This window comes from Nocardia sp. CNS-044 (genome assembly GCF_059570515.1).
The window spans coordinates 922,745-979,391 of sequence record NZ_JCANSX010000006.1 but is presented as its reverse complement, the minus strand read 5'-3'; the positions used below and the strand labels follow the sequence as shown (position 1 = coordinate 979,391).

Here is a 56,647-nt window from a genome sequence, read left to right as displayed (position 1 = left end):
GGAGGCTTTCGCGGCGGAGGAAGGCGTCGGCGGGATTCTGGTGTGGGGCGATCCCTCGCTCTACGACAGCACCCTGCGCATGGTGGAGCTGGTGCTGGACAGCGGGCGGACCACCTTCGACTACGAGGTGATCCCCGGCGTGACCAGTGCGCAGGCGCTGGCCGCGCGGCACCGCATGGTGCTGCACCGCATCGGCGAACCGGTGCACGTCACCACCGGCCGACGCCTGCGCGAGGAGGGGCTCGGATCCGGCTCGACGCTGGTCATGCTCGACGGTGAGTGCTCCTTCACCGAGCTGCCCGGCGACGACGTGCACATCTGGTGGGGCGCCTACCTCGGCATGCCGGACGAGACGCTCGTCGCGGGACCGCTGCGCGCGGTCCAGGACGAGATCCTGGAACGGCGGGCCGCGCTGCGCGTCGAGAAGGGCTGGATCATGGACATCTACCTGTTGCGTCGCGGCTGATCGTTCGGCCCGGACGTGTCGGTGCTCTTCAGTACCCTGGGACGCGTGCCCGAGCTGCCGGAAGTAGAGGCGTTGGCGCAGTTCCTGCGGGAACACGCGGTCGGCGCGGTGGTGGGGCGTGTCGACGTGGCCGCGTTGAGCGCGGTCAAGACGTTCGACCCGCCCGTGACGGCGCTGTCCGGACGGGACGTCACGGGCGCGGGCCGCTGGGGCAAGTTCCTCGGCATGGACTGCTCGGGACTCTGGCTGATCACCCATCTGTCCCGCGGTGGCTGGCTGCGCTGGATCGACGAGCCGAGCCCGACCCCGCCCAAACCGGGCGGCAAGAGCCCGTTGGCGCTGCGGGTGCACTTCTTCACGCCGGAGGGCGCGACGCCCGCCTTCGACTTGACCGAGGCGGGGACCAAGAAGCGGCTCGCGGTCTACATCGTCGAGGATCCGAAGATGGTGCCCGGCATCGCGCGGCTCGGGCCCGACGCGCTCGAGGTCACCGAGCCGCAGTTCGGCGAGATCCTGCACGGCACCTCGCAGCGGATCAAGACGGCCATCGTCGACCAGACGCTGCTGGCCGGTATCGGCAACGCGTACTCCGACGAGATCCTGCACACCGCCAAGGTCTCGCCGTTCGCTAACACCAAGACCCTCACCGCCGAGAAGACCGCGCAACTGTACGAGGCGATGCGCACCGTGCTCACCGACGCGGTCCAGCGCTCGGTCGGACAGGACGCGGCGCGGCTCAAGGGCGAGAAGCGCTCCGGAATGCGGGTACACGCGCGCACCGGGCAGCCGTGTCCGGTCTGCGGTGACACCGTTCGCGAGGTCTCCTACGCCGAGCGGTCCTTCCAGTACTGCCCCACCTGCCAGACCGGCGGCAAGGTGCTCGCCGACCGCAGGATGTCGCGGTTGCTGAAGTGAGCCGTCAGGTGAGGGTCGGGACTCGAATGCCTTGCCAGGCCAGGCGTTTCGCGCGATCCGGGTCGTGCTCGAGCCGGGTCGGGTTGTCGATGATCAGTGTGGTTCGGCTGTCTTCGGTGTAGGCGGGCCAGGACGGCAGCGGCGCGCCGGTGCGCGCGAAGGATATCCAGTTGTCCTGGAACTGCTTGGTCACCGCGAGCAGGCCGTGGCGTCCACCCGCCGCGGTGAAGGTGCGCCCGATCGGGCTGTCGGCGACGCCGAAGACTGGGATCAGTTCGGTCGCGTGGGTGGCGCCGATGCCTGCGAGTTGCAATGCGCGCGGGTTGAAGTCGTAGCGGTAGGCGTAGGTCGGCGCGTAGCGGCTGTGTCCCTCCATCACCGTGACCGACGGCCGCCAGAACACGTAGTCACCGCCCATCCGCACGGCGACACGCGGCTGTGGGTAACCCGGATAGGCTGCGGCGACGCGGGCCTCGACGCCCTCCCCGGCGCGGGTGAACAGCGCGTGCAGGCGGGTGGGGTTGGTGGGCAGGTGGTCGGCGAAGCGCGCGAACAGCGTGCCCTCCTCGCGATTGGTGCCGATGATCAGCGGCACCCGGTGGGCGGTGCCGTCGGTGATCGCGTCGACCGGGGACCGCGGCAGGTAATCCCCGTCCACTACCGGGCAGATCGCGAAAAGCCCTGGCCGCTCCCGCAGCACCGCGCCGCTGGTGCGGTCGACGGCTCTGCGGATGTCGTTGGCGGGCGCCTCGGTGAGGGCGCGGGCCACGTCGTCGGGATCGGCGCCGAGCGCTTCGACGCAGCGCTGGGCGAAGATCTGTGCGTCCTCGGCGTTCAAAGCCCAATCGGCGGGCGGACTTTGGGCGATGCCGCGGTGGAAGAGTCCACCCGCGGCGGGCGTGGCGAGCAGCGTGAGCACGGCGTGCGCGCCCGCGGATTCACCGAAGACGGTGACGTTGTCGGGGTCGCCGCCGAACTCGGCGATGTTGCGCTGCACCCATTCGAGCGCGGCGACCTGATCGCGCAGACCGAGATTGGCGTCGAAGGGGCGTTGCGGCGTGCCGAAGGCGCTGAAGTCGACGTAACCGAACGCGCCGAGCCGGTAGTTCAGCGAAACGACGACCGCGTCGCCGTGCAGCGCGAGCCGCGCTCCGGAATACAGCGTCAGCGCCGAGGTGCCGATCACGTAGCCGCCGCCGTGGATGAACACCAGCACCGGTCGCGGACCCGCGGACGGTGTGGCGGGCGCGACGACATTCAGCGTCAGGGAGTCCTCGCTGGTCGGCTGGTACGTCCTCGGCCCGATACGAGCACCCGCCCGATGCTGCATGGAGGCGTTGGTGAACTCGGTCGCCATGCGCACCCCGGACCAGGGCCGCACCGGTTGCGGAGCGCGAAATCGCAGGTCTTCCACCGGCGGCGCCGCGTACGGCACCGAGCGCCAGCGCAGCACGCGGCGGCCCCGGCGACCGCGGACTACACCGTCGGCGGTCTTCACGTCGATCGTCGCCACCATTGATCGATGGTAACTGGATCAGGTTCTCGTTCGAGCTGTCCTCGCTCGACTAGTTCCCACCAGCTGATTCTGGCTTCGTTGCCGCAGCTTTCCAGAACAAGAAGCAGCGTGCGGTTGGGCGAAAGCTATGTGCGGCGGGCTTCCAGCAATCGCAGCCAGATCTCGCTGACCGTCGGATATGCGGGTACGGCGTGCCAGAGGGTGTCGACGGGGACTTTGCCGACGACGGCGATGGTGGCGGCGTGCAGCAGTTCGCCGATCTCGGGTCCCACGAAGGTCGCGCCCAGCAGGGTGTCGGAGGCGGTGTCGATGACGATCTTGGCTCGGCCGGAATAGTTTTCGCGGGCCAGCGTCGAGCCGGCGACCGCGATATCGATCTCCACGGTGTCCACGTCGTAGCCCGCGCGCCGGGCCGCCGCTTCGGTCAGGCCGACCGAGGCGACCTCGGGATCGGTGAACACCACCTGCGGGATCTGCTCGTGGTCGGCGGTCGCGGCGTACCGCGCCCCGGCGAGCGGGCGGTCCTCGGCGCGCGCGGCGATCACGTCACCGCAGACTCTGGCCTGGTACTTGCCCATATGTGTCAGTGCCGCACGGTGATTCACGTCGCCCACCGCGTACAGCCACTGGCCTGGCACGTCGCGCGCCGAGAGGTGGTCGTCCACCTCGACGTAGCCGTCCGCCAATCCGACGGACCCGAGCCCGAGTTCCGCGGTCGCGGGTCCGCGCCCGGCCGCGACCACGATTTCGTCGGCCTCGATCGTTTCGGTGTGCGCGCCGCGCGTCCACACGGTGACCGGGCCGCCGTGGATCCGGCCCTCGCCGGTGTCCTTCGGCTCCGAGCGTGTGACGCGCTCAGGTTCGGTCTCGAACAGCACCCGGACACCGGAAGCGGCGAATGCGTCGGCGACCCGCTCGCCCGCGAACGGCTCGGTATTGGTGAGCAGCGCCTTGCCCCGCACCAGCACGGTGACCTCGCTGCCGAGCGCGGCGAGCCAGGTCGCCGCCTCGCAAGCCACCACGCCGCCGCCGACCAGCACCACGCGCTGCGGGATCTCGTGCAGATTGGTCGCGTCGCGCGAGGTCCAGGGCAGGGCATCGCGCAGGCCAGGCACGTCGGGGATGCGGGCTCGGGTTCCGGTCGCCAGCACCACCGCGTGCCTGGCACGCAGCGTGCGGCCGTCGACCTCGACCAACCATTCTCCGGCAAGCCGCCCCGCGCCGCGGATCACGTCGATGCGGCTGCTTTCCGCCCACTCGACCTGGCCGGAGTCGTCGTGGCCGTGCACGATCCGGTCGCGGTGGGCGAGCACTGCCTTGGCGTCCAAGCCGTGGGCATCGATGCCGGGCAAGGCGCGGGCGGCGGCGAGCAGATGTCCGGGGCGCAGCAGCGCTTTGCTCGGCATACAGGCCCAATAGGAACACTCGCCGCCGAGCAGTTCGCGCTCCACGATGGCGGCGGTGCGGTCGCTGCCCGCGATGGCGTAGGCGGCGGCGTTCTCTCCCGCGGGCCCACCGCCGATCACGATGACGTCGTACTCGGCGGACGGCTCGGAACTCACTGCAGATAGCCCTCGACCTGGCGCGGCGAGCTGACCTGCGCCTCGTCGGGCGAGGCGCCCGCGTCGATCCTGGCCCTGCGCTGCCGCAGCAGGTCCCAGCACTGGTCGAGCATCACCTCCAGCTCGGCCAGCCGCTGCCGTTCGGTCACCGGGTCCACCTCGCCGGAGGTCGCCTTGGAGCGCAGCTTGTGCTCGTCGTCGACCAGTTGCTTGATGCGTTCCAGGATGTCCTGTTCGGTCATGTGTCACCACTTCGATACTCGGAGGTATACGGCAGGACGTGCAGCGACCGGTTGCGGTCATGGACCATGCTACGACCGGGTCCGGCGGGCGCGGGTGCGGTCGGAGACGGGCTGGATCGCGAAGCGGGCGGGTGATCCGGTCGTCAGGGGCGGATCTAGGCCCTGTCGGCGGGCCCGATCGACTTGCCCCTGGCCAGTGTTTCGGCGAGGCAGTCGGCGACGATCGGCACGGCCGCGTAGAGGTCGCGCGAACTCGGCGCCGCGTAGCCGATGGCGATGCCGAAGGTGCTCGGCGGCGCCGATCGCGTGTCGTGCTGGGAGAAGAGGTGATGCCGGGCCAGGCCGTCGATGACGACGCCGCGCGCCCGGGCCGTGGCGACCGCGCGTCGCTCGGCCTCCGCCGTCGGCAGCGGCACGACGACGTGCGAACCCGCGTCGTCGCCGAGCACGGTCGCACTCCTGCGGCGCAGCTCGGTGACGACGAGCTCCCGGCGCGGCGGGAGCGCGCGCCGGAGCCTGCGCAGGTGCCTGGCGAGATCGCCGTGCGCGGCGAGTTCGACGAGCACGCGTTGGCCCGCCGGGCTCGGCGAGGTGCCGGTGCGATCGCGATGCGCGAGTACCGCCGCGGCGATCCAGGGCGCCGCGACCAGCCAGCCGACGCCGAGGACCGGGGAGAGGATCTTGCTCGTGGTGCCGAGGTGCACGACGACGTCGGGCGCCATCGCGGCGAGCAGCGGCAGCGGTGCGGTGTCGTAACGCAATTCACCGTCGTAGTCGTCCTCGATGACGAATGTGCCCGTGCGTCTGGCGAACTCGACGAGCTGAACCCGACGAGCTGCGGGCATTCGCGCACCGAGCGGAAACTGGTGCGCCGGTGTGCAATACACCGCTTCGATATTGGGCGGCAGCTCGTCCACCCGCAGACCCTCGGCGTCCACCGGCACCGGAAGCACTCGGATTCCCGCGGCCAGAAAGGCGCCTGCCGCGCGCTGATAGCCGGGGTCCTCCATGGCGACGGCGTCTCCGGGACGCAGCAGCGCGGCGGCGAGTTCGCCCACGGCGGAACTGGTTCCGGCGGTGGCCAATACGACGGTGTCGCTGCCCGCGCTCAATCCGCGATGGCGGAGCAGGTGTTCGGCCACGGCCGCGCGGTATTCCGGTTCGCCCGCGCGGTCTTTGCGCACCACCGGCGGCTGGTCGGAGGCGGCGCGCCAGGCGCGACGCCATGCCGTTCGGTCGATGGCCTCGACGCACGGCGCGCCGGGGCCGAGGTCGTAGCCGGGGCCTTCGTCCGCGGCGTCGAGGGTGACGCGGTGATGGGTGGGCGCGGCGGCCGGGGCGGTGGTCAGGTAGGTGCCCGAACCCCGTTTGCCCGCGATCCAGCCTTCGGCGTGCAGCTGGTCGTAGGCCGCGGCGATCACCGTCCGGCTCACGCCGAGTCGTTGCGCCAATGCCCGAGAGGACGGCAGCCGGTCCGAGGTCCGCAGCAGACCGGAGGTCGCCGCGGCGCGCAGACCGTCGGCGACCTGCACCGACAGCGGTTCGGACGCGTCGCGGTCGAGCGTGAGCGGGAGTTCGTCGAGCATCCGGAAACCTCGGATTGGACTGTGAGAATCAGACTGAATTGGCTATTTCAGAATGCCACTTCCCACGCGACGCTGTCTTCATGACCAATTCGATCAGCGCCCGCCCGCCCCTGTCCCCGACCCCGCGCAGCACGCTGACCCGGTCGAAGGAACGCGGCCGCAGCGACCGTGCCGAACTCGACGCCGTGCTCGACGCCGGTCTGATCTGCCACCTCGGCGTCCTCCTCGGTGGCAGTCCCGTGGTGTTGCCGACCGCGTACGGCCGCGACGGCGACACCCTCTACCTGCACGGGTCGACCGGTTCTGGCAACATGCGCGCCGCCATGACCTCCGACATCTCCGTCGCGGTCACCCACGTCGACGGCATCGTCTACGCCCGCTCCGCCATGCACTTCTCGATGAACTACCGCTCGGCGGTGGTGCACGGGCGGGCGGTCGAACTGACCGATCCCGATGCGCGCACGCACGCCCTGCGGGTCATCGTCGAGCACGCCGCGCCCGGCGCGTGGAGCCGGGTGCGTCCGCCGAACAAGAAGGAGCTCGCCGCGACCATGGTGCTGGCCCTCGACCTGACCGAGGCCTCGGTCAAAGTCCGCGCGGGCGGACCGGTGGACGACCCCGAGGATGTGGACAGCCCCACGTGGGCGGGTGTGCTGCCCCTGCGCCAGGTGTGGGGCGCACCGATCGATTCCCCCGATCTCGCGGCCGGGATCCAGGTGGCGCCCGACGTGCTCGAGCGGAGCGCATCGGGGGTTTCATACGTGCGGTGAGGGATTGGGGGTGCCGTGCGAAAGCGGAGGCCGGGCGATTCGCTTGCGATGCCGGGCGGCTTCAATGCTGCCGGTCGATCCGTTCCGGGTGCGTCGAGTGAATCACCAGGGTGAGCCGTCGAGGCCGAGGCGGGTTGCGGCTTCGACGGTGAGTTCGCATAGGGCCGTGCCGGATTGGATGGCTGGGTCGAGGCCGACCAGGGAGAGGACGTAGTCGTCTCCGGTGCGGCACAGGTAGCCGGACAAGCGGGTGCGGGGGAAGCGGGCGGGGGTGAGGTGCGGGTGGATGGCGCGGGCGGCGACGCCGGTGCAGGGGTGCGCGCCGATCGTGCGCAGTGAATCGGGCAGCGTTCCGATATTGGAGCACAAGATGTCTCGTTCGCCCGCGCCTTTGGACAGGGCGTAGGCCCAGCGGTCGGGGATCACTTGGAGCAGTTCCTCGGGCATGCCGCCGGGGCTGGTCATCCGGCGCTCGTAGGCGGCGCGGGCCTTCGCGCGCAGCGTCGTGGGGGTGTCGGAGCGGTCGACGATGATCTCGGTCATCGACAGGTCGTTGTCGACCCGCGGTTCGTCGCGGGTGTCGACGGGAAGGCTCGCTCCTATGGTCGGGCCGGGAAAGCCGATGTCCCACAGCAGGTTCGCGACCAGCTGGATGAACAGGCTGTTCGCGGTGCCGCCGGTTCCCTTCGCCACACTGTCCCAATCGGCGGCGCGGAACTGCACCACCGCACTGTGCACGCGCAGTTCGCTCCCGCCCGTACGCGCCGGTGCGCTGGAGGCGGGACGTTTCGGAATACCTTGGCGCAGTGCTCGAATCGTGCCGCCCGCCACGATCGACCACTGCCGGAGCGCGTCCGCCCAATCGGACTCGCGAGCAGCTGCCGAACGGGCCGTGCTCGATTCCGCAGCACGAGCCGCCGCGTCACCTGACCGCCGCGAACTGGGTTCCGCCGCAGCGCGACCGGCAAGCCGATCCGTGTCCGGGAGAGATGTCGCGTGGCGGACGGACTCGGCATCCGGTCGATCAGCACGCGCCGACTCGGTCCGAGCCTGAGCTGCCCCCGCGGTACCGCCAACCTCGCGCAGCGCGACATCCACCGCGTACACCAGCCCCCGCGCATCCGCGAGCGCATGCGAACACGTCAGCACGACAACCGACCCCCCGTCCGCGAGCCAGGCCGCGGCGAGACGCCAACCCGGCCCGAACTCCGGATCGAGCTCCGCCCCGAGGTCGTCCGCCCACGGCAACAACGCGGAGGTCGGAAGCGGATCATCGATGAACAACAGAGGATGGGCCCGGGTGTTCACCCGCCACCCGCGGCGCGCACCGGGAACACGAGGACGAACCACCCTGCGCCCCAACGGCCCGGAGCGCAGTGCGTCGTGAATCCGTTGCAAGAGCGCGGGTTCGACGCGATCCGAGGTCCGCCACAGCCCCTGGAGGGCGATGGGGGTGCCGAGCCCGCGGTGGGTGCGCAGGAAGATCTCGTCGACGACGCCGAGGCGATCCATTCTCAGCCGGAGGCTCCGTGCCGTCCCGCGCCCGCGGCGAACCGCTGGGCTCCCGCGAGCGCACCGTCGGCCAGCGCGGCGAGTCCGTGCCGGAATTCGTTGCGGATGGCCGCGTCCTCGTCCATGCCGTCCTGCTCGAGCAGCGACATCCGGTCCGAGCGCAAACACGTCTGCGGCAGTACGGCGAGCTCGGCCGCGAGTTCCTCGGCGGCGTTGCGCGCCTCGCCGGTCGGCACGACGCGGTTGATCAGGCCTATCTGGAGCGCTTCCGGTGCGCTGACGGCGCGGCCGGTCAGCACCAGGTCCATGGCGCGGCCGGTGCCGATGATCCGCGGCAGCCGGACCGTGCCGCCGTCGATGAGCGGCACGCCCCAGCGGCGACAGAAGACGCCGAAGGTGCTGTCCTGCTCGGCGACTCGCAGATCGCACCACAGCGCCAGCTCGAGCCCGCCCGCCACGGCGTAGCCGGAGATCGCGGCGATCACCGGCTTGGACAGGGTCATCCTGGTCGGGCCCATCGGCCCGTCGCCGTCCTCGTCCGCGCGGTTCGACCGTTCGGTGCCGAGCGCCTTCAGGTCGGCGCCCGCGCAGAAGGTGCCGCCCTCGCCCCAGAACACCGCGACCGCGGCGGTGGGGTCCGCGTCGAACTCGCGGAAGGCGTCGGCCAGCGCGTGGGCGGTCGGACCGTCCACCGCGTTGCGTGCCTGCGGCCGGTGCAGGATCACCGTCGTCACGGGCCCTTTTTTCTCGACGCGAACGCTCACCGACGCCCCCTCCGGATTGCCGCCCCGCCGCGTCGCGGGCCGGTGCTGTGTGGATGGATCACGCCTCGACCATACGACGGCGGGGCCCTTGTGTGAAGAAGTGAATCCGTGATTCACTTCTTTCGTGGCGTACCGCAGGACCCCTGCCGTCCAGGCCCGCCTGGACGCCCAAGAGCAGCTGATCGTGCAGGCCGCGACCAAGGTCCTCTCCGAGGACGGGTTCGCGGGCCTGTCGATGGCGGCGGTCGCGAACCGCGCGGGCGTGGCCACCGGAACCGTGTACAAGCACTTCGACGGCAAGGCGAACCTGGTGACCGCGGTCTTCCGCACCGTTGTCGCCAGGGAGGTCGCCGCCGTCACCGAGGCCGCCCGAACCGGCGCCGCGGTGGAGCGGGTGACCGCGGCCGTGGAGACCTTCGCCGGGCGCGCGATGAAGAACCCCAAGCTCGCCTACGTGCTGCTCGTCGAGCCGGTCGACACCGTGGTCGACGCCGAGCGCCTGCGCTTCCGCCGCGCCTTCGCCGAGGCCTTCGAATCCGCGGTGGCCGACGGCGTCGCGGCCGGTGAACTGCCCGCGCAGGACCCGCGCACCAGCGCCGCCGCCCTCGTCGGCGCCATCGGCGAGGTGCTCGTCGGCCCGCTCGCCGCCGCGCCGCACGCCGAATCCGTTGTTCCCCAACTCGTCACCTTCGCCATCCGCGCCCTCGGCGTGCCGGTGAGCGCCGAGAGATCAGGAGTGTCCGATGCAGACTCATGAGGTCTTCAACCAGGTCCCGAACATCGTGCCCTTCGACGCCGCGCGCAACCCGGCGCTGCTGGAGGGCCTGCGCCGCGAGGGCGCGGGCTGGGCCGAGGACGAGGTGCGCGAACTCGGCAGGCTCGCGGGCGATTTCGCGGCGCAGGAGTGGGGCAGGCTGGCGAACGAGTACCCGCCGGTGCTGCACACCCACGACCGCTATGGCAATCGCGTCGACGAGGTCGAATTCCACCCGCACTGGCACGATCTGATGCGGGTGGCGGTCGAGCACGGTCTGCACGGCTCGCCGTGGACCGACGACCGGCCGGGCGCGCACACCGCCCGTGCCGCCAAGTTCTACACCTGGGGCGTCGCCGACGCGGGACACATGTGTCCCATCTCGATGACCTACGCGATCGTGCCCGCGCTCCGGAACAACCCCGAGCTCGCCGCGAAGTACGAACCGCTGCTCGCCTCCCGCACTTACGATTTCGGCCTCCGTGAACCGTCGACCAAGGCCGGGCTGATCGCGGGCATGTCGATGACGGAGAAGCAGGGCGGCTCCGACGTGCGGGCCAACACCACCACGGCGACCCCGCAGCCGGACGGCAGCTACCGCATCGTCGGGCACAAGTGGTTCACCTCCGCGCCGATGTCGGACATGTTCCTGACACTGGCCCAGGCGCCCGCTGGTCTGTCTTGCTTCCTGCTGCCCCGGGTGCTGCCGGACGGCACGCGCAATCCCATTCGCATCCAACGGCTCAAGGACAAGCTGGGCAACAAGTCCAACGCCTCCTCGGAGATCGAATACGAGAACGCCACCGGCTGGCTGGTCGGCGCGGAAGGCGCGGGCGTGAAGACCATCATCGAGATGGTGAACATGACTCGCCTGGACTGCGTGATCGGTTCCGCGACCAACATGCGGGCCGGCGTCGTCTACGCCGTGCACCACGCCAGGCACCGAGAAGCATTCGGCGCCAAGCTGATCGACCAGCCCGCCATGCGCAATGTGCTCGCCGACCTGGTGATCGAGTCCGACGCCGCGACCACCGTCATGATGCGCCTCGCCGGAGCCACGGACCGGTCGAGTTCCGATCCCGCCGAGTCCGCGCTGCGCCGCATCGCCCTCGCGGTCACCAAGTACTGGGTGTGCAAGCGCGCGCCGTCGCATTCCGCGGAGGCGCTGGAGTGCTTGGGCGGCAACGGATATGCCGAGGAGTCGGGAATGCCGCGGCTCTATCGCGAGGCGCCGCTGATGTCGATCTGGGAGGGCTCGGGCAATGTGGCCGCGCTGGACGCGTTGCGCGCCATGGGCCGTCAGCCGGAGACCGTCGAGGCCTACTTCAACGAGATCTCGCTGGCCAAGGGCGCGAACCCGCGGCTGGACGACGCCATCGCCAAGGTCGGCAAGGAACTGGCCGATCTCAGCGACATCGAATACCGAGCCCGCCGCGTCGTGGAACTGATGGCGCTGGTCCTACAGGGCGCGCAGCTGGTCCGCCACGGTCACCCCGCGGTCGCGGACGCCTTCTGCGCCAGCCGGCTCGGCGACGACTGGGGCATCGCCTTCGGTACCCTGCCGACCGGCGTGGACACCGGCGCGATCATCGAACGGGCCTTCGTCGCATGACGGGTACTCGGTAGTGATCGAGATTCCGTTGTACCGGCTGGTGCGGCGGGTGCTGGATCGAGTGGCCGAACATCCCGAGCGGCGGTACCTGCTCGGCATCGCCGGACCGCCCGGCGCGGGCAAATCGACGCTGTCGGTGCTGCTCCGCGACACCTTCGTCACCGAAGTGGGCGGCCCGGCGGCCGAGATCGCGCCGATGGACGGCTACCACCTGTCCAACGCGCGGCTCCGCGCGGCGGGACACCTGGCGCGCAAGGGCGAACCCGACACATTCGACGTCGCGGGCTTCGTCGAGAACCTGCGCCGCCTGCGCGGCATTCCGCACGGGACGCCGGTGCCGTGGCCGACGTTCGATCGAGCCTCGGACGAGCCGACGCCCGCGGGTGTGGTCTTCGTGAACCAGTGGGTCGCCATCACCGAGGGCAACTACCTGCTGTTGGACGGCGACTGGTCCGCGGTGCGCAAGGAACTCGACGAGTGCTGGTACCTCGACGCCGACCGCGCCGTGCTGGAGCAGCGCCTGTTGAAACGGCATCTGCTCGGCGGGAGGTCGGCGGAGGCGGCCAGGATCAAGGTGATGGACAGCGATCTACGCAATGCCGACCTCGTGAGCGCGACCCGCGACCGCGCCGACCTCGTGCTGCGTGAGCGAGACGGGCGCTACTTCGTCGTCGGGTGATCGCGCTCGTTACGGCCGGATGCATCCGGCCATCTACCTCGGCGCGATGGGTGGTGCGTCGATTGCTGCCGTGCGACTCGACCGAACCAACCCGGCGCGTCCGTGCGGCAATGTCGGCGAATCGCCCGGCGTGGGTCAGTCCCCGACCACCCGAGCGCGCCGATCATTGACCCATGACGAACACGCGGCGGGTTTCGGGGAGCAGGCACGTGCTGCGCAACGTCGCCGCGCTGGTGTGCGCGCTCCTGTTCTTCTACGGCGTCCCGATGGAGTGGAACTTCGCGGACAGTTGGCCGGGCAGGGTGGCCGGACTGACGGCCTTCCTCGCCGGAGTCGGGGGCCTCATTTGGCTGACGGCCCGCCGAATCAACCGCTACCTGCGCGAACCACAGGCGACCGGCGGCCGCGTCGACGGCATGCTGTTGATGCTGTGCGTGGTCGCCATGTTCTTCGCGCTGTACTACTACCGTCTCGCGGTGCATTACCCCGGCCAGTTCGAGGGCCTCGAAACCCGCACCGACGCGCTCTACTACACCATCGTCACGCTGGGTACGGTCGGATACGGCGACATCCACGCGACCGGCCAGGCAGCGCGGATCGCGACGATGGTGCAGATCGTCTTCGACCTCGTCGTGATCGGCAGCCTGCTGGCCATCGTCAGCACGGGAATCACCCACCGGCTGGAGGTGGCCGCGCGCCGAGCCCAAGTCGCCGAACCGGAGCACGGCGCCGACGACACACGTAATCCCCGGCCGGAAGACCCGACCGGGGATCGTTGAGCGCCCTCAGCGGTTGGCGCGGTACCAGCGGATGAGCGCGTCGGTGGACGAATCGTCCTGCGGCGCGGGCTCTTCGGCGGCGGTGAGCAGCGGGGCGAGGGCCAAGGCTTGCTGCTTGCCGAGTTCGACGCCCCACTGGTCGAAGCTGTCGATGCCCCAGATGCTGCCCTCGATGAAGACCTGGTGCTCGTAGAGCGCGATGAGCTGGCCGACCACCGAAGGCGTGAGCTGCGGCGCCAGAATGCTCGTGCTCGGACGGTTGCCCGGCATCACCTTGTGCGGCACCACCTTCGGGTCGGCGCCCTCGGCGGCGATCTCCTCGGCGGTCTTGCCGAACGCGAGCACCTTGGTCTGCGCGAACAGGTTGCTCATCAGGATGTCGTGCATGCTGCCGGTGCCGTCGCGGGTCGCCAGATCGTCGGTGGGACGGGCGAATCCGATGAAGTCGGCGGGGATGAGGCGGGTGCCCTGGTGCAGCAGCTGATAGAAGGCGTGCTGGCCGTTGGTGCCCGGCTCGCCCCAGAAGATCTCGCCGGTGGAGGTGGTGACCGGGGTGCCGTCGGCGCGTACCGATTTGCCGTTCGACTCCATGGTGAGCTGCTGCAAATAGGCCGGGAAACGGGCCAGATCGTTCGAATAAGGCAGCACCGCGCGGGATTCCGCGCCGAAGAAATTCGAGTACCAGACGCCGATCAGGCCGAGCAGCACCGGCGCGTTCGCCTCCAGCGGCGCGTTCGCGAAATGCACGTCGACGGTGTGCATTCCGGCCAGGAATTCCGCGAATCGCTCCTTGCCGATGGTGGCCATCACCGAAAGGCCGATCGCCGAATCCACGGAATAGCGGCCGCCGACCCAATCCCAGAAACCGAACATGTTGGCGGTGTCGATGCCGAATTCGGCCACCCGCTCGGCATTGGTGGAGACCGCGACGAAATGCTTGGCGACCGCGTCCTCACCGAGCGCGGCCACCAGCCAGCGGCGCGCGGCGGTGGCGTTGGTCAGGGTCTCGAGCGTCGAAAAGGTCTTGGAAGCAACGATGAAAAGCGTGGTTGCCGGATCGAGGCCGACGAGCTCGGCGACCAGGTCGGCGGGATCGACGTTGGAGACGAAGCGGGCGCCGATCCCCGCGTCGGCGTAGTGGCGCAGCGCCTGGTGCACCATCACCGGACCGAGGTCCGAGCCGCCGATGCCGATGTTCACCACGGTGCTGATCCGCTCGCCGGTGGCGCCGCGCCACTCGCCCGAGCGCAGCGCGTCGGTGAATTCGCCCATCCGCCGCAGCACTTCGTGCACCTCGGCGCCCGCGTCGGCGCCGTCGATGGTCATCGACTCGCCCGCGGGCAGCCGCAGGGCGACGTGGCCGACCGCGCGGTCCTCGGAGGTGTTGATGTGCGCGCCCGCGAACATGGCGTCGCGCCGCTCGGCCACCCCTGCCTCGTGTGCCAATTCGACGAGTAGCTGCAAGGTTTCCCGGGTGACCCGGTGCTTGCTGTAGTCGATGTGCAGGTCGCCCACCTGGACGGTCAGCTCACGACCGCGCTCCGGGTCGTCCGCGAAGATCTCTCGTAGGTGTCGCTCGGACACGGCGCCGTAGTGATCGTGCAGTTTCCGCCATGCCGCCGATGCGGTGATGTCGCTGCTCACGTCCGCCGAGCGTACTCACCGCGCGGCGCCGACGCACGGCTGAGGCGGGCAATCCGGGGTCGCGTCGGTGCCGGGCGTGGTAGCGGTGCGCGGCCTACGCTGGCGACATGGTGTCCGAACGCGAACTACTCCAATCCGTACCGACGCAGCTGTGGATCGGCGGGCCCGTCGACGCCGAGGGCGGCGCCACCTTTCCGGTGCACAATCCCGCGAACGGGGAGGTGCTGATCCGAGTCGCCGACGCGAGCCCGGGCGACGCGATGCGCGCGCTCGACGCCGCGGTCGCCGTGCAGGCCGAATGGGCGGCGACCTCGGCAAGGGAGCGCGGCGAGATCCTGCGCGCGGTGTTCGAGCAGATCACCGCGCGAGCCGAGGAATTCGCGCTGCTGATGACCCTGGAGATGGGCAAGGCGCTGCCGGAGAGCCGCAACGAGGTGCGCTACGGCGCCGAGTTCTTCCGGTGGTTCAGTGAGGAGGCGGTGCGGGTGCACGGGCGCTACCTGCACGCGCCCTCGGGCACCGGCCGGATCATGGTGCACAAGCAGCCGGTCGGCCCCTGTCTCGCCATCACGCCGTGGAATTTCCCGCTGGCCATGGGCACCCGCAAGATCGGCCCCGCCCTGGCCGCGGGCTGCACCATGATCGTCAAGCCCGCCTCGGAGACGCCGCTGACGATGCTGCTGCTCGCGAAGCTGTGCCACGAGGCCGGACTGCCCGACGGAGTGCTCTCGGTCATCACGACCAGCCGTTCCAGCGCCGTGACCGGCCCCTTGCTGGAGGACCCGCGCCTGCGCAAGCTCACCTTCACGGGGTCCACCGAGGTCGGCAAGAAGCTGGTGGAACAGTCCGCGCACGGACTGCTGCGCACCTCGATGGAACTCGGCGGCAACGCGCCGTTCGTGGTGTTCGACGACGCCGACATCGATGCGGCGGTGCAGGGCGCGATGCTGGCGAAGCTGCGCAACGGCGGCGAGGCGTGCACCGCGGCCAACCGGTTCCACGTGCAGAACGGTGTGCTCGAGGAGTTCACCGCCAAATTCGCCGAGGCGATGACGAACTCGGTCACCATGGGACCGGGCACCGATCCCGAGACGACCCTCGGACCGCTGATCAACGAGGACCAGCTCACCACCGTCGGCGAGCTCGTCGACGACGCGGTCGCGGCGGGCGCGCGGGTTCGCCTCGGCGGCAAGGCTCCCGGCGGACCCGGCTGGTTCTACCCGGCCACCATTCTCAGCGACGTGCCGCCGCAGGCCAGGATTCTGCGCGAAGAGGTGTTCGGTCCGGTCGCGCCGATCGTCGGCTTCGAGACCGAGGAAGAGGGCATCGCCGCCGCCAACGACACCGAATTCGGCTTGGTCGCCTACGTCTACACCAGGACGCTGGATCGCGCGCTGCGGGTGGCAGAGGGCTTGGAGTCGGGCATGGTCGGCGTCAACCGGGGTGTCATCTCGGATCCGGCCGCGCCGTTCGGCGGCGTGAAGGCCTCCGGTTTCGGCCGCGAGGGCGGTACCGAGGGCATCGAGGAGTACCTGTCGACGAAGTACATCGCGCTGACCTGATAACCACGGCCTGAAACGCAAGGACCGCCCCGAGGTTTCGACACCCGGGGCGGTCTGTGGCAGCGGTGACTTCGCGGCCGGAAAGCGAGGGATCAGTGGCCGAGGCGGCCGCGCCCCAGACGTAGCAGCAGCATGGCGAGGGTGTGCCCCTCCTGGCCGAGTTCGCTGAAGCGCTCGAGCACCTTCATCTCGCGACTGTGCACCAGTCGCGGGCCACCGGAGGCCATCCGAGTCCGTCCGATCAGCCGGGAGATCTCACTGCGTCGCTTGATGGCGGCGAGGATCTCGGCATCGAGCTGGTCGATCTCCTTGCGGAGCTTGTCGATCTCCGCCTCTGACTGCGGCAGCGCCGCGTCGGACCCGGTGGTCGTGGCAGAAGTGCTCATCATTCATCTCCTCGTGTCAGAACGTGGATCGGCTACTGCGCGCGGCGCGTTACCGTCCGGTTCTTTCACCGTGAAACAGACCTGAGGGGCTTCATTAGTCCCCCCAGACGCGTGTGGTCGGCTACAAGGCTCCGCGAGACCGATATCCGGCGGGTAACCGAATCGGGTGCATCGCGGCAAGGCTGACCATGGGGGCCAGTCTGCCACGCGGCCGAACCGATGCAAAACGTCTGATTTTGTGAATCTGCTGAGAACGAGTCGCACAGATTTGCAGGGTCGCGCGCCGCGATGTGTTCACTGAATGTTAGCCGGTGATCGCCGCGGAGCCGGGAGCGCACCCGGGGGCTTCGCCTGTGTCGGGGGCCGCCGGTAGCGTGGATGGGCAATGGATATCACGGTGGCTCCTCAGACGCAGGCCGGTCGGAACCGGCATCAGGACGTGAACCCCGCTCCGCAGCCGCAGGCCCACGCGGGCCGGGCGGCGGGGCTCTCCGGCGCGCCCGGTGCGGGGGAGTCGCCGCAGTCATCGGCGGAGCTACCCGCCTCGGCGGAGCAGGCGCCGCTCACTTCGGCGGAGCAGGCGCCGGTCTCTCTGGCCGAACAAGCGCCGGTCTCTCTCACCGAACAGGCACCTGCCTCCTTGGCCGAACAAGCACCGGCCTCCTTGGCCGAACAAGCACAGCGGCGCGCCGACGAGCAGGCCGAGCGACGCGCCGAGCGGGATCGGCAACGCGCCGAGGAAGCCGAGCGACTGCTCGACGGGCTCAATCCACAGCAGCGGGCCGCCGTGGTGCACACCGGTTCGCCGCTGCTCATCGTCGCGGGCGCGGGCTCGGGCAAGACGGCCGTGCTGACCCGCCGCATCGCCTATCTACTCGCCGCCCGCGGCGTGACGCCGGGCCAGATCCTGGCGATCACCTTCACCAACAAGGCTGCCGCGGAGATGCGGGAGCGGGTGATCGGCCTGGTCGGGCCGCGCGCCAACAACATGTGGGTTTCCACATTCCACTCCAGTTGTGTGCGGATCCTGCGTATGCAGGCGGCGCTGCTGCCCGGCTTGAATTCCAATTTCTCGATCTACGACGCCGATGATTCCCGGCGATTGCTGACGATGATCAGCCGCGACTTCGACATCGATACGAAGAAATACTCCGCGCGCCTTCTGGCGACCGCCATCTCGAATCTGAAGAACGAGTTGATCGGGCCGGAGCAGGCCACCGCGGACGCCGAATCCGACGACACCGAACTGCCCGGTTTGGTGGCCCGCGTCTACACCGAATACCAGCGGCGGCTGCGCGCGGCCAACGCGCTCGACTTCGACGACCTGATCGGCGAGACGGTCGCACTGTTGCAGAACCACCCGCAGGTCGCGGAGTACTACCGCCGCCGCTTCCGGCACGTGCTCGTCGACGAGTACCAGGACACCAACCACGCGCAATACGTGCTGGTGCGCGAACTGGTCGGCCACCACACGGGCGAGGGGGAGCCGAACGAGGACGCCGCGCCGCCGAGCGAACTGTGCGTCGTCGGCGACGCCGATCAGTCCATCTACGCCTTCCGCGGCGCGACCATTCGCAACATCGAGGAATTCGAGCGCGATTTCCCGGACGCGGAAACCATTCTGCTGGAGCAGAACTACCGCTCCACCCAGCACATTCTGTCGGCGGCGAACGCGGTCATCTCGCGCAACGAGAACAGGCGCGACAAGCGACTGTGGACCGATTCCGGCGAGGGCGACCTGATCGTCGGCTACGTGGCCGACAACGAGCACGACGAGGCCTCGTTCGTCGCACGGGAAATCGACCGGCTGGTCGACCAGGGCGACGCCAACTACAGCGATGTCGCGGTGTTCTACCGCACCAACAACAACTCCCGTGCGCTGGAAGAGATCTTCATCCGGATGGGTCTGCCGTACAAGGTGGTCGGCGGCGTCCGCTTCTACGAGCGCAAGGAAGTCCGCGACATCGTCGCCTACCTGCGCGTGCTGGAGAACCCCAACGACGCGGTGAGCTTGCGCCGCATCCTGAACACCCCGCGCCGCGGCATCGGCGACCGCGCCGAGGCGTGCGTCGCGGTGCACGCCGAACAGCGCGACATCGGTTTCGCCGCGGCGCTGCGCGATGCCGCCGACGGCAAGGTCGCGCTGCTCAACACCCGTGCGCAGCGGGCGATCGCCGGGTTCCTCGATCTGCTCGAGGAGATCAGGGCGGCCGGTGTCCAGGCCGACGCGGACTTCCCGGACGTGGGCAATGTGGTGGAGGCGGTGCTCGATCGCACCGGGTACCGCGCCGAGCTCGAGGCCTCCGACGACCCGCAGGACGGCGCCCGGCTGGACAACCTGAACGAGTTGGTCAGCGTGGCGCGCGAGTTCAGCTCCGAGGCGTACAACAACGCGGTCGCGGCTCGCGAGGAGGGCATCGTGCCCGATCTCGGCGAGGGCGAACCGGATCCGGGCTCGCTCGCGGCGTTCTTGGAGCGCGTCTCGCTGGTCGCCGACACCGACCAGATCCCGGACGAAGGGTCCGGCGTCGTCACGATGATGACGCTGCACACGGCCAAGGGCCTGGAGTTCCCGGTGGTCTTCGTGACCGGCTGGGAGGACGGGCAGTTCCCGCACATGCGCGCGTTGGGCGATCCCACCGAACTCGCCGAGGAGCGCCGCCTCGCGTACGTGGGCATCACCCGAGCCCGGCAACGGCTCTACCTGACCCGCGCGGTGGTCCGCTCCGGCTGGGGACAGCCGGTGTCCAACCCGGAGTCGCGCTTCCTCCAGGAGATCCCGGGCCACCTGATGGACTGGCGTCGACTGGAACCGGCCGGTTCCGCCGCCAGCCGCGGCATCCGGCGGCGCGGCGACGACGACGGACTGGAACGCGACTGGACCCGAGGCGACGGCTGGTCCGAGCGACCGGGCGTGCGCCCCGACCGCGGCCCGCGTCGCCCGGCACCGGGCGGAGCCACCCGCAACAACACCAATCTGGTGCTGGCGGTCGGCGACCGGGTCAGCGACGACAAGTACGGCCTGGGCCGTGTGATCGCCGCGGAAGGCTTCGGCCCGCTGGCGACGGTGACGATCGACTTCGGTACGGCGGGCAAGATCCGCTTGATTCCGCAGTACAGCCGGACGTTGGTGAAGCTCTGAGCGGTGCGCCGTCCGGTTGGTCGGTCCGCTGAGGCGGCGAGGTTGGCGGTGGGCGCTGGGTTGGCTGGCGGCCGAAATGAGCGGAGAGGTCCGTTCGATCTGTCGGAGGCCGTGGCGGTAGGCGCGCTGCGTACGAACGTCGTCGAGCGCCGTGCTCATGGGCCGTGGCCTGGGCCTGGTTGAGGCGGGGCCGCCTGCGTGGTGGACGCTGTCGGCCGGTGGTGGCGCGTAATGGGGAAGTGACGGCGGAGGTACCTTTGGCCCCTGCCGGAGGCCGCTAGAAGCCGGTAGCGTCCGGCGCATGGAGACCCTCGCGCAACATCTGGTGTGGTTCTTGCCCATGCTGTGGCTCGGCATGGTGCTGGCCATCTCGTTCCTCGAAGCGCCGCTGAAGTTCCGTGCGCCGGGCGTGACCCTGGCGTTGGGGTTGGGTATCGGGCGGATCGTGTTCCGCGCGTTGAATATCGCGGAGGCGGTGTTCGCGGGGCTGCTGGTGCTGAGTGCGGTGGTGGTCGGGCCCGGTGTGGGGACGTGGGTGTGGTTGGGGATCGCGGTCGGGGTTCTGGCTGTGCAGATTCTCGTGGTTCGGCCGCCGCTGACTCGCAGGTCCGATCGGGTGCTCGCGGGAGAAGAGTTACCGCGGTCGCATGCGCATTACTGGTATGTCGGGTTGGAGGTTGTGAAGGTGGTCGCGTTGGTGGGGTTGGCGGTCGTCGCGGCGCCGTAGGGGCGATGCCCGGGGTCGCCCGGTCCAAATGGTTTGGCCCACCCAGGTATTCCTCGAACGATGCTGGGCGCGTCGGGTGCCGTACCCGGCTTACCTCCCGCAGTCGGTGGGCGTGGGTTCGGCTTCTGGCGTGGTCGACCGGCTGTGGTTGCGTTTCTGATTGGTCGTTTGGGGCTGTTGTGTTTCGTTTGTCCAGGGGGCTATCGCCATTTGACTACCGTCGATTTTGGCAATGTCGGTGGTCAGTGCGGTAGCAGAGATTCGAGGGCGTCGTCCAGCTGTGGATAGCGGAATTGGAAGCCGGCTGGCTTCAATATGGCCGAGGTAGCGTGTCGGCCCGTCGATCCCAGTGCCGCGTCCGAGCGCAGCAGCACCGCGCCGAGTTTCAGCATCACCTCGGGGGTTGGCGGGGCGGGCGGTCGGTGGAGGTGTCGCCGGAGTGTGCGCATCAGTTCTCGGTTTCGTACCGGGAAATCGGTGGCGGCCACCAGGATTCCGTCCGGGAGAGCGACTGTGGGGTCCAGACCGAGTGCCGCGCGGACGATGGCCAACCAATCCTCGATGTGAATCCAGCTGAACCACTGGTCGCCCGATCCGACTCGACCTCCGAGCCCGGCCTTGGTCAGCTGGCAGAGCCGCCGCAGCGCGGGGGCGTCCGGGTCGAGCACGATGGACGTGCGGAGGATGGTGTGGTGCGCGGTGTTCGCACCGGCGAACGCGCGCTCCCACGGTTCGGCCACGCCGGTCATCTGGGGTAGGCCGACGGGCAGCGGAGTGGTTTCGGTGCAACGGGTTTCGCCCGCGTCCGACCAGATCGCGGTGGTGCTGGCCTGTACCCAGTAGTCGACGGGCGCGGCCAACGTGGCGGCGGCCGCCACCAATGCGCTGGTGGGATCGACTCGGCTGCTGCGCAATTCGGCGATGTTGCGTTCGGTGGGGCGGCAGTCCACCAGCTTGCCCGCCAGGTTGACGATCGCGGTGGGAACCGGATTCCGAAGTGCCGCAACCCATTCGCCGACCGACTTGCCGTCCCATTCGACCTGGTCGAACGGCAGCCCGGGGTCGCGGCGGCGGGTCAGAATGGTGACCCGCTGGCCGCGGCAGGTGAGGTCGGCGGCGAGGTGTCTGCCGAGTGCGCCGGTGCCGCCCGCGATCACCGCCGTCAGCGCGTCCGGTTCGGGAGTGAGACCGGCCAGCCGGGCCAGCCGGGCGAAGCAGACGCGGAGATCGGCCTCCAGCAGACGGGGGACAACGGCCCGCGCCGCGACCGCCGAGGGCCCGGAGAAAGACAGTTCCTGGGTGAGGTTCGTACCGCCGTCGACAGGAGCCAGCCGCCAGGTCAGCCGCATCAGCCCCGCCGGTTCCGGCTGCTCGATGGTCAGTTCGCGTTCGGGGCGCAGCACGGTGATCGAGAACGGTGGCGCGGTCCGACCGTGCAGCGCGCCGACGAAGCGTCCGCGCGGCAGATAGTCGCCGGTCGCCCCGACTTCGACGGGACCGTGTAGCCGCACCGAGGCGACGGCCGGGTTCCATTCGGGCCAGCGCGCGGGATCACCGACCACCCGCCACACGAGTTCCGGTGGGAGCGCCAGGAATTGGGTGTACGTCGATGTACGAGCCATGACCCGACGCTAGAACGTGGACAACGGCACGGGAAGCGTGCCGTTGCTCACTCGTCAGTCGCGCCGGGGGCCGAGGCCGATGCCGCGGGTCGCCAGCCAGGGCAGCGGGTCGACCTTGTCGACGCCGTTGAGCCAGACCTCGAAGTGGACATGCGGGCCGGTGGAGAAGCCGCGGTTGCCCATGGTGGCGATCTGGTCGCCCGCCAACACGCGCTCGCCCTGGGAGACCGTGGCGGTGTCGATGTGGCCGTAGATGGTGACGGTGCCGTCGTCGTGCAGCAGCCGCACCCACATGCCGAAGCCCGCGGCCGGGCCCGCCTCGATGACGGTGCCGTCGGCGACCGCGTAGATCGGGGTGCCGATCGGGCCGGCGACGTCGATGCCGAGGTGCTGGACGCCCCAGCGGGCGCCGAAACCGGAAGTGAAGTTGCCCGCGGCGAAGCGCGCGAACAGCGGGCGCAGCTTCGCGGCCTCCGCGGCGGCGAGATCCTCCGCGTACTTGCGGCCCTTCTCCAGGATGTCGTTGAACTGACCGAGATTCGCCGGGCTGGAGACGTTCAGCACCTGCGGCGAGTCGGGCGAGGAGTTCGGGTCGGCCATGCTGACCGACTGGGCGGCGATCTCGTGGATCTGTCCCGCGGCCTCGTAGTCGATGGTGTGCGAGGGCTGCTCGGGCGAGGCCATCGCGGCCTGTCCCGCGGCGACGACAGCGCCCGCCGCGACGGCGACGACCGCGGCGCGGCCCTTGAGCGCGGTGGGGGGCGCGGGCATCCGGTGCGCGCCACCACGTCTGCTGGGATCTCTGGCCGGGATGACGGTCGGCGTCGCGGAGCCTGCGGTCGGCTCCTCCCCGTCGCCCCAAGCCTCTTCGGCAGACCAGGTGTTCTCGGAAGACCAGGAGTGCTCGGCGGACCAGTCGTTCTCGGAAGCTTCGGTCCAGGCGTCACCGCCCTCGGACCATCCGTTGCCGGCCTCGGCGCCCCAGGAGTTGTCGCCCTGTTCGGTCCAAGCCGCTCCGGGCTGCGCGGTCCACGCGCTGTCGGCGGTCCATCCGTTGTCGGCCTGCGGCGTCCACGCCTCGTCCGCGTCCGGCGACCAAGAGTTGTCGGCGGTCCACGCGCCGCCGTCGGACCACGAATTCTGCTCGGCCCATTCGGTATTCGCGGACCACGCGCCCGTGTTCTCGTCGTGGTGCGCGCCCTCGGCGGCGTAATCGGCCGCGTATCCGGTCGCGCCTGCGGCACTGGAGTATGCGGTTGCGCCCGTGGCGCCTGCGTAACGGCTGTTCGACGACGGGAAGGCGCGTCGGCCGTGATCACCGTGATCGAAGGATTCGTCGTCGTCGCGATAACGATGTCCCGAGCGAGAGCGATTGCCGGGAGCGAGGGTGGAGCGGTGGTTCATCGGCGGTGCCACATCGTGGAGCGGGAGATGGTCACGGTGCCGAGAAATCGGCAGAAGGTCGACGTCGAAGGCTGGTCCGCGGAGCGACTCACCGCCCACGGAGCGCTGTGCTGCATCAAGGCTTGCCGTCCTCCTGGATCCTTGGAACAACGGGGTCGTAACCTAGTTGTGACTTCGACCGCATTTACGGTAACGAAACGATTGCGGGGTCCGCAAGCGTTGCGGTCGATCTATCCAAACATGTGAGATTGATCACCGTAACAGCACGGAATAACTCACTATTTCCGGGGCACTCGAGTGAGGTTCGCCGACGACGATTTGTAGTAGATCGCCGTCCGCTCCCGACTCGAGCGGCTCTACCTGGCAAACCCCCAACAAACTACTCGCCAGTAGCCTTGGCCAGCGGTTTTTCCGACCGGCGGCGCCGCCCGTGACCTGCGCCACTTAGGATGAACGTGGCCGATTGGCCCTCCATGTGACTGGTTAGAGTCCGACCCGACCCGCTTCCGACGTCGGGCCGCCAACAAAGACGTTGTCATCACAACGCAGACGAGACGGTGAGTACATGGATCTCTTCGAATATCAGGCGAAGGAGCTCTTCGTTAAGCACGGAGTGCCTTCGTCCGAGGGCCGCGTCACGGACACGGCCGAGGACGCCCGCGCCATCGCGGAGGAAATCGGCAAGCCGGTGATGATCAAGGCCCAGGTCAAGGCCGGTGGCCGCGGTAAGGCGGGTGGCGTCAAGTACGCCGCCACCCCGGAGGACGCGTTCACGCACGCGCAGAACATCATCGGCCTGGACATCAAGGGCCACGTCACCAAGAAGATCCTGGTCGCCGAGGCCAAGGACATCGCGGAGGAGTACTACATCTCCTTCCTGCTCGACCGCTCCAACCGGACCTACCTGGCGATGTGCTCGGTCGAGGGCGGCATGGAGATCGAAGAGGTCGCCGCGACCAAGCCCGAGCGCCTCGCCAAGGTCCCCGTCGACGCCGTCAAGGGTGTCGACCTCGCGTTCGCGCGTTCGATCGCCGAGCAGGGCCACCTGCCCGCCGACGTGCTGGACGCCGCGGCGGTGACCATTCAGAAGCTGTGGGAGGTGTTCATCAAGGAGGACGCCACCCTGGTCGAGGTCAACCCGCTGGTGCGCACCCCCCAGGACGAGATCCTCGCCCTGGACGGCAAGGTCACCCTGGACGAGAACGCCGAGTTCCGGCAGCCCGGCCACGAGGCGTTCGCGGACAAGGACGCGACCGACCCGCTGGAGCTGAAGGCCAAGGAGAACGACCTCAACTACGTCAAGCTCGACGGTGAGGTCGGCATCATCGGCAACGGCGCCGGTCTGGTCATGTCGACCCTGGACGTCGTCGCCTACGCGGGCGAGAACCACGGCGGCGTCAAGCCCGCCAACTTCCTCGACATCGGTGGCGGCGCCTCGGCCGAGGTGATGGCGGCCGGGCTCGACGTCATTCTGGGCGACGCGCAGGTCAAGAGCGTGTTCGTGAACGTCTTCGGCGGCATCACCGCCTGTGACGCGGTCGCGAACGGCATCGTCAAAGCGCTGGAGATCCTCGGTTCCGAGGCGAACAAGCCGCTGGTCGTGCGTCTGGACGGCAACAAGGTCGACGAGGGCCGCAAGATCCTCGTCGACGCCGCGCACCCGCTGATCACGCTTGCGCAGACAATGGACGAAGGCGCCGACAAGGCCGCCGAACTGGCAGCGGCCAAGTAAGGAAACCGGAAATGTCTATCTTCCTGAACAAGGACTCGAAGGTCATCGTCCAGGGCATCACCGGCGGCGAGGGCACCAAGCACACCGCGCTGATGCTCAAGGCGGGCACCCAGGTCGTCGGCGGTGTCAACGCGCGCAAGGCGGGCACCACCGTCGCGCACACCGACAAGGACGGCAACGCGATCGAGCTGCCGGTTTTCGGCACCGTCGAAGAGGCGATCAAGGCGACCGGCGCGGACGTGTCCATCGCGTTCGTCCCGCCGAAGTTCTCGAAGGACGCCATCATCGAGGCCATCGACGCGGAGATCCCGCTGCTGGTGGTCATCACCGAGGGCATCCCGGTGCAGGACACCGCCTACGCGTGGGCCTACAACGTGGAGAAGGGCAACAAGACCCGGATCATCGGCCCGAACTGCCCCGGCATCATCACCCCCGGCGAGTCGCTGGTCGGCATCACCCCGGCCAACATCACCGGCAAGGGCCCGGTCGGCCTGGTCTCGAAGTCCGGCACGCTGACCTACCAGATGATGTACGAGCTGCGCGATTTCGGCTTCTCGACCGCCATCGGCATCGGCGGCGACCCGGTCATCGGCACCACCCACATCGACGCCATCGAGGCGTTCGAGAAGGACCCGGAGACCAAGCTCATCGTCATGATCGGCGAGATCGGCGGCGACGCCGAGGAGCGGGCCGCGGCCTACATCAAGGCCAACGTCACCAAGCCGGTGGTCGGCTACGTCGCGGGCTTCACCGCCCCCGAGGGCAAGACCATGGGCCACGCGGGCGCGATCGTCTCCGGCTCGGCGGGCACCGCCCAGGCGAAGAAGGACGCGCTGGAGGCCGCGGGCGTCAAGGTCGGCAAGACGCCGTCGGAGACCGCCGCGCTCGCTCGCGAGATCCTGGAGAAGGCAAGCATCAGCGCCTGATTCGGTTCGAACGAAATCGTTACGAGGGCCGCCTTTCCGCTGGAAAGGTGGCCCTCGTCGTCCGTCCGCCGGGTCGTCTGACCAGTTGTTCGAGGATGACCCGAAGGGGCGAGTGCAGTAGCGTCAAGAGAGATCCAGCCGAACAACGACTCGACGTAGGAGACGACGACATGTCATACCCGACCGGGGGCTCCGGGTACAACACACCCGCGACGCCCTCCGCACCATCCAGCCCGAGCCAGACCGCTGGTGGTGCAGGCACAGGTGCGAGCGCTTCCGGTTCCGATGCCAAGGGGCTGCCGTTCTTCCTGGTGGTCGGTGTCGCAGCGCTCGGCGTGATCAACTTCCTGCTCGGATTCCTGCCGTTCGCGGTGGAGGAGATCGAGCGCTCCGGCGCCACCATCACCGGCGACAGTTACAGCGGTTTCACGCTGTTCGGCGCGCCCGGCGCGCTCGGGCTGCTGCTGCTCGGCGGTCTTCTCGCCGGATTCTCGTTGCTGCCCAAGCAGAATTGGAAGGGCGCGGCCGCCGCCGCGTCGGCCGCGGGCTTCCTCCTCCTGCTGTTCCAGACCATCGCGCTACCGGACCAGCTCACCGCGGAGTTCGGCGCGTGGGTGCTGATCTTCCTCGCGCTGGTGCAGACCGGCGTCGCGGTCGCCGCGGTGCTGTTCGAGGCGGGCATGATCAAGGCGCCCGCCCCCAAGCCCGCGTCCGCGCAGGGCGCGCAGGCCGGTTTCGGCGGTCAGGCTCAGGGTGGCTACGGCCAGCAGCAGTTCGGCCAGGCCGGTCAGTACGGCCAGCAGAGCCAGCCGAGCCAGCCGGTCTACGGTCAGCAGCCGGGCCAGACCTACGGCCAGGCGGGCTACGGCACCGGCCAGCAGTACCAGTCGCAGCAGCAGCCGTACGGCCAGAGCCAGCCGAGCCAGCCGACTTACGGTCAGCAGCAGCCGGGCCAGACCTACGGCCAGCAGTCCTACGGTCAGCAGCCGGGTTACGGTGCGCCGCAGCAGGGTTCGCCGTACGGCGCCGCGCCCGCGCAGCCGCAGCAGCAGCCGCGTCCGGATGAGAGCGCCACGCAGCACTTCGGCGGCGGGCAGTCCGGTCAGCAGCAGTACGGTGCGCCCGGTTACGGTCAGGCCCAGCAGGGCCAGCCGTTCGGCGGCGAGAAGCCGTCCGACCCGGCGAGCGACGCCACCCAGGCGTTCCGCCCGTCCGACGACAACAAGTAAGAGACGCAGGTACCGCGAGCACCTACCCGGACCGGGTGGGTGCTCGCGGCGCGCCTGACCCGCTCACCTCGGGAAAGGTGTCACGCTGAAGTGCCATGAACTCGTCACGGAACTCTCTCGTCCGCTGGACCGGTGGGGAACCCGACACATCGGAATCGCCGATGAGTAGCGGTCATCCGTCCGAAGCCGACGAATCCGGGTTCCTGTCCCTCACCCCGGAACGCGCCAGGGTCCTGCTGCTCGTCGCGGCCCGCCCGGCCACCTTCGCGCTCAGCGCGATCGTGGTGCTCGCGCTGGTCACATTGCTCGCCGCGGACAGCGGACTGGCGGGCGCCTCCGGCGCCATCGCCGCGAGCTGGCTTGCGGTGCACCAGGTTCCGTTGGTGATCGGGAAAACTACGCTCGGTCTTCTTCCGCTGTTGCCGACCGCGCTGCTGCTCGGCGCGGCAGGGCGGGAGTGCTACCACGCGGTGGCGCCGAACAGTTCGCGCACCGAGCTCGGTTGGGTGGTGGGGGCCGCGCTCGGCGGGCCGCTGCTGCTCACCGCGGTCTGCCTGGCCGTCGCGGAGGACGCCTCCGCCGTGGTCGCGCTGCAACCGCCGAACAGCCTCGCCTCCTTCGGCTGGGTCGTCTTCCTGCACCTACTCGCTGCCTGCGCCGGTATCGCGCTGCGGATGCGACGCCGGATCTTCGACCTGGTGCGCGCACCCGAATGGGCGATCGCGGGCGTCTACGGCGCGGGCCGCACGGTGCTTCGCCTGCTCGGCTGCGCCGCGGCGGTCACCCTGGTGTCGTTTCTCGCGCACTGGGGCGCCGTCGGCGATACCTACCGCTCCGCCGGAAATGCTTGGGGCTTCATCGGTCTGACACTGCTCTCGTTGGCCTACCTGCCGAATGTCGTGCTCGGCGCGCTCGGCGTCCTGATGGGCGCGGGCGCGAATTTCGGTGCGGCCTCGATCGGCCTGTTCGGCGTGGTCGGCGGACCGGTTCCGGCGGTGCCGGTGATCGCGGCGGTGCCGACCGGACCGGCGGCGGCCTGGTGGGCGGTGTTGCTGGTGATCCCCGCGGCGGTCGGCGCGCTCGGCGGCGTGGACGCCGCACGCACATCCGGCGACCGCCGCACCGCGCCGTGGGCGACACTGACCTCCGCCGGTGTGGCGACCTTGTCGCTCGTGCTGCTCGGTGCGCTGGCGGGCGGAGAACTCGGCTCCTTCGGGCGGGTCGGGCTGGAGCTGCCGATCTTCGCCCTGGTGAGTTTCCTATGGCTGGCCGGGGCGGGCTACGTCGGCCTGGTCTGCGCCAGGTACTTCATCGCTCCGGTCGGCGCGGTGCTGCCGGGCTACGACTACGACGACGATTACGACGCGGACTACTACGACACCGACGCGGACTACTACTACGACGACTCGGACGACTACGAATCCGACGGCTACCGCTACGCGGACGGCGACTACGACGACGACTACCGCGACGACCACTACCGAGACGACGAGTACTACGACGACCGGTACCACGACGACGACCCGCACGACGAGGACGACTCGCTCTACGAGGACGAGCCCGACGAAGCCCTCGACGGCGAACTCATCGATGAGCCGCCCACTCCCACCACCGCCCCACGCCAAGCCGCGCCGGACATCGTCGACGCCGAGGTCATCGAGCCCGACGCCGACCTCGACCCCCACCCCGACGCCCGGCGCTAGCGGCAGACCCCGTCGACGACCGCCGCACGGCCGCGCCGATTTCGAGGCCAGCTCTACCAACACCACCAGCCCCACCGGCCCCGGCTCGTCGCACTCGCCCGACCGTCCCGACTGAATGTCACCCTCACCGGCCGACGCCAGCTGGAGGTCATCTTCGGTCGGAATGGTCGTAGTGGACTGAATGTCACCTTCACCGGCTGGTACCTGGTCGTGGTCACCTTCGGTCGAGAAGGTCGCGGCGGGCCAGCCCTGACGGAGGCGAAGGCACGCACTAGCATCCGCGCGTTCGGCCGCGCTCGCCACCGGTCGAAAGTCACGAACAGGCCACCGACTAGGCTTTACTCCGGCGGCGCCCCGATCCGGCCGCCGTTCCGACCGACACGCAGGAGTAGAGCGCTGACGTCTCCGCATGCCGAGTGGGTGCCCGCCGCGGCGCCCGCCACCGTAGTCGTGCTCGCCTCGGGCACCGGGTCGCTGCTGCGCGCGCTCCTCGACGCGGCGAGCGCCGCCGACTATCCCGCGAAGATCGTCGCGGTCGGCGTCGACCGTGTCTGCGCCGCCACCGAACACGCCGACGCCGCGGGCGTCCCGCATTTCCGGGTGGCGCTGAGAGACTTTCCCGACCGCATGGCATGGGATGCCGCGCTGACCGAGGCGGTGGCCGCCCACGAGCCGGACCTGGTGGTCTCGGCCGGGTTCATGAAGATCCTCGGTCCCGCGTTCATGAACCGCTTCGGCGGGCGGATCATCAACACCCATCCCGCGCTGCTGCCGTCGTTTCCCGGTGCGCACGGCGTGCGCGACGCGCTCGCGTACGGGGTGCGGGTCACCGGCTCGACGGTGCACTTGGTCGACTCGGGCGTCGACACCGGACCGATCCTCGCGCAGGAGGCGGTGCCGGTGCTGCCCGACGACGACGAGGACTCCCTGCACGAGCGGATCAAGGTTGTCGAGCGACGGTTGCTGGCGGAGGTTGTCGCCGCCGTCGCGACGCGAGGCATTGTCTCCGACGGACGAAAGGCAGTAATTCCAGATGAGCGGGTGCGCCAGTGAGTGAGCGTAGCGAAGCGACCGTGGTTCCGGCCGATCGCAAGGCGATCAACAGGGCGCTGGTGAGCGTCTACGACAAGACGGGGCTCATCGAGCTCGCGACCGGTCTGCACGCGGCGGGCATCGAGCTGGTCTCCACCGGTTCGACGGCCGCCAAGATCGCCGACGCGGGTATCCCGGTGACCAAGGTCGAGGAACTGACCGGGTTCCCGGAGACGCTGGACGGCCGGGTCAAGACCCTGCACCCGAGGGTGCACGCGGGCATCCTCGCCGACACGCGCAAGCAGGAGCACGTCGATCAGCTGGTCGAGCTGGGCGTCGAGGCGTTCCAGCTCGTGGTGGTGAACCTCTACCCGTTCACCCAGACCGTCGCGAGCGGCGCGAGCCCGGACGAGTGCGTCGAGCAGATCGATATCGGCGGCCCGTCCATGGTGCGCGCGGCCGCGAAGAACCACCCGTCGGTCGCCGTGGTCGTGGACAGCGGCGACTACGACGACGTGCTCGCCGCGGTGAAGTCGGGCGGCTTCACCCTCGCGCAGCGGACGGCGTTGGCGGCGAAGGCCTTCCAGCACACCGCGAGCTACGACGTCGCGGTGGCGAGCTGGATGACCAGCGTGCTGGCCCCCGGCGTGGCCGAGGAGCCCGCCAGCACGCCGTTCCCCGAGTGGATCGGCGGCAGCTGGGAGCGCGCCGCGGTGCTGCGCTACGGCGAGAACCCGCACCAGGCGGCGGCGCTGTACACCGACAACGGCGGTTCGGTCGGGCTGGCGCAGGCGGAGCAGTTGCACGGCAAGGAGATGTCGTACAACAACTACACCGATGCCGACGCCGCATGGCGCGCCGCCTACGACCACGAGGCGCCCGCGGTGGCGATCATCAAGCACGCCAACCCGTGCGGCATCGCGATCGGCGCCGACATCGCCGAGGCGCACCGCAAGGCGCACGCCTGCGATCCGGTGAGCGCCTTCGGCGGCGTGATCGCGGCCAACCGCGAGGTCACCGTGGAGATGGCCGAGCAGGTCGCCGACATCTTCACCGAGGTCATCGTGGCGCCGTCCTACGCGGACGGCGCGGTAGAGGTGTTGCAGCGCAAGAAGAACGTGCGCATCCTGGTCGCCGAGCCACCGCAGCGGGCGGGCGCGGAACTGCGTCCGATCAGCGGCGGCGCGCTGCTACAGCAGCGCGACATCCTCGACGCCGAGGGCGACGACTCGGCCAACTGGACCCTCGCCACCGGCGAGCCCGCGGACGAGCAGACCCTCGCCGATCTCGAATTCGCTTGGCGCGCATGCCGCGCGGTGAAGTCCAACGCCATCCTGCTCGCCCACGACGGCGCGTCGGTCGGCGTCGGCATGGGGCAGGTCAACCGGGTGGACGCGGTGCAGCTCGCGGTGCAGCGCGCGGGGGACCGGGCCAAGGGCTCGGTGGCCGCCTCCGACGCGTTCTTCCCGTTCCCGGACGGACCGCAGCAACTGATCCAGGCCGGTATCCGCGCCATCGTGCAGCCTGGTGGTTCGGTCCGCGATCAGGAGACCATCGACCTGGCCCGCGAGGCCGGTGTGACGCTCTACCTCACCGGGTCTCGCCACTTCGCGCACTGATCCGGACGAACGCGGAGAGCGATCCCGAAAGGGGTCCGTTCTCCGCGTTTTTCGTGTTCACGGGCACCCCTGAGCAATCGATGCCGCAGCGCCGCAAGGCTTTTCGGTAACCGAACTGGACGTCTGGATCTCATTATCCGGTATGGAATCCCCGGAACAGTATTTCCATGGTGCAGAATGTACGCATGCGTATCGTGGTCGCCGGGGCATCGGGGTTCCTCGGCAAGTATCTGGTCTCCAAGCTGAACGACGACGGCCACGATGTGGTCCGCCTGGTGCGTCGAGAAGCCGTGCGTCCGGACGAGATCGGCTGGGACCCTTACGGTTCCAGCTTCGACAGCGGCATCGTGGCGGGTGCGGGCGCGGTGATCAACCTGTGCGGTGCGACCGTGGCCGGCAAGCGCTGGTCGCCCGCGTACAAGGAGGAGATGCGCGCCAGCCGCATCGTGCCGTCCAGGGTGCTGTCCCGCGCGGTGGCCGAGACCGGCGTCCCCGTCCTGCTCAACGCGTCGGCCGCCGGTTGGTACGGCGACAGCGGCGATCAGGACGTCGACGAATTCGCACCGCACGGAACGGATTTCCTCGGCACCATGTGCCGGGATTGGGAAGCGGCCACCGAGGCCGCCGCCACCGCCGGTGTCCGGGTGGTGCTGCTGCGCACCGCGAACGTGCTCTCCGCCGACTCGATGCTCGTCGAGCGGCTTCGCCCGCTGTTCCGGCTCGGGCTCGGCGGCAAGTTCGGCACCGGCCGCCAGTACCTGCCGTGGATCACCCTGCACGACTGGCTCGAGGCGGTGAACTGGCTGCTGACCTTCTCGGTCTCCGGCCCGGTGAACCTGTCCGCCCCGGAGACGGTCACCAACGCCGAGTTCACCACCGCCCTCGCCGCGGCGATGAACCGGCGCGCCGTGCTGACGCTGCCCGGCGCCGTGCTGAAGCTGATAGGCGGCGAGGGCGGCGCGGAGATGCTGCACGGGCACAAGATGGTGCCGAAGGCGCTGGTGGGCAACGGTTTCGAGTTCACGCACAGCACGCTGGATCAAGCCATGAAGTACACCTTCGCCACGCGCTGAGCGGTTACGCCGAGGGGTGGTGGTCCGGCCGGGCGCGGACCGTCCGGCCGGACCGCCGGGCAAGCGTCGGGTCGAGCCGACGCCCGCGTCAGGCGGCGCTGTGTGGCCGGGCTGCGCTGTGTGGTCAGGCGGCGCTGGGTGGTCAGGCGGCGCTGGGTGGCCGGGCCGCGCTGTGTGGTCAGGCGGCGCTGGGTGGTCAGGCTGCGCTGAGTGGTCAGGCGGCGCTGAGCACCGTCCGGTCGCCCAGCGGCGCCTTCAGCGGGATCTCCATGGTGCCGAACACGGCGATCATCACGCACATCCGGCCAACGGCGTCGGCGCGGGTGCCGCCGCGCAACTCCACCGTGACCGTCTTGTCGGTCTCGGTGGTCACCGCGTCCACGCCGTAGCATTCCGGCGCGCCGGTCTGGAAGTTGACGGCGATCTTGTCGTCGGCGACGCGGGCCCACGAGGTGAACGGGATCGGGTGGGCGCCGACGATCGTCGGATCGGCCGTGAACGGCTGGCCCTGCGGCTGCGCGACCTCGCTCGGCGTGGGCGGCGCGGAAGTGGTTGCGCCGGAGGTGGTGTTCTGTTGCGCGCCATCGTCGTTCGAGCTACCGCACCCCGCGACGGTGAGGCCGAGCAGCAGGGCGGCGATGACGAGGCTGGTGCGGCGGCGATTCATGGCGACCACCATAGCGATCGACGCGCCGGTGAACATTCCTGGAACCCCGCGCGTTACTGCCTTCACCGACGTGGGCTCGACTGTAGATTCGGCTCCGATGTGGGCAAGTGGCATACGCCCCGCATCGATGTCGAATGCTCCGCACAGTTGATCTTCGAAAGGAAAAACGTGGGCGACACGCTGCGCGTAGGCGAAGAACTTGCACTCGGCCAATCCCTGAGTGGCGGTGCGTACACCCTCACTCTGCAATCCGACGGCAACCTCGTCCTGTCGGAGCCGGATGGAAACGTCGTCTGGGCCACTCAGACTCATGATCAGGGTGTGGAGCGGGCGACGTTCCAGCACGACGGCAACTTCGTGCTCTACAAGGGCGAGGGCGCCGCCTGGTCGACCGAGACCAACGGCAAGGACGCGGACCGCCTCGTCGTGCAGGCCGACCGCAACGTGGTGCTGTACGGCACCGACGGCAGCGCGCTGTGGGCGTCGGAAACCAAGACCGACAACCCGCTGCCCGCACCGGAGCAGGAACAGCCCGCCGAGGCGCAGGCCGCCGAGCAGGCGCCCCCGCAGCCCGCGGCGCAGACCTACACGGTGGAACCGGGCGACACCCTGTGGGCGATCGCCGAGCGCTTCTACGGCGACGGCAACCGCTACCAGGAGATCGCCGAGGCCAGCGGCATTCCGAACCCCGACGCGATCGAACCCGGTCAGGTGCTGACGATTCCGTAGCCGGACACCGTCTACGCCTGCGAAAAACAACGTGGGACCCCGGGACTAGCTCTCGGGGTCCCACGTCTTTCGCGTGAATGGTCTGAGGGGTCTTGCCCGCGTGGGGCTTTCGCCGATGGTCAGTATCGCATGGCGTAGGAGACCTTGCGCCACAGCGACTTCTTGCGTTGGGCTTCCTTGAACCGGTCGTCCTCTTCCAGCACCTCGGTGGCGGCGGACACCCGGCGCTTGGCCTCGGCGATCGCCTCGTCGACCGGCATCACGGTCTCCAGGTCGAACAGCTCGATGATCCGCGAAACCCGTTCGTGCACGGTCCCGCCCACCACTTCATAGGGCAGCCCGATGTCCTTCACCACTTGCAGCAGCGTGTCGTCGGAGAGCTTGCGGAACGGTTCCGACACCGGGCGGTGGCCGTCGGCCTTCATCTCGAATTCCACCGGCAGGTGCACATAGGCGTCGTAGAGCCTGGCGGCCCGCTCTTTGACGACGTCGCCGATGATGTCGGTGTACTCCCGCAGCGGCGCCTTGCGCCCGATGCCCGCGGCGGCCTTCACGGTGCGCAGCAGCAGCCCCGCGCCGGGATTGATGCCGACCGCCATTCGCGCGGTGCCGTACACCCATTCGTGCACCACGGAACCGTCGGAAATGAAAGAGCCGCCACCGGATTCGTTGTGCACCCGCTCCTCGAAGCGGCGCAGCCCGAGTTGCAGCAGCTCGATGGAGTTCAGCTCCATCACCGTCTTGCCCGGAGCGAGATCGATCAGCAACTCACGAGAGGTGAGCGCGTGCGTACGCGGGATTCCGGTGGCGATCGAGAGCGTCTCGGTCGTCGTGCTCTTGCCGACGCCGTAGGTGCCCGAGATGGCCAGCTTCAGGCTGTCGCGGCGCTGCCCGCCAACTAGATACACGGGTTTCTTCTCCGATCGCTCAGTGGTCGTCACGCAGCACTTCCCAGCCGCGCTCGGCCGCGACCCGCTCCAGCGCGGGGTCGACCGGGACGACGGCCGGGTGGCCGATCGTCTCCAGTACGGGTACATCGCTGAGATGGTCGCCGAAGCCGAAATCGCCCGCGAGGTCGTGCTCGGGGTATCTGGCCGCGAACGCTTCCACCTCGGCGCGCTTGGCCGCGCCGATGAGGGACTTGCGCACCGCGCCGGTGTACACGCCGTCGCGCTCATCCAGCTCGGTGCACAGCACGCCCGCGCAGTCCAGTTCGATCTCGATCGGTCGCAGGCAGGCGCGGAAGGAGCCGGAGACCAGTACCGTCTCCACGCCCTGCGCGCGCAGCTCGCCGAGCCGCCGCACGAGGGGCTCGCGGTAGAGCCCGTCGGCACGGACGCGATCGTGCCAGGCGCGCGCGTTGTCCTCGACCTCGCGGACCGGGATGTCGGTCCAGAGCAGGTAATAGCTCCGGTTCAGCGTCTCCCGGTCCGCTCCGGTCTCGGCCAGGCGTTGCATCCGCTTCTGATGCATGACCAGCACCTCCCCGCGCCCGGTGCCTTCGAAGAAGTACTGGGCGAAGTGCTGCAAGGTGCTGATTCGCAGCAGGGTGTGGTCCACGTCGGTGAACGCGAAGCGCGGCCTGGTCGCCAGCACGGTCAGGCCACCGGCGCGGGCTGGGTGTCGGCATCCTCGGTCGGCACGCCGGGGGTGGCGAGCGCGGCCTCGTCCAGATCGCGACTGCGCAGCGTGAGGAACGCGATCGCGCCGGAGACGGCCGCGAGCACCGCGGCCAGCACCATGGCGTTCTCCAAGCCACTGACGAAGGCCGATTCCGCTGCCGCGCGGACCGATTCGGCGACCGACTCGGGCACCTCGGCCGCGACGACGGCGGGACCGCCGGCCGCCACCGCGTCGCCCGCCTCGGCGGCCTTGTCGCCGAAGACCGTGCGCGCCGCCTCGGATTCGGTGAAGGCGCTGCCGACCCGGTTCTGGAAGAACGCGCCGACCGCGGCGATGCCGATGGCCAGACCGGCCTGCTGGAAGGTCTCGTTCACGCCCGAGGCCATGCCCGCCTTGTCCGGGCTGGTGACCGCAATCGAGAACGCGGCGCGCGGCGGGTTGAACACACCCATGCCGAGACCGATCAGCACCATGCCGGGGATCAGCGCGGTCCACGAGGAGCCGGGCTCGACGAGCAGCACCGCGACCAGACCCGCGGCGATGAGCAGCTGCGAGGCGCCGACCAGGATGGACGGCGGCAGCTTGGCGACCATGCTGCCCGCGATGGCGGCGGCGACGAACAGCAGCAGCGTCAGCGGGAGGAAGCGCACGCCGCTGGCGAAGGCGGAGTAGCCGAGCAGGTTCTGCACGTAGGAGATGAGCAGGAACAGCGCGGGCATCACCGACAGCGCGCACAGCGCGGTCACCACGGACAGGCCGTTGAAGGTGCGGTTGCGGAACAGCGTCAGGTCGAACATCGCGCGGTTCGGCCGGGAGATCTGCAGCCAGGTGAACACCGCGAGCAGCACGAGCGCCAGTGCGAAGCAGCCGATGATCCGGCCGCTGGTCCAGCCGTCCTGCTCGCCGCGCATGAAGCCGAGCACCAGGAAGAACAGACCGGCCGAGAAGGTGACCATGCCCGTCCAGTCCACGGGCGGCGGTGTGTCGCTGCGGGATTCGCGCATCTTCAGGTAGCCGACGGCGAGCGCGGCGATGGTCACCGGCACGTTGATCAGGAAGATCCAGCGCCAGCCAGCGGTCTCGGTGAGGGCGCCGCCGATCAGCGGGCCGAACGCGATCGCCAGACCCGCGACGCCGCCGAACACACCGAAGGCCATGCCGCGGTCCTTACCGCGGAACTCGTGTCCGAGCAGCGCCGGGCCGACCGCGAAGAGGATCGCGCCGCCGAGACCCTGCACGAGGCGGGCGACGATCAGCACGAAATCGTTCGGCGCGAGGCCGCAGGCCAGCGACGAGAGCACGAAGATCACCAGGCCCGCGTCGAAGACCTTCTTGCGGCCGATGCGGTCGGCGAGCGAACCCGCCGCGAGCAGCACCGCGGCGAGGCCGAGGGCGTAGGCGTCGAGGATCCACTGCAGGGCGGAGAACGTGGAATCGAAGGCTTGGCGGATATCGGGTAGCGCGACGTTGACGACGGTGAGGTCGAGCATCAGCATGAACGTCGCCAGCGCGACGACGACCAGCGTCCAGATCGCACTGTCCGATCGCTGTGGTGGCTTGGTCAAGGCGTCTGCGGATGCCATGGGAATTCCCCTCCAGGTGGTATGCGGCGACGGCTGTTGGTTATGCGGCGTGCAACGCTGCGGAGACCGCGTCGGGCACCGGCATCAGCTGCGGTAGCTGATACATTCCGGCCACCCGGGTGACGATTTCTTCGATGGACCCCCCGATCACCAGATAGGGGACGGTCCCTTCGTGCAGGGTGTCGAGCAGTAGTCGGTCGATCGTGCTGCGGTATCGGTCATCGCCTTCGGTGGCCGATTCCCGGTCCATCCGCAGATGAATGAACCCGTCGTAGGTGACGTTGGCCCGCCGGGTCACGATTCCGCCGTGCGCCAGCAGGTACTTCTTCTCGAAGATGCGATAGGGCAGGTCGCGCGGGTTCCACAGCCAGCGCCGGAGTCTGCGGGTTCGCCGCAGCGCCTCGGCCGCCACCCATTCCTGGAGCACCGAACCGTCGGAGACGAAACCCGAGGTCAGCCGGGCTTCGGAATCCACGCGCTGTTCGAAGCCGCGCACCGCGGCGTCGACCGTCGGCGCGAGCCTCCGGTCGACGCCCGGGGTGGCGAGGTGGGTGGAGATGGCCGCGTGGTCCAGGCCGGTGGCCAGCGCGAGAGCGGTGCAAACGGTGGTCTTACCCGTTCGCGGTGCGCCGGTCACGGCCAGTCGTAGCGCGGGTGCATCCTTCATCGGGCGTCCTTGTATAGCGGGTGCCCGCATTTCCGCGTATCCCCTTGTGTGCAAGCGGAATACGCGAACGCCAAATGCGGTTTCACCGGGTTCATCGAAAATCTAGTAATCAAGTGATAACTTGTCAACATGAGGGCCAGACTGAGCGCGGCCGAGCGTCGCGAGATGATTCTCGAGGCCGCTGGCCGAGCGTTCTCGCGCGGCGGCTACGCGGGCACCAGCACCGACGTCGTCGCGCTGGAGGCCGGGGTCTCGCAGCCGTACGTAGTGCGGATGTTCGGCACCAAGGCCGACCTCTTCCAGGAGGTCTTCGACCGGGCGGTGCAGTCCCTGCTCGCCGCGTTCGCCGCCGAACTGGAGGATCCGGAGGTCGCCGCGTCGCCCGAGGTGTGGAAACGCCTCGGCGGGGTCTACAACAGCCTGGTCGAGGACCGGGACGTGCTGGTCGTCCTGTTGCAGGGCTTCAGCGCGGCCGCCGGTCATCCGCAGATCGCCGCCGCCGCAAGGCGTTTCGTCTCCGCGCTGTACACCCTGCTGGTCGAACGCACCGGTTGCGACCCCGAGCGCGCACGGGAATTCATCGCCAACGGCATGCTGCTCAACGCGCTGCTGGCGATGAACGCCACCGAACACGCCGACGACCCCGCGCTGGCCGCGCTCGCGGAATGCGCGCTCGGCCAGGACTGCGGGTTCGACGCTCCGGAATCGGAGTGAGACGGACCGAATTCCGTTGCCCGGCATTCTCAGTCGGGCAGTTGGTGGGCGAGCAGGCAGAACCCGGTGACGCCCTGGAACTCCTTGATCAGAAGATCCGCGCTGCGCCAGCGCTGGCCGCCGCGGTCGATGGTCGAGGTGCGCCGGATCTCCACCGTGCCGTCGAACGGTTCGTTCGAGGGGCGGCGCGGCCCCTCGGTGACGAACTCGAGTTTGCGCATCCACAGGGTGTTGCTGTTGCGCCGGTCCAGTCCGTCCATTTCGTAGAGCAGGATCTGGGAGAGCTGCGCCGCGCCGACGATGGCGTCGATCGGCGAGACCGAATCCCAGTAGGCCGATTCCGCGCCGACGTAGCCGCCCTCGACACCGGTGGTGACCCGCTGCCTGCTGTTGATGCGGGTGGCGGTCTCGTCCACGATCAGGTCCGCGGCAGTCAGCGTGTGGTCCTTGACGCCGTTGAGGTAGTAGTGCGGCGCCGGGCCGTAGATGTCGCTGAGCTGCGCGATGTGATCGGTTCCCGGCACGTCCAGCGCGCCCGAACCGACGGGGTGCACCATGGTCAGCGTGCCGGTCAGGTTGCCGACGCGGAACTTGAACGCGGTCTCGATCTCGTCGGCGTCCTCCGCGGCGGTGGTGGTGGTGATCTCGGCCTCGACCGGGATGTTGTCGAGATCCTCGTGTGGTGCGGCGCCCGCCCGCACGGCCGCTTGGCGCACCCACATGCGGGACGACTCGGCCGGGCCGAGGTCCCGGGAGTGGGTGATCGAGGCGTCGCACAGGGAGGCGGCGAGCATGATCGTGTCGACGCTGCTGACGTGCGGCACCAGCTCGCGGTGCTTCTTGGTCGACCAGGCGGCCGGGTAGCTCAGCCGCGCCACACCGGTGTGCTTGGCGCCGAGCTGGGTGGAGCGGCGGATCTGCAAGTCGGCCAGCTCGGGGCTGACCTTTTTGTAACCTTCACCGAAGTATCGATCGGACCGGGGTCCGAGGGGTTCGTCGTAGCTGGAAAAAGAAACGGTCATGGCAGAGCAACTTTCGAAGAGCGATCGAGCAATTCGGTTCAGGCAACCTGGGGCAGGTCGAAAACCTGTCCCGCATACGACAGACCGGCGCCGAAAGAAACTTGCAGTGCAAGTTGTCCCGGCTTTGCGCGGCCCGAAGACACCAGGTCGTCGATCGCCAGCGGCAGGGCGGCGGCCGAAGTGTTTCCGGCCCGCCGGATGTCGTCTGCGATCACTACCGATTCGTCCTGCCAGCCGAGTTTGCGAGCAACCCCGTCGATGATTCGCAAATTCGCCTGATGCGGGATGAATACCTCTACGTCGGCGAGGGTGATACCGCCGGCATGCGCGATTTCGGATACTATTCTGGGCACCTCGCCGGTCGCCCAGCGAAATACTTCGGTCCCCTCCATGTGCAGAGTCGGAGGTGCCGTCGTGGTCGGCGCGCAGCGCAATTCCTCCCAGGTGGGTTCCTGGCGGATCAGATTGGCTCGGGTGCCGTCGCTACCCCATACGGTGCGCCTGATGTGGCCGGATTCCGTGCGTCCGACGAGTGCGGCGCCGGCGCCGTCGCCGAAGATGGGTCCCACCGAACGGTCGTCACGATCGATGACGTTGTTGAACTTTTCCGACCCGATGACGAGAATGTTGTCGGCTTGACCTGCGTTGATGAGCGCGGCGGCTTGTCCGATGCCGTGCGCGTAGCCGGAGCAGCCCGCGGAAATGTCGAAGGCCGCCGGTCCCGCGCAGCCGAGTTCGGCGGCGACGATGGCGGCGGCGGCCGGAGTGTTGTTGAGATGGGTCGACGTCGCGAGCATGAGGACATCGATTTGTTCAGCGGACATTTCGGCGGCGTCGAGCGCTCTTCGCGCGGCCGTCGCGGCCATCGAAATTACTGTCTCGTGATTTCCGGCGTATCTACGTTCGGTAATTCCGGTCCGCGTGGTTATCCACTCTTCGTCGACACCCAATTCGGGGGCCAGGTCGGAATTGGAAACAATTCGATCGGGCCGGTATGATCCGATCATCAAAACTCCGGCTTGTAAAGCCGTCATACTTCCCACCCCCGAAAGGTGAATGCATCAATTCTGTATGCATCAATGTATCACCCGGCCAGAATTCGGGAATTAGATCACATTGCTATAACGCCTGTATAACGGCATGTTGTGACGAAGGTCACGTTTTTTCATAGACTGTTGACATCGCTCGACTACTGGTCGGTCACAAAGCGCTTCGGCATTGATCGCCAGCTATTAACTACCGATTAGTAATCGAGTGATTTGCATCTGCGGAAACAGGTTCAGGTGCAATGTATACCGAGTTCGGACCGGTTGAAACGGCCTGCTCGATCGATAGCTGTGGATTGTCCATCGAAGGGGTCGGGTGTGTCTCGAGCTAGGTGACCGGATACGACAACGGCGGGGGTTCGGGTGTGTCACACACCCGAACCCCCGCCGTCGAGAGCGGAAGGGCTCGCGCTACCGGCTGGTGAACGGCAGCAGGGCCATCTCGCGGGCGTTCTTCACCGCGACGGCGACCTGACGTTGCTGCTGCGGGGTGAGCCCGGTAACGCGCCTGCTGCGAATCTTGCCGCGATCGGAGATGAACGTGCGCAGCAGGTTCACATCCTTGTAGTCCACCGTCTCGATCCCCGCGGCGATCAGCGGGTTCTTCTTGGGGCGGCGGGCCTGTTCCGCGCGGACCTTCTTCGACGGTGCTCGCTTGACTGCCATATCAGGGGTTCCTTCTACGGGATCGGTGGTTCTTACCAGCTCGATTTGTGCACACCGGGCAGCTCTCCCCGGTGGGCCATCTCGCGCACACGCACACGGGAGAGACCGAACTTCCGGAGGTGACCCCGCGGACGTCCGTCCGCGGCGTCCCGGTTGCGCAATCGTACCGGACTGGCATCTCGCGGCAGGCGCTGCAGGGCGGCCTGCGCGGCGGCCCGGTCGGCGTCCGACGTGGCCGGTTTGCGGATGAGTTCCTTCAGTTCGGCGCGGCGGGCCGCGTAGCGGGCGACGACGGCCTTGCGCTGCTCGTTGCGCGCGATCTTCGACTTCTTCGCCACGTCAGCGCTCCTCGCGGAAGTCGACGTGCTTGCGCAGCACCGGGTCGTACTTCTTCAGCACCAGGCGGTCCGGGTCGTTGCGCCGGTTCTTGCGGGTGACGTAGGTGTAGCCGGTGCCCGCGGTGGACTTCAGCTTGACGATCGGGCGGATGTCGGTGGATTTCGATGCCATGGATACTCCTAGATCTTCTCGCCGCGAGCGCGGATGCGAGCGACGACTGCCTCGATACCGTCCCGATCGATGGTCTTGATGCCCTTGGCGGAGACGTTCAGCGTGACGCGGCGGTCCTCGCTGGGCAGGTAGTAGGTCTTGCGCTGGATGTTGGGGTTCCAGCGGCGGTTGGTCCGCTTGTGTGAGTGCGATACGGACTTGCCGAACCCCGGCTTGCGGCCGGTGACCTGGCAGTGGGCCGACATGGCGGGCTCCTAGCGTAGATGACAATCATTTTCGACAATGGCTGTCCGACACTGTACCGTTGCTGAACGGCAAATGAAAATCGTTATCGAAAGGGGTTCCGGTGGTTGTGCCTGATCCCGCCCTGCTCCCGCCCGAGCCCGATCGCCGGACGCCGGTCGTGCTGGTCGCCGGTCTGCCCGGACGCGCGGCAGCGGGCGTCGACCGTGTCGCCGACGCGCTGCTCGGCGGCGATGGCACCGTCGTCGTGCGCCACGAGCTGAGCGAGCTGCGCGAGGGCGTCGTGCGCCGCACGGTGCGCACCGCGACGGACGCCAAGACCGCCGTGCTCGAGCTGGCGCACGGCTGCGTCTCCTGTACGTTGCGGGCCGACCTGCTTCCGCTGCTGTGCACGTTGGCCGCGCGGGAATCGGTGCGGCGCATTGTCCTCGCGCTCGATCCGGCCTTCGAGGCCGAGGCCGTGTGCCAGGCCATCGGTGATGTCGTGGTCACCGGAGTCGTCGGCCGGGTGGACGGCCCCGCCGGGCGCGACGTGCGCGTCGAGGCGGTGCTGACCTGCCTGGACAACCAGGAGTGGCTGAACGACGCCACCGGCGACGAGACGCTCGCCGAGCGCGGGCTCGCGGCCGCGGACGACGACCGCACCGTCGCGCAGGTCGCCGTCGGCCAAGTCGATTTCGCCGATGCGGTGCTGGCCATCGGCCCCGCGCTCGACGCCGTGGAGCAGAGCAGGCTCGGCGCGGTGCTGACCCGCCTGGTGCCGGACGCGCCCGTCGCCTGGATCGACGACCTGGACGCCGTCGCCGCCACCGACATCGAAGCCCTGCTCGCCCGGATTCCGGCGCAGTCGCGGCGCGGCCGGATCTTCGACGCGCACGCACCGCTGCTGCGCGGGCAGCCGCCGCTGGTCGCCGAGCACGGCGTGAGCCTGATCGAGTTCGCCGCGAGCAGGCCCTTCCATCCCGGCAGGTTGCACGACGCGCTCGACGTGCTCTTCGAAGGTGTGGTCACCGCGCGCGGCAGGCTCTGGCTGGCCACCCAGCCCGACGAGGTGGTGTGGCTGGAGTCGGCGGGTGGCGGGCTGCGCGTCGGCGGCGCGGGGCGCTGGCTCGCCGCGATGAGCGAAGACGAACTGGCACAGGCGGATCCGACTCGGCGGGCGCTCGCCGCGCTGCGCTGGGACGACCGCTTCGGTGATCGGGACGTCTCACTGGTGATCCTCGCGCACGACGCCGATCCCGGCGAGATTCGCCGGGCCCTGCACTGGGCGCTGGTCGAGGACGACGAACTGCGACTGGTCGAGCGCGCGCCCGAGCGGGTCGCGCTGTGGGACGACCCGTTCGGCGACTGGCACGCCGACCCGTGCGAGGACGCGGGCGAGCTGGTCGACGAGGTCGCGGAACCGAAAAGTCGGAGAGGAGAAGGAAAGTGAAGACAGGTATCCACCCGGACTACCACCCGGTGGTGGTCGAGGACTCGAGCACCGGCAAGCGGTTCCTCACCAGGTCCACCGCCACCAGCGCGCGGACCGTCGAGTGGGAAGACGGCAACACGTATCCGCTGCTGGTGGTCGACGTGACCGCCGACTCGCACCCGTTCTGGACCGGCGCGCACCGCGTGCTGGACACCCAGGGCCGGGTCGAGAAGTTCGAGCGCAAGTACGGCAGGCGCGTGCGCGCCGGACAGGAGGCCTGAGATGGCGGTGCCCAAGCGGAGGATGTCGCGGTCCAATACGCGCAGCCGTCGCGCCCAGTGGAAGGCGGCCCCGCCCGCGCTGGTGCCGGTGACCGTCGGGGGAGTGGTGCATCAGGTGCCGCGCCGCCTGGTGCAGGCTGTGCGCCGCGGACTGATCGACCTGGACCGCCTCTGATCCAGCTCCGGTCGAACGCGTAGGGCCCGGCGGATCCACCGCCGGGCCCTACGCGTTGTCGTGCCGCAGAGTGGAAGTCAGCCCTGCTTGCCGGCCAGGTCGGCCGCAACCCGCCCCATGGCCGCCAGTGTGCCGAACGCGCCAGGCGGATTGGTGCCCATAGGCTGCGGTGGCGGACCGGACGGTTCGTTGCGATCGTGATACTGCGGCAACTGATCAGCTACCCGATGTGCTCTGCGTCACATGCGGCTATTCCTGAATTATCGCGTGCGGCAAGGTAACTGGACGATGAAATGCATACCCAAAGTTTGTTTTTAGCGGCCTTAAAAGTCTCCGTGCAGTGATGATTTCGTGCTCACGCGCCGGTACCCTCATCCGAGAGGGCGGGTTCTTCCGGTTTCTCGGAAGAACCCGCTCATCGCCAAACTTCGGCATTCTCCCGTAAAGCACTCTCGCGAAACCTGTTTCGCGCGCTTACGGCTTCCCGTTTCGCGATTCGGATTCCGCCTCCGAATGTCCCGGCAATCCGGGCAAATCCGGCAGCAGGGACTCCAATCGCGCGAGCTGAGCGCCGATCAACTCCGCGGGCCCCTCGATCAAGGAGAGCGGCCAGGGCCAGCGGTGCCCCTCCAGCTGCCGCACCTGCTCGACCAGATCGGCGGTGGTGGCCTCCAGTTCGCTGATCTCCGTACGCAGTTCGCCGATCTGGGCGCGCAGTGCCTCGGTGTCGCCCTCCAGCGCGTCGATGCGACGCAACGCCGCGGCCAACCCGTCCACCAGCGTCAGGTGCCGTCCCTCGGCGTCCGTGCCCAGCTGCGGCCACCCCGCGAGACCGGGGCCGCGCAACTGGGTTTGGATGTCGCGCAGCACCGCGTCCTGCTCCGGCGTCATGTCCGGCTCCTCCTGTCCGAAATCCCACTGGCCGAAATCCGCTGTCTCGGCCACGTTCACGTCGCAGAGCACGCCGTTGACCCGGATCTGGCGCAGCGTCTGATGAATGTTGCGGCGGGTCTCCACATTGCCGCCCGACCACGCGTCGGTCTGCCACACCCAGGCCGCGCTGCCCGCGTCCAGCGCCCGGCTCACCGACCAATACCCGCCGTAGATACCGACATTCGCGTCGCCGAGCACCGTGGCCGCGCCGTCCAGGTACGCGTTGATCGGCACCTGGTCTTGTGGAGTGGCGTCGAAATCCGCCGAGAAGTAGACGGGCCGGTCGGGGCGACCGCCGCAGCGCAGTACCTGCGCGAGACCGGCGCGCGCGTCGACGATGCCCGCGTTGTAGCCGTCCAGCATGCGGGCGGCGGTGGTCTCCCAGTTGGAGACGATGGAGATGCCGTGCGCCCGAAGGTCGTCGGCCTCCGCCGGGGTGAGCAGCTTGCCGGGCAGACTCGGACCGCCGGGCGTCAGATACCGCACCACGAAATCGAAACCCGCCGCCCGGATAGCGGCGCCGCCCGGCCGTCCACCGGCGTAGTCCAGGCCGAACCGCATGTCTCCCACTGTAAGACGTGGACGGTGCGGTTCGCCGGGGTTCAGCGCGTGAACTCGGGCCGCCGCGCCGGTGCGGGCGGCGTGGACGGTGTGCGTCGATCGGGAGCGACGAGAACCGCGGTGATCGGCACGGCCAGCGAGAGCATGCCGATGACGAACATCGGCACCAGGAAGGAGAACAGGTCTTCACCGGTCGGGAGCGCCGCGCGCGGATTGATCCGCAACTCCAGTCCGGCCATCCGCAGGTAGTGCATGCCGACGACGGCGCATCCGAACAGCGCCGAGGCGCCGACGACGGCGATCGTCGGCCACGAGCGCAGCACGAACCACAGTGTGCCGAGCGAGATCACGACGCCGAGCAGGCCGGAGACGATCACCTGCCACAGTCCGTACTCGATGTCGCCGCGCACCTGCACGGCGCTCATCCCCAAGGCGAGCATCAGGCTCAGTCCGGTGCCCATCAGCACGCCCGCGGCGAGCAGGCGGGACAGCTGCAGCGTCCGCCCGAGCACCATCAGTCCACCGAAGACCGAAAGCACCGCGAGCACCGCCGCTCCCGTGAGCCGGGCGACGTCGTAGCGGATCAGCGCGTCGCCCGAGGGCGTGACGCCGAGCATCGTGACGAAAACCGCCAGCCAGGTGCCGATTCCGCCGATAGAGACCGCCGCCGAGGCCAGCCAGACCAGCCGGAACTTGGACGTCACCGATTTGGTCGACTGGCGGATGCAGATCAGACCGATCAGCGCGCCCGCCATCGCCACCAGGATCGACAGTCCTAGGACCCAATAACCCATGGAGAAGTAGGACAAGACAGCGACCCTCACACCTGTCCGACGGGCTGCTCGTGCTGCTGCGCCGCGAGCCGCTGGATCGCGTATTCCGTGACAGCGGCCAGGGATTGGCGCACTTCCATCGCGTTGCGCGCGTCGATGTCGACGATCGGCACCCCCGACCGCACCGATAGCGCCTCACGCAGTTCGGCCACCGGGAACCGCGGTGCGTCCGGAAAACGGTTGACCGCCACCAGGAACGGCAGTCCGCGTGCCTCGAAGAAGTCGACGGCGGCGAAGCTGTCCTCGATGCGGCGGGTGTCCACCAGCACCACCGCGCCGATCGCGCCGCGGATCAGGTCGTCCCACATGAACCAGAACCGGCGCTGGCCCGGCGTGCCGAACAGGTACAGCGTCAGGTTCCCCGGCAACACGATGCGGCCGAAATCCATGGCGACCGTTGTGGTCTCCTTGCCTGGCGTCGCGGCCAGGTCGTCGATGCCGTCGGAGAAGCCGGTCACCATGGCTTCGGTGCGCAGCGGGACGATTTCCGACACCGCGCCGACGAAGGTGGTCTTGCCCGCGCCGAAACCCCCTGCGACAACGATTTTCGTCGACGCGGTGCGATTGTCCATGGATGCCGAGCCGTACGGCTGGGAGTTATAGGGCGCGGAGTCCACGCAAAGTCCTCTCCATCAGGGTCCGGCGCTCGTCGTAGCTCGCCTGGTCGCTCAGGGTCGAATGCACGCGCAGCGTCCCGGCGACGACGAGATCGCCGATCACGACTCGGACCAGGCCGAGCGGCCGTTGTAGCTGAGCCGATATCTCAGCGACCGACAGACGTGCGGTGCCCAGCCGCACGATATCGGTCCGGATATCGCCGACCGGCCATTCGAAATGTGCAGTGTAGGAGATGGTCTCGATGACCGCCTCCAGGGGAAGGTCGACCGCGGGTTCGGTACGCCCCGAGGTCAGGGCGTAGGGACGAACGCGGGTGGGTGGTATGCCCGGCCCCCCGCCGGTTGGGTTGGACATCGCACGCTCTACACGGCCGTCCGGGCGGTGGCTTGGACCACCGAACCGACACGATCGACGAGCAGCGCCATCTCATAACCGATCCGGCCGATGTCGTGCGTCTTGTTGGCGAGCACCGCCAGATGCGAGCCGTTGCCGACCGTCATCACCAGCAGGTAGCCGCGCTGCATGTCGACGATCGACTGCATCACCTTGCCGCCGTTGAACAACTGGGCGGCGCCGCTGGACAGGCTCGCCAGGCCCGCGGTGACCGCCGCGAGCTGCTCGGCGCGATCGGCGGGCAGGTGCGGGCTGGTCGCCTGCAGCAGGCCGTCGGCCGACACCAGCACCGCGTGGGTGACACCCGGCACGTCCCGAGTGAAACGGGTGACCAGCCAGTTCAGATTCTCGTCTGTGGTGTTGCCTGGTTTGTCGGTCATGCAAGCCCTCCGTCGTTGTACTGGGCGTCGGCCCGCCCGCTGCGGACCCCGCTGAGATGCCTGGTCAAGCTGTTGCGGATCTCATCAGGATTCCGCGTGTTGGATTCGTTGGCCGGCGCCAAACCGCCGGGGACCAGCTGCGCGCCCGGCTGCCGAATGGGCAGGCCGCCGGAGGTGCGGCCGGAGGTGGTCGGGTTGCTCGCCTCCGCGGCGGCGGCCCAGCCGACGTCGGCGGGGGACGACCAAGCGCCGCCTTCGTTCTCGGATCCGGCGGAGGCGGGTTCGACCAGCCACTCCGACACCATGCGCTGGTAGATCGGCGTCGGGGATTCCGGGTTCACCGGACGCAGCCCGGTGACCGTGGCCTGGGCGGCGTTCGCGACGGCCGCGGGCTCGGGCACCTCGTAGACGGCGGTCTCGGCCCACACGTCGACCTGCGCGGGCTCGGCGGGCTCGCCCGCCGGCGCGGGCAGCGCGAGCGACTCCACCGGTCGCGGCGCGCCGTTCTCGTTGCGCGTCCGGATCGGCAGCGGGCCGCCGCGGCCGGGATCGGTGGTCTCGGCATCGATCACCGACGGGCGGCGGTCGGCCGGGGTGGCGACCCGGATCGCCGGACGCCGCTGCGGCAGGCCGGTGCTGCTCATCTCGAACGAGGAAGTGTGCTCGGGCAATGCCAGACTCGGCACCGGGACCAGCATGCGCGGCGGCGCGGCCGTGGGTTCGGGCGCGCTCTCCAGCGGCTGCGGCGCGGTGAGCTGCGGCGCCTTGTCGCTGATCGGCACCGGCGAGACCAGGGTGCCGGGCAGGTGCACGCTCGCGGTGATGCCTGGCTGCTGCGCCATCGCCGAGGTCCGGCGCAGGTTGACCGTGATGTTGTGCCGCTTGGCGAGTCGGCCGACCACGAAAAGACCCATGCGGCGAGCGGTTTCGACGGTGACCTCACCACCGGAGGCGAGGTGCTCGTTGACCGTCTGCAGGTCCTCGGCGGACATGCCGAGACCGCGGTCGATGATCTCGATCAGGTAGCCGCCGTCCACTGCGCGGGCCACCGAGACCGCCACCGGGGTGGTGGGCGGCGAGTAGCGCAGCGCGTTGTCGATGAGCTCGGCGAGCAGGTGCTCGACGTCGACGGCGGGCTCACCGGGCACGATGCCGTCAGGCGCGCTGCCGATCTCGACGCGCTGGTAGTCCTCGACCTGGGAGACCGCGCTCCACAGCATGTCCGAGAGCGGAACGGGCGGCAGGTGGCCGCGGCGCAGCGCGGTGCCCGCGAGCACCAGCAGGTTGTCGCCGTTTCGGCGCATGCGGGTGGCGAGGTGGTCGAGGCGGAACAGGCTCTGCAGGCGCTCGGAGTCGTCCTCGTCGTGCTCGAGTTCCTCGATCAGCGTCAGCTGCTGCTCGACGAGCGACTGGCTGCGGCGCGAAAGGGTCTCGAACATGCTGCCGATCTGCAGGCGCAGACGGGCCTGCTCGGCGGCGAGGTGGAGCGCGGCGTTGTGGATGTCGTCGACGGCGCGGGCCAGCTGGCCGATCTCCTCGGTGGTGTGCACGTCGACTCGGGTCGGCTCCGGTGTCGCGTTGCCGGAACGCACGACCTCGAGCTCGTTGGGCAGGTCGACGTGCGCGACCTGGAGCGCGCCGTGGCGCAGGCGGCGAATCGGGACGACGAGCGAGCGGGCGACCGCGAGCGCGAGGGCCAGACCGGCGAGCAGCGTCGCGACCACGATCGCGATATCGCGCAACACGATGCCGCGGACTTCGGCGGTCCGGTCGGCCAGTCGCGCGTCGATGGTGTCGACCAGGTTCAGCGTCGTCTGGTCGTAGGCGGTGGCACTGGTGCGCAGCGAGTCGATGACCGGCTGGCTGCCCGCTGGGTCGCCGAGGTTCTGGCTGAAGGCGCCGAGGCGGACGTTCACCGCGTCGATCAACACGCTGGCGTTGAGCGCCGAAGACGGTTGCAGCTGGGCGAACTGGCTCAGCAACACCAGCTCACCACCCGCGGTGATCAAGACCGTCGGGCGCACGGCCGGGTTGCGGTCCGCGCCCGGCGAACCGATCAGCAGGTACTGCTGGGTGTGCAGCCTGCGCGCGTTGGTGGTCACACCGAGCTGCAGGAAGTAGCGCTGGATGGTGATCTCCTCCAGCGAGGTCGAGCGCGCGATCGCGTTACCGATGCGGGCGGCGACCTCGTCGGCCTGCTGGCCGATCGCCACCGGCGAACTGTTGCGCAGGCCGTTGCGCATCGCGCGGCCCGCGGTCAGCGCCGCGTCGAGTTCGTTGGAGACTTCCGTCGGCGCTCCCGTCGAGCGCAGCGCCGTCTGGAGATCGGCGGCCGCCTGATCGAACCGGCCCGCGATGCGGTCCAGGTCGGCGTCGGACGTCTGGTTCTCCCAGGTCGTCGCCGTCGTGACGGCGAGTTGTTCGGTGGCCGAGGCGAAACCGAGCATCGGCCGGATGATCCTGGCCTGGTCGGTCGCCGCGTCGAGGTCGCCGATCGTGTTCAACTCGTCGTTGATTCGCAATACCGCGAACGTCGAGGCGAGCACCACCGGCAGCAGTAGCACGATCCCGACCTTGCGGGTGACGGACCAGTTCGACAGCCTGAATTGCCGGGAACGCGGTGCTGCATCCATCCGCTTCCGTCGCCTCCACTCCGCGCGGGTTCCCCGGATGGCTAGTGGCTGTTTCACATAAGTATGGGACCAACCCGCTGAGAACCAACTCGAGGTCTTGTTTTTACCGCTGGGAACATACCGTGCTGAGTGGGTAACGGCAATCTGGGGGACTCGGCGCGATAATTCTCTAATATGGCTACGCAGAACAAGTTTCGGTCCCATTGCGAGACTCGCAACGACCGAAATCCGCGCACGCCGGTGAAAGCCCCAGGTCATCGGTGGTGCTCCGCTGCGTCACCCGACCGGCCCCGTTCGCGGCGTGTCGGGCATGGCCTCTCAGTCGACTCTCAGTCGGTGCGGTCAAACTGGTGGCATGCGCATTCTGGTAGTCGACGACGATCGCGCCGTCCGTGAATCGCTGCGTCGGTCGCTGACCTTCAACGGCTACTCGGTCGATCTCGCGGTGGATGGTGTGGACGCCTTGGAGAAAGCGACCGTCCAACGGCCGGACGCACTCGTGCTGGACGTGATGATGCCGAGATTGGACGGGCTCGAAGTTTGCCGACGGCTGCGCAGCACCGGTGATGATCTTCCGATTCTGGTTTTGACGGCGCGCGATTCGGTTTCCGAAAGGGTTGCCGGACTGGATGCCGGAGCCGACGATTATCTGCCGAAACCATTCGCGCTCGAGGAATTGCTGGCCCGGCTGCGCGCTCTGCTGCGCCGCCGCGCGCCCGAACAGGGCGATACCTCCGAGGCGATGCTGTTCGCCGATCTGTCGCTGGACCCGGTGACCCGCGAGGTCTCCCGCGGCTCCCGCTCGATCAGCCTGACCCGCACCGAGTTCTCGCTGCTGGAAATGCTGATGGCCAACCCGCGCCGGGTGCTCACCCGCAGCCGGATCCTGGAAGAGGTGTGGGGCTACGATTTCCCGACCTCCGGCAACGCGCTCGAGGTCTACATCGGCTACCTGCGCCGCAAGACCGAGGCCGAGGGCGAACCGCGGCTCATCCACACCGTGCGCGGCGTCGGTTACGTCCTGCGCGAAACCCCACCCTAGGCCGCGCGACAATGGCACGAAGCGTTCCACGGCGACCCGTCATCGCGACCCTCGGCCAGCCCGACTCGACCGAGATGCGGCCGCCGATGCCGCTGACCCGCTCGGTGTCGCTGCGCTGGCGGGTCACCCTGCTCGCCGCGTCGGTGGTGGCCATCGCGGTCGCCTTCACCTCCATCGCCGCCTACGCGATGGTGGCGCGGGCCCTCTACGCCGACGTCGACTCGCAGTTGCGGGCGCGCGCGTCGACGATGATCGACAACAACTTCGAGAGCATGGGCTTTCAGTCGATCATCCTGGCGGGTCTGTTCTCCAACGACGTCGGCGTCGCGCTGATCTTCGCCGACCACAAGCCCTATATGCCGCCGCAGCAGACGATTCCGCCGGTGGGCGAGCAGGAGTTCGCCGTCGCCGACGGCAAGCTGAACTCCTCGCTGCGCACGGTGAGCAATCAGCGCGTGCTCGCGGTGCGCACGAACTCCGGTGCGACGCTGGTCATCTCGCAGCGGCTGGAGCCGACCCGCGAGGTGCTCGACCGGCTGGCCTGGCTGTTGTTCGTGGTCGGCGGCTGCGGCGTCGTGCTCGCCGCCGCCGCGGGCACCGCGGTGGGCCGCACGGGCCTGAGACCCATCGCCAGGCTGACGGCCGCGACCGAGCGCGTCGCGCGCACCGACGACCTCACGCCCATCCCGGTCACCGGCGACGACGAATTGGCCCGGCTCACCGACAGTTTCAACACGATGCTGCGGGCGCTCGCCGAATCACGCGATCGCCAGCGGCGTCTGGTCGCCGACGCCGGGCACGAGCTGCGCACGCCGCTGACCTCGTTGCGCACCAACATGGAACTGCTCATCGCCTCGAGCAGGCCGGGCGCGCCCGCCATTCCCGAGGAGGACATGGCCGAGCTGCGCCAGGACGTGATGGCCCAGATCGAAGAGCTGTCCACCCTCGTCGGCGACCTAGTCGACCTGGCGCGCGAGGACGCGCCGGAGACCGTCTACGACCGGATCGATCTCGGCGAGGTGACCGAGCGGGCGCTGGAGCGCGCGAGGCGTCGCCGCGGCGCCATCGAGTTCGTCGCCGAACTGCGGCCGTGGTTCGTCTACGGCCACGAGGCGGGTCTGGAGCGGGCCGTGCTGAACGTGCTCGACAACGCCGCCAAGTGGAGTCCGGCGGGCGCCCAGGTGCTGGTCACCATGCGCGAGGCCGGACGGGGTCTGCTGGAACTCGCGGTGGACGACGCGGGCCCCGGCATCCCCTCGGACGAACGGGAGCTGGTGTTCGAGCGGTTCTACCGGACCACCGCGTCCCGCTCGATGCCCGGCTCGGGGCTCGGACTGGCCATCGTCAAGCAGGTGGTGACCAAGCACGGCGGCACGATAACGATCGATACGTCCGACCGCGGCGGCGCGCTGATCCGTATCGTGTTACCTGGTGAGGGTGACGGTCCCGCGTCGACTCAGCAGATCTCGGAGAACTGAAAGCACGGTCTCAGTCGGCTCTAAGCCGTCGTCGGCACGCTGGTCGGCAGACGTGAGGAGAAGCGAGAAGCCATGACGGAGGATTTCCAGAACCGAAACGTGGAACCGGGAAAGGCGGACGCCTCCGGTCCCCGGCCGACCGAGCAGTTCCCGGTCGCGGGCCATGCCGAGCAGTTCCCGGCCGCCGGCCATGCCGAGCACGCGGCATGGGCCGCGCCCGGCGCGGCGCACCATCAGCCGCAGCAGCACTATCAGACGCAACCGTTCCCCGAACCGGGTCCGGGCTTCGGCGCTCCCGGCGGCCCGCCGCCCCCGTACACCGTGCCCGGCGCGGCCTTCGGCGCACAGCCCCCGCAGCCCCCCAAGCGCTCGTTCAGTGCTGGTCTTGTCGCGGGCGCGGTGGCATTGGCGCTCTTCAGCGGTGGCGTCGGCGGTGCGGTCGGTGCGCTGGCCACCCGGTCCGACGACGGCAGAGCCTCGGTGACCAACGCGCTCGACGCCCCGAAGCCCAATGTCGGAAACGCGTCCAACGCCCCGGCGGGTTCGACCCAGGCGGTGGCGCAGAAGGTGCTGCCGAGCGTCGTGATGATCAAAGTGGCGAGCAACCGCGCGCAGGGCGAGGGTTCCGGCGTCGTGCTCTCCTCCGACGGCCTGATCCTGACCAACAATCACGTGGCCGCGGGCGGGGGCGCCGGCGCGAAGATGGAGGTCATGTTCTCCGACGGGAGCAGCGCGCCCGCCACGCTGGTCGGCGCCGACCCGGTCTCGGACCTGGCGGTCATCAAGGTGCAGGGCAAGAGCGGCCTGACTCCGATCGAACTGGGCAGCTCGTCGAATCTGCAGGTGGGCCAGCCGGTGATCGCCATCGGCTCGCCGCTTGGCTTGGCGGGCACCGTCACCACCGGCATCGTGTCCGCGCTGAACCGTCCGGTGTCGACCAGCGGCGAGGGCGGCCAGAACCCGAACGCCCCGCAGCCGGTGATCGATGCGATCCAGACCGACGCCGCCATCAATCCGGGCAACTCGGGCGGCGCGCTGGTCGACGCGAGCGGCAAGCTGATCGGCATCAACACCGCCATCGCCAGCCTCGGTGTCGGCGAGCTCGGCGGCCAGCAGAGCGGTTCGATCGGTCTCGGCTTCGCCATCCCCGTGGACCAGGCCCGCAGGGTCGCCGACGAGCTGATCAAGAACGGCCACGCCACCTACGCCCAGATCGGCATCAAGCTGCGGCCGCAGGACAGCGTCGCGCTGGTGCTGGAGGCCACCCCGGACGGCCCCGCCGCCAAGGCTGGCATTCCGGCGGGCGCCGTCATCACCAAGCTGGACGATCGGCCCATCGATTCCGGCGAAGCGCTCATCGCCGCCGTCCGCTCACACCAACCGGGAGACAAGGTGAAAGTCACCTATACCGACGAACAAGGCAACAACCCCAAGACCGTCGAGGTCACCCTCACCGGCGCACCCGCGGACGGTGGCCGGTGAGGCGGCTCGGTGACGCGGAATTGTCCAGCGCCGCCGCCGGGTTGCTCGGCACAGGCGCTACGGTGAGCACCATGGAAATCGATGCTCCTGTGGCGGGGCGTGCACTGGTGGTGGTCGTCGACGATCGAACGGCGCATGGAGGTGTGGACTCGCTCGGGCCGCTGGTCACCGAGCTGCTCACCGAGGCGGGTTTCCTCGTGGACGCGTCGGTGTCGGTGCAGGCCGACGAGGTGGAGATCCGCAACGCGCTGAACACGGCGGTGATCGGCGGCGTCGACCTGGTCATCTCGGTCGGCGGCACGGGTATGTCGCCGCGTGACGTGACCCCCGAGGCGACTTCGCAGGTGCTGGACCGGGAACTGCCCGGGATCAGCGAGGCCCTGCGCTCCTCCGGCCGAGTCGCGGGCTCCCTGGACGCGGGTCTCTCGCGCGGTCTGGCGGGCATCTCGGGCAGCACCCTGGTCGTGAACCTGCCGGGCACCCGCTCCGCCATCCGCGACGGGATGGCAACCCTCTCGCCGCTCGCCAGCAAAGTGATCGGCGAACTGTCCGGATTGGCCGAATAATTCCGGCCGCCGACTCTTCCGACGTCCCTCGCTCCGCCGCGCGCCGGGCGAGGGACGCCGCGCGTCTGGCGCGGATCTTCGGCGACACCCTGCCGGACACCACCCGCGACGAACGCGGTGACGACCCGGACGATCGCCGCTCCGGCGACGACTGGTTGCGCTCCCAGGTGCCTCCGCACCACGGTTGAGCTAATTCCTACTATTTAAGTACGTACTTTCGGGCGATATGGGTCCGTTACCTCCTCACCGTTTTCTATAACGCGCTGTGATCTGCGCCATCGATTACGGCCTTGTCTCGTACACAGCCGATGGCCTCGTTGCGACTCGAGCCGATCGTTTCCGCGAATGCGCGGGATTCCCGCCTGCATTTATGCACGTCAAGCGATATTGGCATGTGGGCACCTATGATCTACATCACATTGATCTTTACAATTCTTTACGTTGCCAGGCAGTTACCGACGGTTTAATCTTCGCCACGGGCCACCCAAACGAAGGTCCCCGCGGGTCCGGATACGGCACGTACGTCGTCGATCCGGCGGAACAAGGCTCGGTTCCGTTGCCAGTGAGGGCGTTGCGCCGAAATAACAGCCGGTTACATACCGGCAACAAAGGGGCGACAAACTGAGCTGGGCCTGAGAGGACCACTGTCCAGCCTCGATGGTCGAGGTTGACTGTTTGAACCTGATGAGGGGAAGTATGAGCGAGAACCGCACCAACGGTCTGCGTCGCGGTGCCCGCGTCGCGGGCGTCGGCGCCGCCGCGGCCGTTGCCATGGGCCTGCTGTCGACCGGTGCTGCCAATGCCGACACCTTCGTGCCGTTGCCGGACGGTCAGAAGGTCGGTCATGGCGTGACGATCACCCGCACGGGTGAGCGCGCCCTGATTTCGCCGTCCCTTGCCGCCAACGGCGCCGGTCGCGTCGTCTGGGTCTCGGGCAACGCCACCGCCGATGTGACCGTCACCCCCGAGGGTGAAGTCGGCCCGAACAACGGCCCCGCCGGCGGCCCGGGCAGCAACAACTCCTCGACGCACGGCGCGTCCCAGCTGAGCACCGGCTACATCGTCGGCTGCCAGGTCAGCATCGCGGACGACGCCATCTCCGCGGGCGTCTCCGGCGGCGTCAACCTCGATGGTTTCAGCATGGGCGGCTCCATCGGCCTCAACCTCGGCCCGGGCGAAGTGAAGTTCGTGCAGATCGACTACAAGGACATCCTGAAGCCGGGTGTGTACTCGGTCGAGTACCAGGACGCCGAGATCGAGATCCAGGGCTGCGCCGGCTACGCCCAAGCGCGCGCCTACACCGTGGTCGAGATCATCGGTGACCACTACTCGAAGACCACCCTCTACGGAGCGCCGTTCAGCATCGGCTGACGTCTGTCGAGTCCCCAGCGGCGTGCTCGGGCCGGAAGCGGTCGCGCGAGTGACCGAGA

At 68.8% G+C, this 56,647-nt stretch carries 54 protein-coding genes (1 of these 54 only partly in view); 27 read left to right on the top strand and 27 right to left on the bottom strand.

The features are described 5' to 3' along the window. Both cobF and T333_RS13245 read left to right on the top strand, forming a co-directional pair. On the top strand, positions 1-466 hold the 3' portion of the coding sequence (gene cobF, locus T333_RS13250; protein ID WP_496424594.1) for a precorrin-6A synthase (deacetylating). The gene continues 275 nt to the left of window position 1, outside the view; the window shows 466 of its 741 coding nt (coding positions 276-741); its start codon lies off the left edge, out of view; its stop codon occupies positions 464-466. A 45-nt stretch (positions 467-511) separates the two neighbouring features. Beyond that, complete coding sequence (locus T333_RS13245) at positions 512-1,381, top strand: Fpg/Nei family DNA glycosylase (protein ID WP_357255576.1); 870 nt, start codon at positions 512-514, stop codon at positions 1,379-1,381. A 4-nt stretch (positions 1,382-1,385) separates the two neighbouring features. Here T333_RS13245 and T333_RS13240 read toward each other — a convergent pair whose 3' ends face one another. The 4 genes from T333_RS13240 to pdxR form a co-directional block, all read right to left on the bottom strand. After that, a complete protein-coding gene (locus tag T333_RS13240; RefSeq protein WP_496424593.1) occupies positions 1,386-2,897 on the bottom strand; it encodes a carboxylesterase/lipase family protein in 1,512 nt (503 codons plus the stop codon). A gap of 125 nt (positions 2,898-3,022) precedes the next feature. Then, entirely contained in the window at positions 3,023-4,459 is a 1,437-nt protein-coding gene (locus tag T333_RS13235; protein ID WP_496424592.1) for a dihydrolipoyl dehydrogenase family protein, read from the bottom strand. After that, the gene (locus tag T333_RS13230; RefSeq protein WP_355002143.1) at positions 4,456-4,701 is read right to left on the bottom strand and encodes a DUF2630 family protein; all 246 of its coding nucleotides are present in this window, start codon (positions 4,699-4,701) and stop codon (positions 4,456-4,458) included. Before T333_RS13230 ends, T333_RS13235 begins: the two co-directional genes overlap by 4 nt. Before the next feature lie 155 nt (positions 4,702-4,856). Next, entirely contained in the window at positions 4,857-6,287 is a 1,431-nt protein-coding gene (gene pdxR, locus T333_RS13225) for a MocR-like pyridoxine biosynthesis transcription factor PdxR (RefSeq protein WP_496424591.1), read from the bottom strand. Positions 6,288-6,367: 80 nt separating this feature from the next. Here pdxR and T333_RS13220 point away from each other — a divergent pair, with 80 nt between their 5' ends. Further along, positions 6,368-7,057: a pyridoxamine 5'-phosphate oxidase family protein gene (locus T333_RS13220; protein WP_357255568.1), complete on the top strand. Its 690-nt coding sequence runs from the start codon at positions 6,368-6,370 to the stop codon at positions 7,055-7,057. Positions 7,058-7,159: 102 nt separating this feature from the next. Here T333_RS13220 and T333_RS13215 read toward each other — a convergent pair whose 3' ends face one another. Next, positions 7,160-8,569 (bottom strand): hypothetical protein, encoded by a 1,410-nt coding sequence (locus tag T333_RS13215; protein WP_496424590.1) that lies wholly within the window; start codon positions 8,567-8,569, stop codon positions 7,160-7,162. A 2-nt stretch (positions 8,570-8,571) separates the two neighbouring features. Further along, positions 8,572-9,333 (bottom strand): crotonase/enoyl-CoA hydratase family protein, encoded by a 762-nt coding sequence (locus T333_RS13210; RefSeq protein WP_355002139.1) that lies wholly within the window; start codon positions 9,331-9,333, stop codon positions 8,572-8,574. 124 nt (positions 9,334-9,457) lie between these two features. Here T333_RS13210 and T333_RS13205 point away from each other — a divergent pair, with 124 nt between their 5' ends. From T333_RS13205 to T333_RS13190, 4 genes are all read left to right on the top strand, one after another. Then, positions 9,458-10,090 (top strand): TetR/AcrR family transcriptional regulator, encoded by a 633-nt coding sequence (locus T333_RS13205; RefSeq protein ID WP_496424589.1) that lies wholly within the window; start codon positions 9,458-9,460, stop codon positions 10,088-10,090. Next, the gene (locus tag T333_RS13200) at positions 10,077-11,699 is read left to right on the top strand and encodes an acyl-CoA dehydrogenase family protein (protein ID WP_496424588.1); all 1,623 of its coding nucleotides are present in this window, start codon (positions 10,077-10,079) and stop codon (positions 11,697-11,699) included. Before T333_RS13205 ends, T333_RS13200 begins: the two co-directional genes overlap by 14 nt. Positions 11,700-11,712: 13 nt before the next feature. Beyond that, positions 11,713-12,378: a nucleoside/nucleotide kinase family protein gene (locus T333_RS13195; protein ID WP_496424587.1), complete on the top strand. Its 666-nt coding sequence runs from the start codon at positions 11,713-11,715 to the stop codon at positions 12,376-12,378. A 173-nt stretch (positions 12,379-12,551) separates the two neighbouring features. Next, positions 12,552-13,157: a potassium channel family protein gene (locus T333_RS13190; protein WP_355002135.1), complete on the top strand. Its 606-nt coding sequence runs from the start codon at positions 12,552-12,554 to the stop codon at positions 13,155-13,157. Between the two features lie 6 nt (positions 13,158-13,163). On the opposite strand, the gene pgi is transcribed toward T333_RS13190, so the two are convergent. Beyond that, complete coding sequence (pgi, locus tag T333_RS13185) at positions 13,164-14,801, bottom strand: glucose-6-phosphate isomerase (RefSeq protein ID WP_496424586.1); 1,638 nt, start codon at positions 14,799-14,801, stop codon at positions 13,164-13,166. A gap of 107 nt (positions 14,802-14,908) precedes the next feature. On the opposite strand from pgi, the gene T333_RS13180 reads away from it, so the two are divergent. Further along, positions 14,909-16,363, top strand: a complete 1,455-nt coding sequence (locus T333_RS13180; protein WP_496424585.1) for an NAD-dependent succinate-semialdehyde dehydrogenase — start codon at positions 14,909-14,911, stop codon at positions 16,361-16,363. A gap of 92 nt (positions 16,364-16,455) precedes the next feature. Here the strand turns inward: T333_RS13180 and T333_RS13175 are convergent, their stop codons facing one another. Continuing rightward, a complete protein-coding gene (locus T333_RS13175) occupies positions 16,456-16,749 on the bottom strand; it encodes a chorismate mutase (protein ID WP_084482917.1) in 294 nt (97 codons plus the stop codon). A 385-nt stretch (positions 16,750-17,134) separates the two neighbouring features. Between T333_RS13175 and pcrA the strand changes: the two genes are divergently transcribed. Then, positions 17,135-19,891, top strand: coding sequence for a DNA helicase PcrA (gene pcrA, locus T333_RS13170; RefSeq protein WP_496424584.1), 2,757 nt, complete (start codon positions 17,135-17,137; stop codon positions 19,889-19,891). 301 nt (positions 19,892-20,192) lie between these two features. Then, on the top strand, positions 20,193-20,618 hold the full coding sequence (locus T333_RS13165) for a hypothetical protein (RefSeq protein ID WP_357255552.1): 426 nt from the start codon (positions 20,193-20,195) through the stop codon (positions 20,616-20,618). A 242-nt stretch (positions 20,619-20,860) separates the two neighbouring features. Here T333_RS13165 and T333_RS13160 read toward each other — a convergent pair whose 3' ends face one another. Together T333_RS13160 and T333_RS13155 are read right to left on the bottom strand one after the other, a co-directional pair. Next, positions 20,861-22,240, bottom strand: a complete 1,380-nt coding sequence (locus tag T333_RS13160) for a DUF1731 domain-containing protein (protein WP_496424583.1) — start codon at positions 22,238-22,240, stop codon at positions 20,861-20,863. Positions 22,241-22,294: 54 nt separating this feature from the next. Beyond that, positions 22,295-23,644 (bottom strand): M23 family metallopeptidase, encoded by a 1,350-nt coding sequence (locus tag T333_RS13155; RefSeq protein ID WP_496424582.1) that lies wholly within the window; start codon positions 23,642-23,644, stop codon positions 22,295-22,297. Positions 23,645-24,209: 565 nt separating this feature from the next. Between T333_RS13155 and sucC the strand changes: the two genes are divergently transcribed. The 7 genes from sucC to T333_RS13120 all read left to right on the top strand — a co-directional run bounded on the left by sucC (position 24,210) and on the right by T333_RS13120 (position 32,958). Further along, entirely contained in the window at positions 24,210-25,376 is a 1,167-nt protein-coding gene (sucC, locus tag T333_RS13150; RefSeq protein WP_496424581.1) for an ADP-forming succinate--CoA ligase subunit beta, read from the top strand. 11 nt (positions 25,377-25,387) lie between these two features. After that, the gene (gene sucD, locus T333_RS13145; RefSeq protein WP_355002128.1) at positions 25,388-26,302 is read left to right on the top strand and encodes a succinate--CoA ligase subunit alpha; all 915 of its coding nucleotides are present in this window, start codon (positions 25,388-25,390) and stop codon (positions 26,300-26,302) included. A gap of 170 nt (positions 26,303-26,472) precedes the next feature. Continuing rightward, positions 26,473-27,531 carry a DUF5336 domain-containing protein gene (locus T333_RS13140; protein ID WP_496424580.1) on the top strand — a complete coding sequence of 353 codons (1,059 nt, stop codon included), beginning with the start codon at positions 26,473-26,475 and terminating at the stop codon, positions 27,529-27,531. Positions 27,532-27,692: 161 nt separating this feature from the next. After that, positions 27,693-29,234: a cell division protein PerM gene (locus tag T333_RS13135; RefSeq protein ID WP_496424579.1), complete on the top strand. Its 1,542-nt coding sequence runs from the start codon at positions 27,693-27,695 to the stop codon at positions 29,232-29,234. A 420-nt stretch (positions 29,235-29,654) separates the two neighbouring features. Then, positions 29,655-30,287: a phosphoribosylglycinamide formyltransferase gene (gene purN, locus T333_RS13130; protein WP_355002125.1), complete on the top strand. Its 633-nt coding sequence runs from the start codon at positions 29,655-29,657 to the stop codon at positions 30,285-30,287. Next, positions 30,284-31,885, top strand: coding sequence for a bifunctional phosphoribosylaminoimidazolecarboxamide formyltransferase/IMP cyclohydrolase (purH, locus tag T333_RS13125; protein WP_496424578.1), 1,602 nt, complete (start codon positions 30,284-30,286; stop codon positions 31,883-31,885). The genes purN and purH overlap by 4 nt, the downstream gene beginning before the upstream one ends. A gap of 185 nt (positions 31,886-32,070) precedes the next feature. Further along, positions 32,071-32,958 (top strand): TIGR01777 family oxidoreductase, encoded by an 888-nt coding sequence (locus T333_RS13120; protein WP_496424577.1) that lies wholly within the window; start codon positions 32,071-32,073, stop codon positions 32,956-32,958. 214 nt (positions 32,959-33,172) lie between these two features. Here T333_RS13120 and T333_RS13115 read toward each other — a convergent pair whose 3' ends face one another. Next, complete coding sequence (locus T333_RS13115) at positions 33,173-33,625, bottom strand: hypothetical protein (protein WP_355002123.1); 453 nt, start codon at positions 33,623-33,625, stop codon at positions 33,173-33,175. Between the two features lie 168 nt (positions 33,626-33,793). On the opposite strand from T333_RS13115, the gene T333_RS13110 reads away from it, so the two are divergent. Continuing rightward, entirely contained in the window at positions 33,794-34,354 is a 561-nt protein-coding gene (locus tag T333_RS13110) for a LysM peptidoglycan-binding domain-containing protein (protein WP_357255541.1), read from the top strand. 119 nt (positions 34,355-34,473) lie between these two features. On the opposite strand, the gene T333_RS13105 is transcribed toward T333_RS13110, so the two are convergent. The 4 genes from T333_RS13105 to T333_RS13090 are packed head-to-tail and all read right to left on the bottom strand — an operon-like array spanning position 34,474 to position 38,227. Continuing rightward, positions 34,474-35,262, bottom strand: a complete 789-nt coding sequence (locus T333_RS13105; RefSeq protein WP_357255539.1) for an AAA family ATPase — start codon at positions 35,260-35,262, stop codon at positions 34,474-34,476. 19 nt (positions 35,263-35,281) lie between these two features. Continuing rightward, positions 35,282-35,950 (bottom strand): HAD family hydrolase, encoded by a 669-nt coding sequence (locus T333_RS13100; RefSeq protein WP_496424576.1) that lies wholly within the window; start codon positions 35,948-35,950, stop codon positions 35,282-35,284. Positions 35,951-35,952: 2 nt separating this feature from the next. Further along, positions 35,953-37,560: an MFS transporter gene (locus tag T333_RS13095; protein ID WP_496424575.1), complete on the bottom strand. Its 1,608-nt coding sequence runs from the start codon at positions 37,558-37,560 to the stop codon at positions 35,953-35,955. A gap of 40 nt (positions 37,561-37,600) precedes the next feature. Next, positions 37,601-38,227 carry a hypothetical protein gene (locus T333_RS13090; protein ID WP_355002118.1) on the bottom strand — a complete coding sequence of 209 codons (627 nt, stop codon included), beginning with the start codon at positions 38,225-38,227 and terminating at the stop codon, positions 37,601-37,603. A 129-nt stretch (positions 38,228-38,356) separates the two neighbouring features. Between T333_RS13090 and T333_RS13085 the strand changes: the two genes are divergently transcribed. Beyond that, a complete protein-coding gene (locus tag T333_RS13085) occupies positions 38,357-38,941 on the top strand; it encodes a TetR/AcrR family transcriptional regulator (RefSeq protein WP_355002117.1) in 585 nt (194 codons plus the stop codon). 29 nt (positions 38,942-38,970) lie between these two features. On the opposite strand, the gene T333_RS13080 is transcribed toward T333_RS13085, so the two are convergent. The 6 genes from T333_RS13080 to rpmB all read right to left on the bottom strand — a co-directional run bounded on the left by T333_RS13080 (position 38,971) and on the right by rpmB (position 42,430). Further along, complete coding sequence (locus T333_RS13080) at positions 38,971-39,963, bottom strand: AvrD family protein (protein ID WP_355002116.1); 993 nt, start codon at positions 39,961-39,963, stop codon at positions 38,971-38,973. A 38-nt stretch (positions 39,964-40,001) separates the two neighbouring features. Further along, positions 40,002-40,997: a beta-ketoacyl-ACP synthase 3 gene (locus T333_RS13075; protein WP_496424574.1), complete on the bottom strand. Its 996-nt coding sequence runs from the start codon at positions 40,995-40,997 to the stop codon at positions 40,002-40,004. A gap of 423 nt (positions 40,998-41,420) precedes the next feature. After that, the gene (gene rpsR, locus T333_RS13070) at positions 41,421-41,675 is read right to left on the bottom strand and encodes a 30S ribosomal protein S18 (protein WP_011211513.1); all 255 of its coding nucleotides are present in this window, start codon (positions 41,673-41,675) and stop codon (positions 41,421-41,423) included. A gap of 32 nt (positions 41,676-41,707) precedes the next feature. Continuing rightward, a complete protein-coding gene (rpsN, locus tag T333_RS13065) occupies positions 41,708-42,013 on the bottom strand; it encodes a 30S ribosomal protein S14 (RefSeq protein WP_496424573.1) in 306 nt (101 codons plus the stop codon). Position 42,014: 1 nt separating this feature from the next. Next, the gene (rpmG, locus tag T333_RS13060; protein ID WP_496424572.1) at positions 42,015-42,185 is read right to left on the bottom strand and encodes a 50S ribosomal protein L33; all 171 of its coding nucleotides are present in this window, start codon (positions 42,183-42,185) and stop codon (positions 42,015-42,017) included. 8 nt (positions 42,186-42,193) lie between these two features. After that, entirely contained in the window at positions 42,194-42,430 is a 237-nt protein-coding gene (gene rpmB, locus T333_RS13055) for a 50S ribosomal protein L28 (protein WP_496424571.1), read from the bottom strand. Between the two features lie 101 nt (positions 42,431-42,531). Here rpmB and mrf point away from each other — a divergent pair, with 101 nt between their 5' ends. From mrf to rpmF, 3 genes are read left to right on the top strand one after another with little or no spacing between them, the layout of a single operon-like run. Beyond that, on the top strand, positions 42,532-43,860 hold the full coding sequence (gene mrf, locus T333_RS13050; RefSeq protein WP_357250105.1) for a ribosome hibernation factor-recruiting GTPase MRF: 1,329 nt from the start codon (positions 42,532-42,534) through the stop codon (positions 43,858-43,860). Then, positions 43,857-44,123, top strand: coding sequence for a type B 50S ribosomal protein L31 (locus T333_RS13045; protein ID WP_355002111.1), 267 nt, complete (start codon positions 43,857-43,859; stop codon positions 44,121-44,123). The genes mrf and T333_RS13045 overlap by 4 nt, the downstream gene beginning before the upstream one ends. A gap of 1 nt (position 44,124) precedes the next feature. After that, entirely contained in the window at positions 44,125-44,298 is a 174-nt protein-coding gene (gene rpmF, locus T333_RS13040) for a 50S ribosomal protein L32 (protein WP_141808758.1), read from the top strand. A gap of 474 nt (positions 44,299-44,772) precedes the next feature. On the opposite strand, the gene T333_RS13035 is transcribed toward rpmF, so the two are convergent. From T333_RS13035 to T333_RS13010, 6 genes are read right to left on the bottom strand one after another with little or no spacing between them, the layout of a single operon-like run. Then, on the bottom strand, positions 44,773-45,792 hold the full coding sequence (locus T333_RS13035) for a glycoside hydrolase domain-containing protein (RefSeq protein ID WP_357250110.1): 1,020 nt from the start codon (positions 45,790-45,792) through the stop codon (positions 44,773-44,775). Positions 45,793-45,833: 41 nt separating this feature from the next. Continuing rightward, a complete protein-coding gene (locus T333_RS13030) occupies positions 45,834-46,601 on the bottom strand; it encodes an MHYT domain-containing protein (RefSeq protein WP_355002109.1) in 768 nt (255 codons plus the stop codon). A gap of 11 nt (positions 46,602-46,612) precedes the next feature. Beyond that, entirely contained in the window at positions 46,613-47,197 is a 585-nt protein-coding gene (locus T333_RS13025) for a GTP-binding protein (protein WP_067784299.1), read from the bottom strand. Positions 47,198-47,222: 25 nt separating this feature from the next. Further along, positions 47,223-47,597, bottom strand: coding sequence for a DUF742 domain-containing protein (locus tag T333_RS13020; protein ID WP_253812816.1), 375 nt, complete (start codon positions 47,595-47,597; stop codon positions 47,223-47,225). An 8-nt stretch (positions 47,598-47,605) separates the two neighbouring features. Next, on the bottom strand, positions 47,606-48,016 hold the full coding sequence (locus tag T333_RS13015) for a roadblock/LC7 domain-containing protein (protein ID WP_067784303.1): 411 nt from the start codon (positions 48,014-48,016) through the stop codon (positions 47,606-47,608). Then, positions 48,013-50,649, bottom strand: coding sequence for a sensor histidine kinase (locus T333_RS13010; RefSeq protein WP_355002108.1), 2,637 nt, complete (start codon positions 50,647-50,649; stop codon positions 48,013-48,015). The genes T333_RS13015 and T333_RS13010 overlap by 4 nt, the downstream gene beginning before the upstream one ends. A gap of 355 nt (positions 50,650-51,004) precedes the next feature. Between T333_RS13010 and T333_RS13005 the strand changes: the two genes are divergently transcribed. The 5 genes from T333_RS13005 to T333_RS12985 all read left to right on the top strand — a co-directional run bounded on the left by T333_RS13005 (position 51,005) and on the right by T333_RS12985 (position 56,588). Continuing rightward, a complete protein-coding gene (locus T333_RS13005; RefSeq protein ID WP_067784307.1) occupies positions 51,005-51,691 on the top strand; it encodes a response regulator transcription factor in 687 nt (228 codons plus the stop codon). Positions 51,692-51,702: 11 nt separating this feature from the next. After that, a complete protein-coding gene (locus T333_RS13000; protein WP_355002107.1) occupies positions 51,703-53,169 on the top strand; it encodes a HAMP domain-containing sensor histidine kinase in 1,467 nt (488 codons plus the stop codon). 72 nt (positions 53,170-53,241) lie between these two features. After that, the gene (locus tag T333_RS12995; protein WP_357250116.1) at positions 53,242-54,651 is read left to right on the top strand and encodes a S1C family serine protease; all 1,410 of its coding nucleotides are present in this window, start codon (positions 53,242-53,244) and stop codon (positions 54,649-54,651) included. Positions 54,652-54,722: 71 nt separating this feature from the next. After that, positions 54,723-55,217 carry a MogA/MoaB family molybdenum cofactor biosynthesis protein gene (locus T333_RS12990; RefSeq protein WP_067784792.1) on the top strand — a complete coding sequence of 165 codons (495 nt, stop codon included), beginning with the start codon at positions 54,723-54,725 and terminating at the stop codon, positions 55,215-55,217. Positions 55,218-55,913: 696 nt separating this feature from the next. Next, on the top strand, positions 55,914-56,588 hold the full coding sequence (locus tag T333_RS12985; RefSeq protein ID WP_357250122.1) for an MspA family porin: 675 nt from the start codon (positions 55,914-55,916) through the stop codon (positions 56,586-56,588). Positions 56,589-56,647 lie beyond the last annotated feature (59 nt).

Bases quoted from the DNA above. Each gene is read 5' to 3' on its own strand.
- T333_RS13010 (WP_355002108.1), bottom strand. From the start codon at position 50,649: ATGGATGCAGCACCGCGTTCCCGGCAATTCAGGCTGTCGAACTGGTCC.
- T333_RS13200 (WP_496424588.1), top strand. From the start codon at position 10,077: ATGCAGACTCATGAGGTCTTCAACCAGGTCCCGAACATCGTGCCCTTC.
- rpmG (WP_496424572.1), bottom strand. From the start codon at position 42,185: ATGGCATCGAAATCCACCGACATCCGCCCGATCGTCAAGCTGAAGTCC.
- pdxR (WP_496424591.1), bottom strand. From the start codon at position 6,287: ATGCTCGACGAACTCCCGCTCACGCTCGACCGCGACGCGTCCGAACCG.
- T333_RS13005 (WP_067784307.1), top strand. From the start codon at position 51,005: ATGCGCATTCTGGTAGTCGACGACGATCGCGCCGTCCGTGAATCGCTG.
- T333_RS13135 (WP_496424579.1), top strand. From the start codon at position 27,693: ATGAGTAGCGGTCATCCGTCCGAAGCCGACGAATCCGGGTTCCTGTCC.
- T333_RS12990 (WP_067784792.1), top strand. From the start codon at position 54,723: ATGGAAATCGATGCTCCTGTGGCGGGGCGTGCACTGGTGGTGGTCGTC.
- T333_RS13220 (WP_357255568.1), top strand. From the start codon at position 6,368: ATGACCAATTCGATCAGCGCCCGCCCGCCCCTGTCCCCGACCCCGCGC.
- T333_RS13025 (WP_067784299.1), bottom strand. From the start codon at position 47,197: ATGGACAATCGCACCGCGTCGACGAAAATCGTTGTCGCAGGGGGTTTC.
- T333_RS13015 (WP_067784303.1), bottom strand. From the start codon at position 48,016: ATGACCGACAAACCAGGCAACACCACAGACGAGAATCTGAACTGGCTG.
- T333_RS13165 (WP_357255552.1), top strand. From the start codon at position 20,193: ATGGAGACCCTCGCGCAACATCTGGTGTGGTTCTTGCCCATGCTGTGG.
- sucD (WP_355002128.1), top strand. From the start codon at position 25,388: ATGTCTATCTTCCTGAACAAGGACTCGAAGGTCATCGTCCAGGGCATC.
- T333_RS13180 (WP_496424585.1), top strand. From the start codon at position 14,909: ATGGTGTCCGAACGCGAACTACTCCAATCCGTACCGACGCAGCTGTGG.
- T333_RS13115 (WP_355002123.1), bottom strand. From the start codon at position 33,625: ATGAATCGCCGCCGCACCAGCCTCGTCATCGCCGCCCTGCTGCTCGGC.
- T333_RS13085 (WP_355002117.1), top strand. From the start codon at position 38,357: ATGAGGGCCAGACTGAGCGCGGCCGAGCGTCGCGAGATGATTCTCGAG.
- T333_RS13230 (WP_355002143.1), bottom strand. From the start codon at position 4,701: ATGACCGAACAGGACATCCTGGAACGCATCAAGCAACTGGTCGACGAC.
- T333_RS13215 (WP_496424590.1), bottom strand. From the start codon at position 8,569: ATGGATCGCCTCGGCGTCGTCGACGAGATCTTCCTGCGCACCCACCGC.
- T333_RS13140 (WP_496424580.1), top strand. From the start codon at position 26,473: ATGTCATACCCGACCGGGGGCTCCGGGTACAACACACCCGCGACGCCC.
- sucC (WP_496424581.1), top strand. From the start codon at position 24,210: ATGGATCTCTTCGAATATCAGGCGAAGGAGCTCTTCGTTAAGCACGGA.
- rpmF (WP_141808758.1), top strand. From the start codon at position 44,125: ATGGCGGTGCCCAAGCGGAGGATGTCGCGGTCCAATACGCGCAGCCGT.
- T333_RS13155 (WP_496424582.1), bottom strand. From the start codon at position 23,644: ATGAACCACCGCTCCACCCTCGCTCCCGGCAATCGCTCTCGCTCGGGA.
- T333_RS13090 (WP_355002118.1), bottom strand. From the start codon at position 38,227: ATGAAGGATGCACCCGCGCTACGACTGGCCGTGACCGGCGCACCGCGA.
- T333_RS13035 (WP_357250110.1), bottom strand. From the start codon at position 45,792: ATGCGGTTCGGCCTGGACTACGCCGGTGGACGGCCGGGCGGCGCCGCT.
- T333_RS13095 (WP_496424575.1), bottom strand. From the start codon at position 37,560: ATGGCATCCGCAGACGCCTTGACCAAGCCACCACAGCGATCGGACAGT.
- rpmB (WP_496424571.1), bottom strand. From the start codon at position 42,430: ATGTCGGCCCACTGCCAGGTCACCGGCCGCAAGCCGGGGTTCGGCAAG.
- T333_RS12995 (WP_357250116.1), top strand. From the start codon at position 53,242: ATGACGGAGGATTTCCAGAACCGAAACGTGGAACCGGGAAAGGCGGAC.
- T333_RS13080 (WP_355002116.1), bottom strand. From the start codon at position 39,963: ATGACCGTTTCTTTTTCCAGCTACGACGAACCCCTCGGACCCCGGTCC.
- rpsR (WP_011211513.1), bottom strand. From the start codon at position 41,675: ATGGCAGTCAAGCGAGCACCGTCGAAGAAGGTCCGCGCGGAACAGGCC.
- T333_RS13240 (WP_496424593.1), bottom strand. From the start codon at position 2,897: ATGGTGGCGACGATCGACGTGAAGACCGCCGACGGTGTAGTCCGCGGT.
- T333_RS13190 (WP_355002135.1), top strand. From the start codon at position 12,552: ATGACGAACACGCGGCGGGTTTCGGGGAGCAGGCACGTGCTGCGCAAC.
- T333_RS12985 (WP_357250122.1), top strand. From the start codon at position 55,914: ATGAGCGAGAACCGCACCAACGGTCTGCGTCGCGGTGCCCGCGTCGCG.
- T333_RS13175 (WP_084482917.1), bottom strand. From the start codon at position 16,749: ATGAGCACTTCTGCCACGACCACCGGGTCCGACGCGGCGCTGCCGCAG.
- T333_RS13020 (WP_253812816.1), bottom strand. From the start codon at position 47,597: ATGTCCAACCCAACCGGCGGGGGGCCGGGCATACCACCCACCCGCGTT.
- T333_RS13120 (WP_496424577.1), top strand. From the start codon at position 32,071: ATGCGTATCGTGGTCGCCGGGGCATCGGGGTTCCTCGGCAAGTATCTG.
- T333_RS13160 (WP_496424583.1), bottom strand. From the start codon at position 22,240: ATGGCTCGTACATCGACGTACACCCAATTCCTGGCGCTCCCACCGGAA.
- T333_RS13000 (WP_355002107.1), top strand. From the start codon at position 51,703: ATGGCACGAAGCGTTCCACGGCGACCCGTCATCGCGACCCTCGGCCAG.
- pcrA (WP_496424584.1), top strand. From the start codon at position 17,135: ATGGATATCACGGTGGCTCCTCAGACGCAGGCCGGTCGGAACCGGCAT.
- T333_RS13075 (WP_496424574.1), bottom strand. From the start codon at position 40,997: ATGACGGCTTTACAAGCCGGAGTTTTGATGATCGGATCATACCGGCCC.